Annotated in this window: 47 protein-coding genes (2 of these 47 running past the window's edge); 30 read left to right on the top strand and 17 right to left on the bottom strand. The window is 56.5% G+C overall.

Annotation, left to right across the window (positions count from 1 at the left end; genetic code table 11):
• The 4 genes from KF947_RS08995 to KF947_RS08980 form a co-directional block, all read left to right on the top strand.
• Positions 1–405: the 3' portion of an ABC transporter ATP-binding protein gene (locus KF947_RS08995; protein WP_133732021.1), read on the top strand. 735 nt of this gene lie to the left of the window's left edge; 405 of the gene's 1,140 nt are visible here — the last part of the coding sequence; its start codon lies off the left edge, out of view; it ends in the stop codon at positions 403–405.
• A gap of 79 nt (positions 406–484) precedes the next feature.
• A complete protein-coding gene (locus KF947_RS08990; RefSeq protein ID WP_133732022.1) occupies positions 485–1,594 on the top strand; it encodes an extracellular solute-binding protein in 1,110 nt (369 codons plus the stop codon).
• Between the two features lie 90 nt (positions 1,595–1,684).
• The gene (locus KF947_RS08985) at positions 1,685–2,938 is read left to right on the top strand and encodes an ABC transporter permease (RefSeq protein ID WP_227406018.1); all 1,254 of its coding nucleotides are present in this window, start codon (positions 1,685–1,687) and stop codon (positions 2,936–2,938) included.
• Between the two features lie 3 nt (positions 2,939–2,941).
• Positions 2,942–3,793, top strand: coding sequence for an ABC transporter permease (locus tag KF947_RS08980; protein ID WP_133732023.1), 852 nt, complete (start codon positions 2,942–2,944; stop codon positions 3,791–3,793).
• Between the two features lie 40 nt (positions 3,794–3,833).
• On the opposite strand, the gene KF947_RS08975 is transcribed toward KF947_RS08980, so the two are convergent.
• The 3 genes from KF947_RS08975 to KF947_RS08965 all read right to left on the bottom strand — a co-directional run bounded on the left by KF947_RS08975 (position 3,834) and on the right by KF947_RS08965 (position 8,101).
• Complete coding sequence (locus KF947_RS08975; RefSeq protein WP_227406017.1) at positions 3,834–5,885, bottom strand: NADH:flavin oxidoreductase; 2,052 nt, start codon at positions 5,883–5,885, stop codon at positions 3,834–3,836.
• A gap of 157 nt (positions 5,886–6,042) precedes the next feature.
• Positions 6,043–6,681 (bottom strand): TetR/AcrR family transcriptional regulator, encoded by a 639-nt coding sequence (locus KF947_RS08970; protein ID WP_027958318.1) that lies wholly within the window; start codon positions 6,679–6,681, stop codon positions 6,043–6,045.
• A 133-nt stretch (positions 6,682–6,814) separates the two neighbouring features.
• Complete coding sequence (locus KF947_RS08965) at positions 6,815–8,101, bottom strand: aromatic ring-hydroxylating oxygenase subunit alpha (protein WP_133732025.1); 1,287 nt, start codon at positions 8,099–8,101, stop codon at positions 6,815–6,817.
• Between the two features lie 362 nt (positions 8,102–8,463).
• Between KF947_RS08965 and KF947_RS08960 the strand changes: the two genes are divergently transcribed.
• From KF947_RS08960 to KF947_RS08920, 9 genes are all read left to right on the top strand, one after another.
• Positions 8,464–9,570: a hybrid-cluster NAD(P)-dependent oxidoreductase gene (locus KF947_RS08960; protein WP_223288551.1), complete on the top strand. Its 1,107-nt coding sequence runs from the start codon at positions 8,464–8,466 to the stop codon at positions 9,568–9,570.
• A 286-nt stretch (positions 9,571–9,856) separates the two neighbouring features.
• Entirely contained in the window at positions 9,857–11,170 is a 1,314-nt protein-coding gene (glyA, locus tag KF947_RS08955) for a serine hydroxymethyltransferase (protein ID WP_227406016.1), read from the top strand.
• Between the two features lie 47 nt (positions 11,171–11,217).
• The gene (locus KF947_RS08950; RefSeq protein ID WP_009286043.1) at positions 11,218–12,468 is read left to right on the top strand and encodes a sarcosine oxidase subunit beta family protein; all 1,251 of its coding nucleotides are present in this window, start codon (positions 11,218–11,220) and stop codon (positions 12,466–12,468) included.
• 24 nt (positions 12,469–12,492) lie between these two features.
• Entirely contained in the window at positions 12,493–12,834 is a 342-nt protein-coding gene (locus KF947_RS08945; RefSeq protein WP_022521483.1) for a sarcosine oxidase subunit delta, read from the top strand.
• A complete protein-coding gene (locus KF947_RS08940) occupies positions 12,831–15,881 on the top strand; it encodes a sarcosine oxidase subunit alpha family protein (RefSeq protein WP_223288549.1) in 3,051 nt (1,016 codons plus the stop codon). Before KF947_RS08945 ends, KF947_RS08940 begins: the two co-directional genes overlap by 4 nt.
• Positions 15,874–16,506 carry a sarcosine oxidase subunit gamma gene (locus KF947_RS08935; RefSeq protein WP_223288548.1) on the top strand — a complete coding sequence of 211 codons (633 nt, stop codon included), beginning with the start codon at positions 15,874–15,876 and terminating at the stop codon, positions 16,504–16,506. Before KF947_RS08940 ends, KF947_RS08935 begins: the two co-directional genes overlap by 8 nt.
• Positions 16,507–16,581: 75 nt before the next feature.
• A complete protein-coding gene (gene purU / locus KF947_RS08930; protein WP_227406015.1) occupies positions 16,582–17,448 on the top strand; it encodes a formyltetrahydrofolate deformylase in 867 nt (288 codons plus the stop codon).
• A gap of 322 nt (positions 17,449–17,770) precedes the next feature.
• On the top strand, positions 17,771–19,153 hold the full coding sequence (locus KF947_RS08925) for an L-serine ammonia-lyase (RefSeq protein WP_227406014.1): 1,383 nt from the start codon (positions 17,771–17,773) through the stop codon (positions 19,151–19,153).
• A gap of 227 nt (positions 19,154–19,380) precedes the next feature.
• Positions 19,381–20,025 carry a hypothetical protein gene (locus KF947_RS08920; protein ID WP_223288545.1) on the top strand — a complete coding sequence of 215 codons (645 nt, stop codon included), beginning with the start codon at positions 19,381–19,383 and terminating at the stop codon, positions 20,023–20,025.
• Between the two features lie 28 nt (positions 20,026–20,053).
• On the opposite strand, the gene KF947_RS08915 is transcribed toward KF947_RS08920, so the two are convergent.
• Positions 20,054–21,085, bottom strand: a complete 1,032-nt coding sequence (locus KF947_RS08915) for a zinc ABC transporter substrate-binding protein (protein WP_227406013.1) — start codon at positions 21,083–21,085, stop codon at positions 20,054–20,056.
• A 118-nt stretch (positions 21,086–21,203) separates the two neighbouring features.
• On the opposite strand from KF947_RS08915, the gene KF947_RS08910 reads away from it, so the two are divergent.
• The 3 genes from KF947_RS08910 to folE2 all read left to right on the top strand — a co-directional run bounded on the left by KF947_RS08910 (position 21,204) and on the right by folE2 (position 23,734).
• Positions 21,204–21,947 carry a metal ABC transporter ATP-binding protein gene (locus KF947_RS08910; RefSeq protein ID WP_223288543.1) on the top strand — a complete coding sequence of 248 codons (744 nt, stop codon included), beginning with the start codon at positions 21,204–21,206 and terminating at the stop codon, positions 21,945–21,947.
• On the top strand, positions 21,937–22,770 hold the full coding sequence (locus tag KF947_RS08905; protein ID WP_223288542.1) for a metal ABC transporter permease: 834 nt from the start codon (positions 21,937–21,939) through the stop codon (positions 22,768–22,770). Before KF947_RS08910 ends, KF947_RS08905 begins: the two co-directional genes overlap by 11 nt.
• 61 nt (positions 22,771–22,831) lie before the next feature.
• On the top strand, positions 22,832–23,734 hold the full coding sequence (gene folE2 / locus KF947_RS08900) for a GTP cyclohydrolase FolE2 (RefSeq protein ID WP_223288541.1): 903 nt from the start codon (positions 22,832–22,834) through the stop codon (positions 23,732–23,734).
• Between the two features lie 95 nt (positions 23,735–23,829).
• On the opposite strand, the gene KF947_RS08895 is transcribed toward folE2, so the two are convergent.
• Together KF947_RS08895 and KF947_RS08890 are read right to left on the bottom strand one after the other, a co-directional pair.
• Positions 23,830–24,570, bottom strand: coding sequence for an HIRAN domain-containing protein (locus KF947_RS08895; protein WP_223288540.1), 741 nt, complete (start codon positions 24,568–24,570; stop codon positions 23,830–23,832).
• Between the two features lies 1 nt (position 24,571).
• Entirely contained in the window at positions 24,572–25,564 is a 993-nt protein-coding gene (locus KF947_RS08890; protein ID WP_223288539.1) for a HipA domain-containing protein, read from the bottom strand.
• Positions 25,565–25,895: 331 nt separating this feature from the next.
• On the opposite strand from KF947_RS08890, the gene KF947_RS08885 reads away from it, so the two are divergent.
• Positions 25,896–27,170, top strand: a complete 1,275-nt coding sequence (locus KF947_RS08885; RefSeq protein WP_227406012.1) for an O-acetylhomoserine aminocarboxypropyltransferase/cysteine synthase family protein — start codon at positions 25,896–25,898, stop codon at positions 27,168–27,170.
• Between the two features lie 57 nt (positions 27,171–27,227).
• On the opposite strand, the gene speB is transcribed toward KF947_RS08885, so the two are convergent.
• On the bottom strand, positions 27,228–28,130 hold the full coding sequence (gene speB, locus KF947_RS08880; RefSeq protein WP_223288585.1) for an agmatinase: 903 nt from the start codon (positions 28,128–28,130) through the stop codon (positions 27,228–27,230).
• Between the two features lie 164 nt (positions 28,131–28,294).
• Here speB and KF947_RS08875 point away from each other — a divergent pair, with 164 nt between their 5' ends.
• From KF947_RS08875 to katG, 6 genes are all read left to right on the top strand, one after another.
• Positions 28,295–29,218 carry a LysR family transcriptional regulator gene (locus KF947_RS08875; protein ID WP_227406011.1) on the top strand — a complete coding sequence of 308 codons (924 nt, stop codon included), beginning with the start codon at positions 28,295–28,297 and terminating at the stop codon, positions 29,216–29,218.
• A gap of 190 nt (positions 29,219–29,408) precedes the next feature.
• Positions 29,409–30,980 (top strand): Re/Si-specific NAD(P)(+) transhydrogenase subunit alpha, encoded by a 1,572-nt coding sequence (locus tag KF947_RS08870; protein ID WP_133731534.1) that lies wholly within the window; start codon positions 29,409–29,411, stop codon positions 30,978–30,980.
• 16 nt (positions 30,981–30,996) lie between these two features.
• The gene (locus KF947_RS08865; protein ID WP_133731533.1) at positions 30,997–32,439 is read left to right on the top strand and encodes an NAD(P)(+) transhydrogenase (Re/Si-specific) subunit beta; all 1,443 of its coding nucleotides are present in this window, start codon (positions 30,997–30,999) and stop codon (positions 32,437–32,439) included.
• 163 nt (positions 32,440–32,602) lie between these two features.
• On the top strand, positions 32,603–34,369 hold the full coding sequence (locus KF947_RS08860; RefSeq protein ID WP_227406010.1) for an ABC transporter transmembrane domain-containing protein: 1,767 nt from the start codon (positions 32,603–32,605) through the stop codon (positions 34,367–34,369).
• Between the two features lie 28 nt (positions 34,370–34,397).
• Positions 34,398–35,405 (top strand): aldo/keto reductase, encoded by a 1,008-nt coding sequence (locus tag KF947_RS08855; RefSeq protein WP_223288535.1) that lies wholly within the window; start codon positions 34,398–34,400, stop codon positions 35,403–35,405.
• Positions 35,406–35,652: 247 nt separating this feature from the next.
• Positions 35,653–37,806 carry a catalase/peroxidase HPI gene (katG, locus tag KF947_RS08850; protein ID WP_227406009.1) on the top strand — a complete coding sequence of 718 codons (2,154 nt, stop codon included), beginning with the start codon at positions 35,653–35,655 and terminating at the stop codon, positions 37,804–37,806.
• A 132-nt stretch (positions 37,807–37,938) separates the two neighbouring features.
• Here the strand turns inward: katG and htc1 are convergent, their stop codons facing one another.
• From htc1 to KF947_RS08835, 3 genes are all read right to left on the bottom strand, one after another.
• Entirely contained in the window at positions 37,939–39,924 is a 1,986-nt protein-coding gene (gene htc1, locus KF947_RS08845) for a methyl-accepting chemotaxis protein Htc1 (protein WP_227406008.1), read from the bottom strand.
• Between the two features lie 319 nt (positions 39,925–40,243).
• On the bottom strand, positions 40,244–41,212 hold the full coding sequence (locus KF947_RS08840; RefSeq protein WP_227406007.1) for an XdhC family protein: 969 nt from the start codon (positions 41,210–41,212) through the stop codon (positions 40,244–40,246).
• Complete coding sequence (locus tag KF947_RS08835) at positions 41,212–43,482, bottom strand: xanthine dehydrogenase family protein molybdopterin-binding subunit (RefSeq protein WP_227406006.1); 2,271 nt, start codon at positions 43,480–43,482, stop codon at positions 41,212–41,214. Before KF947_RS08835 ends, KF947_RS08840 begins: the two co-directional genes overlap by 1 nt.
• 209 nt (positions 43,483–43,691) lie before the next feature.
• Here KF947_RS08835 and KF947_RS08830 point away from each other — a divergent pair, with 209 nt between their 5' ends.
• On the top strand, positions 43,692–44,174 hold the full coding sequence (locus KF947_RS08830) for a MarR family winged helix-turn-helix transcriptional regulator (protein ID WP_223288529.1): 483 nt from the start codon (positions 43,692–43,694) through the stop codon (positions 44,172–44,174).
• Between the two features lie 41 nt (positions 44,175–44,215).
• Here KF947_RS08830 and KF947_RS08825 read toward each other — a convergent pair whose 3' ends face one another.
• Genes KF947_RS08825 through KF947_RS08810 form a run of 4 tightly spaced genes read right to left on the bottom strand, consistent with a single transcriptional unit; the run spans position 44,216 to position 47,666 of the window.
• Complete coding sequence (locus KF947_RS08825) at positions 44,216–44,896, bottom strand: N-carbamoylsarcosine amidohydrolase (RefSeq protein WP_227406005.1); 681 nt, start codon at positions 44,894–44,896, stop codon at positions 44,216–44,218.
• Between the two features lie 11 nt (positions 44,897–44,907).
• Positions 44,908–45,675 carry an Asp/Glu racemase gene (locus tag KF947_RS08820; RefSeq protein WP_133731522.1) on the bottom strand — a complete coding sequence of 256 codons (768 nt, stop codon included), beginning with the start codon at positions 45,673–45,675 and terminating at the stop codon, positions 44,908–44,910.
• A 15-nt stretch (positions 45,676–45,690) separates the two neighbouring features.
• Positions 45,691–46,509: an alpha/beta fold hydrolase gene (locus KF947_RS08815; protein ID WP_133731521.1), complete on the bottom strand. Its 819-nt coding sequence runs from the start codon at positions 46,507–46,509 to the stop codon at positions 45,691–45,693.
• Complete coding sequence (locus KF947_RS08810; RefSeq protein ID WP_227406004.1) at positions 46,506–47,666, bottom strand: FAD-dependent monooxygenase; 1,161 nt, start codon at positions 47,664–47,666, stop codon at positions 46,506–46,508. The genes KF947_RS08815 and KF947_RS08810 overlap by 4 nt, the downstream gene beginning before the upstream one ends.
• Before the next feature lie 463 nt (positions 47,667–48,129).
• Between KF947_RS08810 and KF947_RS08805 the strand changes: the two genes are divergently transcribed.
• The 5 genes from KF947_RS08805 to KF947_RS08785 all read left to right on the top strand — a co-directional run bounded on the left by KF947_RS08805 (position 48,130) and on the right by KF947_RS08785 (position 54,494).
• Positions 48,130–48,618 carry a (2Fe-2S)-binding protein gene (locus KF947_RS08805; protein ID WP_227406003.1) on the top strand — a complete coding sequence of 163 codons (489 nt, stop codon included), beginning with the start codon at positions 48,130–48,132 and terminating at the stop codon, positions 48,616–48,618.
• Positions 48,611–51,622, top strand: coding sequence for a c-type cytochrome (locus KF947_RS08800; protein WP_227406002.1), 3,012 nt, complete (start codon positions 48,611–48,613; stop codon positions 51,620–51,622). The genes KF947_RS08805 and KF947_RS08800 overlap by 8 nt, the downstream gene beginning before the upstream one ends.
• Before the next feature lie 21 nt (positions 51,623–51,643).
• A complete protein-coding gene (locus KF947_RS08795) occupies positions 51,644–51,832 on the top strand; it encodes a hypothetical protein (protein WP_022521540.1) in 189 nt (62 codons plus the stop codon).
• Positions 51,825–53,333 carry a sodium:solute symporter family protein gene (locus KF947_RS08790; RefSeq protein ID WP_133731518.1) on the top strand — a complete coding sequence of 503 codons (1,509 nt, stop codon included), beginning with the start codon at positions 51,825–51,827 and terminating at the stop codon, positions 53,331–53,333. Before KF947_RS08795 ends, KF947_RS08790 begins: the two co-directional genes overlap by 8 nt.
• 129 nt (positions 53,334–53,462) lie before the next feature.
• Positions 53,463–54,494, top strand: coding sequence for a leucyl aminopeptidase (locus KF947_RS08785; RefSeq protein WP_133731517.1), 1,032 nt, complete (start codon positions 53,463–53,465; stop codon positions 54,492–54,494).
• Positions 54,495–54,662: 168 nt separating this feature from the next.
• Here KF947_RS08785 and KF947_RS08780 read toward each other — a convergent pair whose 3' ends face one another.
• From KF947_RS08780 to KF947_RS08770, 3 genes are read right to left on the bottom strand one after another with little or no spacing between them, the layout of a single operon-like run.
• Complete coding sequence (locus KF947_RS08780; protein WP_133731516.1) at positions 54,663–55,616, bottom strand: biotin-dependent carboxyltransferase family protein; 954 nt, start codon at positions 55,614–55,616, stop codon at positions 54,663–54,665.
• A complete protein-coding gene (gene pxpB, locus KF947_RS08775; RefSeq protein WP_413614123.1) occupies positions 55,613–56,329 on the bottom strand; it encodes a 5-oxoprolinase subunit PxpB in 717 nt (238 codons plus the stop codon). The genes KF947_RS08780 and pxpB overlap by 4 nt, the downstream gene beginning before the upstream one ends.
• Positions 56,326–57,078 carry a 5-oxoprolinase subunit PxpA gene (locus tag KF947_RS08770; RefSeq protein ID WP_133731515.1) on the bottom strand — a complete coding sequence of 251 codons (753 nt, stop codon included), beginning with the start codon at positions 57,076–57,078 and terminating at the stop codon, positions 56,326–56,328. Before KF947_RS08770 ends, pxpB begins: the two co-directional genes overlap by 4 nt.
• A gap of 371 nt (positions 57,079–57,449) precedes the next feature.
• Here KF947_RS08770 and KF947_RS08765 point away from each other — a divergent pair, with 371 nt between their 5' ends.
• Positions 57,450–57,671, top strand: the 5' portion of a protein-coding gene (locus KF947_RS08765; protein WP_223288524.1) for a LysR family transcriptional regulator. It continues 762 nt past the right edge of the window; only the first 222 of its 984 coding nucleotides appear in the window; it begins with the start codon at positions 57,450–57,452; its stop codon lies off the right edge, out of view.

Here is a 57,671-nt window from a genome sequence, read left to right as displayed (position 1 = left end):
GAAAATGCCTTCGTGGCGTATTTCATCGGTGAGAACAATCGGCTGGTTGGCGAGGTCATCGAGCGCATCGGCGATAATTGCAAGGTGCGACTCGACAGCGGCGACACCGTGATTGCTAAACCGGTGGCGGTGAGCGGCGTGGGCTCGCGGACGACGCTATCGCTGCGTCCCGAGCGGGTCAGCATTATGCGCAACGACGCCGAAGAGCAATTCGATAACCAGTTCACCGCCACGGTGCAAGAGGTCATCTACCTTGGCGACCACCTGCGCACGCGCCTTTCGGTGTGCGGCAATGATGAATTTATTCTCAAGACGCCCAATGCCCAAGGGTTTGGCGTTATGCGTCCTGGCCAGCACATTCAGGTTGGCTGGTCGAGTTCCGATTGCCGCGCGCTGGATGCATGAGCAGGACGGCAGTCAAGTACGCCGTTTATCGGCACCTCATGGTGTCGGCGGCGATGGCAACAATAAACGGAGAATTATTATGAAAATCAACATCAGCAATCGCATTGTCAAGACAGGTGTCGCTGCCCTGGGGGTCTCGGCACTGGCCGTGGCGGTCAGCGCCCATGCCCAGCAGACGCTCAACATTGTGTCCTGGGGCGGTGCTTACAGCATGAGCCAGCACGAGGCCTACGATAAGCCGTGGATGGAGAAGACCGGCGACGAGATCGTCAATATCGACCGCAGCGGTAATGCCCTGGCCGGACTGCGCGCGCAATCCCAGGCCGGCAACGTGACCTGGGATCTGGTCGACATGCTCCCCGCCGATGCCATGATCGCCTGTGCCGAAGGTCTTATCGAGCCGCTCGACCATGATGAACTGCTGGCCGACGCGCCGGATGGCACGCCGCCCAGCGAGGACTTCGTCGACGGTGCCTTGGGTGACTGCTTCGTGGCCTCTATCGTCTATTCCAATATCGTCGCCTTCAACAGCGAGATGTTCCCCGAGGACGATCAGCCCAGCACCATCGAGGATGTCTTCGACCTGGAAAACTATCCCGGCAAGCGGGCCCTGCTGCGCAAGCCGATCAACAACATGGAATGGGCCTTGATCGCCGATGGCGTCGATCGTGATGAGGTCTACGCCATGCTTGAGACCGAAGAAGGCGTGCAGCGTGCCTTCGCCAAGCTGGATACCATCAAGGATGAAGTCATCTGGTGGGAAGAGGGTGCCCAACCGCCTCAGCTGCTAGCCGATCAGGAAGTCGCCTTTGCCTCTGCCTACAATGGCCGTATCTTCAATGCCATGGTCACCGAAGACCAGCCCTTTGAGATCATTTGGGATGCGCAGGTGTTCGAGCTGGATGGCTGGGTTGTGCCCACCGGCAAGCTCGACAAGGTGAAGGATTACCTGCATTTCGCCACCGATACCCAGCGCCTTGCTGATCAGGCTCAGTACATCTCCTATGGCCCGGCGCGCAAGTCTTCCTCTGAGCTGGTGTCCACCCATGCCGAAACCGGTATCGAGATGACGCCGCACATGCCGACCTACGGGCCGAACTTCGAAACGGCACTGCAGAAAGACGACCTGTTCTGGGCCGACTACAACGATGAGCTGACCCAGCGCTTCAACGCCTGGCTGTCCCAGTAAGGCGCTGCCGCCGCCCGGTGACCATCGGGCGGCGGCCTGCCGATAGCCGACCGTTGCTGGTCGCTTCTTTCGCCTGACGGAGATACCTACGTGTCCGAACCGCCTGCCGCTCCTCTGACAACGGCCGATGGTGTGCCGCTCAAGGTCAGTCTGCGTCGTACCGTGCGACGCTCGAAAATCAAGGCGCTGTTGCTGGTGGCGCCGCTACTGGTATTCCTGTTTATCGCCTTTCTGATGCCCTTGTTCGAAATGCTTTGGCGCAGTGTCGATAACCCGGAAGTGTCTACCCATTTGTCCCGCACCGTTTCCGCGCTGGAAGGCTGGAACGGTGAGTCGTTACCCGATGAAGCCGTCTTTGCCGCCTTGGCCGAGGATCTCCGCGAAGGCCAGCAGGAACGCAATCTGGGGCTTCTGTCCAGCCGACTGAACTACGAAAAGTCGGGCATGCGTTCGACCATCAGCCGCACGGCGCGCCGCGTCGGCACACTGGAGCCGCCCTATCGTGAGTCGCTCATTGAGGTCAACGATACCTGGGGAGAGCTCGATACCTGGAAGCTGATCCAGCGCGAGGCGTCTCCTTACACGGTGTCGTATTATCTGGCGGCGATGGATCGCCAGTTGAGCCCGGACGGCGAGATCGTCAAGGTGCCGGAATATATGCAGATTCACGCCACGCTGTTTTGGCGAACGCTGTGGATGAGCGCCGTCATCACGGGGCTGACGCTGGTGCTCGGCTTTCCGGTGGCCTTCCTGCTGGCGAATCTGCCGATGCGTCACTCCAACCTGCTGATGATTCTGGTGCTGCTGCCGTTCTGGACCTCGCTGCTGGTGCGCACCACCACCTGGATCGCCATCCTGCAGTCCCAGGGCGTGCTCAATGACGTCATGGTGGCCCTCGGTGTGATCGCCGATGAGGCTCGCTGGCAGATGATCCACAACAAGATGGGCACGATCATTGCCATGACGCATATTCTGCTGCCTTTTATGATTCTGCCGCTCTACTCGGTGATGAAGACCATCCCCCCCAGCTACATGCGGGCCGCACGCTCGTTGGGCGGCAAGCCGTTTCTGAGCTTCCGCCGGGTCTATTTCCCGCTGACGATTCCGGGTATTGCCGCCGGTGGCATTCTGGTGTTCATCCTGTCAATCGGTTACTACATTACGCCGGCGCTGGTGGGCGGGCAATCGGGGCGCTTCATCACTAATTACATCGCCTACCATATGCAGACATCGCTCAACTGGGGGCTGGCGGCCGCGATTGCCTCCATCCTGCTGTTCGTGGTGATTATCTGTTATCTGGTGTTCAATCGTCTGATCGGCGTCGACAAGGTCAAGCTGGGGTAAATCATGGCCATTCCTTCCTACGCCACCCGTGGCGAGCGCATCTGGCACTATGTCTTTCTGGTTATCTGCGGCCTGGTCTTCCTGTTCCTGATCGGGCCGCTACTGGTGATCATACCGCTGTCCTTCAATGCGGAGCCCTACTTCACCTTCAGCAAGGAAATGCTGACCTTCGACCCGGCCGGTTATTCGTTGCGCTGGTATCAGGATTTCTTTACCTCGAGCGAGTGGCTCAATGCCATCAAGAACAGCTTCATCATCGGCATCGCGTCGACGTTTCTGGCCACGGTGCTGGGGACGGTGGCGGCGCTGGGATTGTCGAGTCGGCATATGCCTGCGCGTGGCGCGATCATGGCGCTGTTGATTTCGCCGATGATCGTGCCGTTGATCATTTCCGCAGCGGCGATGTTCTTCTTCTTTTCCAAGGTCAATCTCGCCCAGACCTACGTGGGCGTGATCCTGGCGCATACGGCGCTCGGCATTCCCTTCGTGGTCATCACCGTGACGGCCACGCTATCGAGCTTCGACACCACGCTGATCCGAGCCGCGCACAGCCTCGGCGCCAATCCCACGCGAACCTTCTTCAAGGTGGTGCTGCCACTGGTCACACCGGGAGTGGTGTCGGGGGCGTTGTTTGCCTTCATTACGTCCTTCGACGAGGTGGTGGTGGTGCTGTTCATTGCGGGGCCCGAACAGCGCACCATGCCGATCCAGATGTGGTCGGGCATTCGCGAGCAGATCAGCCCGACGATCCTTGCCGTGGCCACCCTGCTGGTACTGCTGTCGATGCTGCTGCTCACCACCCTTGAGCTGTTACGCCGTCGCGGCGAGCGACTTCGGGGAGTCACTCCCGGGTAAGCCCAGACAGCGTTGATACCGTGTTGGTTTGATGAGAAAACTAAATGTCTTTAACCAACCTGAGCGCGTCGTAGATGGCCGCGTGGGTGTTCCGAGACTCGACGGCATCGCCGATCCGGAAGAGCTGGAAGCGGCCATCCGGGTTGCTAGTCACGCTCTGGGGGGCGCCCACGATCAGGTCATCGTAATTCACCTCGCCGCGGTTGCTGGAGTGCGGTTTTAGCTCGAAATAGATATCGGCCATCGGTGTGATGCCGTAGTTGACGACCACTTGGTCGATACGCCGCTCATGATCCATATCCTGCCGGTCATGAACCACATAATCGCTGGTGATTCCGGCGAGCAGTTGGCTACCGTCGCGCTGCACGGACTTCAGCCGGTAAGTCGGCGTGAAGGTGACGTTGGAGCGCTGCAGGGAGCGCATGTAGGGCACTAGGTTCATGGCCATAATCTCTGCGGAGAAGGTGCGATCCGGCGTCATAATCTCGAGCTCGGCCCCCGCGGCGGCAATGATCTCTGCCGCCTGCAGGGCTGCATGGTCGCCTGCATCGTCGAACAGCAATACCCGTTTGCCCGGTGGTACGTGCCCGGAAAGAATATCCCAGGTATTGACGACTAAGTCGCTGCCGACCGTGGGTTGATCTTCCATGGGGTAGCCACCGGTGGCCACGATCACCACATCCGGTTTTTCGGCGAGCACGTCCTCGGCCTCGGCCCAGACGTTGTAGCGGATCTCGACGCCGAGTGCCTCACAGCGCGCCAGGCGCCAATCGATGATGCCCAGCATCTCGCGACGTCGCTCACTCTGCGCCGTAAGACGTACCTGCCCTCCAGCATCGCTGGCGGCTTCGAATACCACCACCGAATGGCCACGCTCACCGGCAACACGAGCGGCTTCCAACCCCGCTGGCCCTGCGCCGATAATGATGACTCGCCGTTGCTGTGCCGCCTTGGGAATGGTGTGGGGCATGGTGGTTTCGCGCCCGGTGGCGGCGTTATGGATGCAGTAGGCGGCACCGCCTTGATAGATGCGATCAAGGCAGTAGTTGGCGCCAACGCAGGGACGGATCTCTTCCTCCCGTCCTTCGGCGATCTTGCGCACAATGTGCGGGTCGGCCATGTGGGCACGGGTCATGCCGATCATGTCGACCTTGCCTGAGGCGATGGCATAACGGGCAGTGGCGACATCCTGGATTTTGGCGCCATGGAAGGTGGGGAAGTCGATCTCGCGGCGTATTTCTCCGGCAAAATCCAGGTGTGGGGCGCTGGGCATCCCTTGGATGGGAATCACGTCGGTGAGCCCTGCGTCGGTGTCGATGTGGCCGCGAACCACGTTGAGGAAATCGACCAGGCCGCTACCCTTCAAGCGCCGTGATATCTCCATCCCATCGCCGGAGGTCAGCCCGCCCGGCAGCATCTCGTCGCCGGTGTAGCGCACGCCGACGATGAACGCCTCGCCGACCCGCTGGCGAATGGCGCGCAGCACTTCGAAGGTGAAGCGCAGCCGGTTGTCGAGATCGCCACCGTAGGGTGCCTCTAGGGTGTTGGTCAGCGGCGACCAGAACTGATCCATCAGGTGGCCATAGGCCTGTAACTCGATGCCATCGAGACCGGCGGCGTGCATTCGCTCGGCGGTATCGGCGTAGTCGCGGATCAGGCGCTCGATATCCCAATCCTCGACCTGCTTGGGAAAAGCGCGGTGGGACGCCTCACGACGATGCGAAGGCGACACCGCTGGCAGCCAGTCGCCCTTGTCCCAACGGGTGCGCCGGCCCAGGTGGGTGAGCTGGATCATCACTGCGGTGCCGTGCTCGTGACAGGCGTCGGTCAGCTCACGCATCCAGGGCACTACTTCATCCTTATAGGCGAGGATGTTGTTGAACACAGGAGGGCTGTCCTTGGCCACCGCCGCGGATCCGGCAGTCATGGTCAGGCCAAGGCCTGCCTTGGCGCGCTCGACGTGGTAGGCACGGTAGAGTGCCTTGGGCATCCCATTCTCAGGATAAGCAGGCTCATGGGCTGTCATCATCAGCCTGTTTTTCAGGGTGAGATGTTTGAGCTGGAAGGGCTGCAGCAGCGGATCGTTAACCATGGGTAACGCTCTATTTTATTGTGTATTTAATAAATCTAGGCGCTACTGTTCATTGTTGTCAATTAAATGTTCAGTGATGTACATTACGAGGCGAGCATGTTTAACCGCTGGTACGGCTGGGAGGTAGGTGGTGTTAGCCGATCAGGCTTGCTGTGGGCTAGTAAGTGCCGGTAGGAGAATAATATCCATGGCGGGCATGGAAGCGTTGCAATTCTCTGGAACCAGGCGGCTGGCCGGTGAAGATTTCGACATAGGCGGGGATGCGCTGCATGCGCACTTCGAGCGGTTCCTGGGTCTTCATCGAGATATAGCCGATCTGGGTTAGGTAGATGGTGCGACCACGAACGTTGGCCGCCAGCGGATCATAGCCGTAACGCTGGAACATTCGCGCCAGTGCTTCGATACGGGTGGCATCAGCCGCATCGATTTCACTCACGACTGACGCTGACTGGAGCGCCCAGCTGCGCATGGCGAACTCTAGGGGGGAGTCGAACAGTTTAGGATCCAGCCAGCAGTCGAAGACATTGAGCATCGCCTCGACGATATTCTCGGCATAGGCTTCGGTCTGATGCACTAGCCCTTGGGTATTCTTTTCACGCCAGCGTGCAATCAGTGCCTCCAGTAGGGCCTCGCGATCCTTGAAGAACCAGTAGAAACTGGTTCGAGAGAGCTTTAGTCGCTTGGCCAGGGAAAGAATGCGCACGCTATCGACGCCCGATTCCAGTAGCAGCTCAAACGCCGCATCAAGCCAGACGTCTTGAGAACCCTTGGCAGCGGGAATATCGGTGGATGGCATTGAGGCAGGTCTCTAAGAATAGTCTAGGTATAGTGTGGCAAAGTGTACACAGGTGTCTCTTATGTGTACACTTTGCAGCTACTATGGTTAAGTCCTAGTGACGGTAAGCGTCGCTGCCTTGATCTTTCAAGTTTTAACCTTGCGCTAACTGTAGCGAAGGGGTGTCTTGTCCTAAATTCTCAAGCATCCGGGCGGCGTACCAATCGATAAAGTCGATAACACCGAACTCATAGGTTTCAGAGTAAGGGCCGGGCTGGTAAGCCTTGGAGTTAATGCCACGCTGGTTCTCTTCGGCGAGTTGGCGATCCTGGTCGTTGGTCGCATCCCACACCCGGCGTAGTTGGTCGGGATCGTAGTCAACGCCCTCTACGGCATCTTTATGAACCAGCCACTTGGTGGTCACCACGGTTTGCTGCGGGCCAAGCGGTAGAACGCGAAATACCACCGCGTGATCGCCCATGAAGTGATTCCATGAATTGGGCAGATGCAGGATGCGCAGAGAGCCCATGTCGGGGCTTGTTAATCGACCCATTAGCTTCTTGCAGCCGGGTTTACCGTCCATTGTCATGGAGACAATGCCATCCAGCAGCGGCGTGCGGGTCAGGCGGTTGCGTTTGCCAAAGCGCTTCAACTGATAGGGAACTTTTTCCTCATCCCAATCTGCTTGTTTGCATGCCACCAGTTCCTTGTAGGCGGGCGTTGCACGCGGATCCTCAGTGTCATCAAACTCTTGCAATGAATTCAGCAGCTCAGGGTGCGCGCCGTTGCAGTGATAGCACTCGCGGTTGTTTTCGATCACGAGCTTCCAGTTGGCTTGCTCGACGATACTGGATTCGACGGCGACCTTAACGTTGTCCATCTGGTACGGCTCAAGGTAATGCTCAAGCGTTTGCAGAAAATCATCAATCGCGGGCGGTTCATCGCTCAGGTTGATAAAGATGAAGCCGCCGGCGGTGCGCACGTTGACCGGCTTGAGGCCAAACTGGTTGAGGTCGAAGTCAGTGCCCATGTCGCTGCCGGCAAACAGCAAGCGACCATCAAGTTCGTAGGTCCACTGGTGATACGGACAGACGAGTTTTGCAACTTTACCCTTATCCTTTACACAAAGACGCGAACCGCGGTGGCGGCAAACATTGTGAAATGCATGAATAACGCCTTCATTGCCGCGCACAATGACGATGGGATTGTTGCCAATATCCAATGTCATGAAGTTACCCTTGGTAGGGATCTCGCATGTCATGCCGGCAAACAGCCACTCCTTTTCGAAGACCTCTTGCATATCAAGAGCGAACAGACGGGCATCGTTATAAAACGGCTGCGGAAGCGAAAAGGTGCGCCCCCGTGTTTGCAACATCTGGGCCGTTGACTCACGAGCTGCTGCAAGTGGGTCGTCCATCATAGTGAAAGTACTTTTTTCCATACCAGTATCCTCGTAAACCACCGCTTCCCCCTCAAGGGCTGCGATACGGCCGTTAGTCAAGATTTCTTATCTTGTTGTTCTGTTGCGTAACCTGGCGTTTTATTCAAATGTGGTCTGACGTCAGGGAGAGATTGTGTTGCAGGCTAGCCCCTGCCAGTTATCTACCCGCGACATTAGGTGGCGTAGTGGCGACTCAAAAAGAGGTTTCTAAACGATAAAGAGTGGCACGAGGTAAGTGCGAGTCGCTGTCAGGTAAGTCGGCTAAGAGGCGCGTCCTCAAAATGCAGCTCAAAGGTGCTGGCCGTACAGCAAATACGGCTCGGTGATGAATAGTGATGAAGGCTGGTCAGGCAGAGGCGATAATGACAACTAATTTCTTCAATCCGGTCACGACCCAAACCTGGACCAACGGCCGCCATCAGGTACGTTGCGTTAAGGTAATCCAGGAAACCCAGGATGTACGCACGTTCTGTTTTATGGCTGAGCAACCTGTGCTGTTCTTCTTCAAGCCCGGTCAGTTCGTGACCCTCGAGCTTGAGATCGATAATCAGCCGATCATGCGCTCCTATACGATTTCCAGCTCGCCCTCCATTCCTTACAGCTTTTCCATCACCGTTAAACAAGTACCGGGCGGTAAAGTCTCTAATTGGCTGCACGCAAATTTAAAAGTAGGTGATGAGCTGGTAGTGCACGGGCCGGTAGGCAATTTCAACTCTATCGATTTCCCTGCCGAAAAAGTGCTTTTTCTCTCTGGCGGTGTGGGCATTACCCCCTTGATGTCCATGACACGCTGGCTTTTTGATACCAACGCCGCTGTTGACGTTGAGTTCATCCATAGCGCTCGAGCCCCCCGTGATGTGATTTATCACCGCGAGCTGGTGCATATGTTTTCGCGCATTCCTGAGTTCAAGCTGCATATCATCTGCGAGAGCAAGGAAGATATTGGCGAGGCCTGGGCCGGCTACCGTGGCTATCTGACCCAGCCGCTGTTCGAGCTCATTGTGCCGGACTTTATGGAGAGGGAAATCTTCTGCTGCGGCCCGACCCCCTACATGAACGCCATCAAAAATATTCTTCGTGCCAACAACTTCAATATGGATCACTACCATGAAGAGTCGTTTGGCGCTACGCCGGTTGAGGTACGTGAAGATGTACTTGAGCTGGCCGAACAGGCAGAGGTCGACGCCGAAAATGTCGATGTCAGCGATCTGCACAGCATCGAATTCGCCTCTTCAGGGAAAAGTGTGCGTATCCAGCCGGGTGAGACGGTTCATGCGGCGGCGGCCAAGCTGGGGCTGCATATTCCCAAGGCTTGTGGTATGGGAATTTGCGGTACTTGCCGGGTAGAGCTTAAGTCGGGTGAAGTGGAAATGGAACATAACGGCGGTATTACGGAGGAGGATGTTGAAGAAGGCTACATTCTGTCCTGCTGCAGTCGGCCGAAAGGAGATCTGGTCGTCGATTTCTAGCCCATACAAGCATCTAACTGCTGAGTTATAAGCGCCCTAAACGGTTACTCGTCCGTCTAGGGCGCTTTGCTTTTTTGGCAGCGTCAGGCGTGGTATCGGCTAAATGTTGCCGATGTCGCAAATACATCGCGTGGTGACGTCGGCAAGCATCTTGGGCCCGGACTCCAACGATAGTATCGCGGTAAGAACGCGTTGATAGGGACTTTGGTTGAAAGCGACCTGGGTTTATCAGCATTAAAGAGTATGTCCAGCACTTAATAAAAAAGTGACTAATGAGGAGGCGGTAATGCTTCAAAATAATTTTTCCCCTAATGCACGTTTGGCTAGTTACGACACCTTGCTTGCGGAAGCAATTGCTGAAGAAACGACTCGCCAAGAAGCGCATATTGAATTAATCGCCTCCGAAAATTATACCAGCAAACTTGTCATGGAAGCGCAAGGTACACAGCTAACCAACAAGTATGCAGAAGGCTATCCAGGTCGCCGTTACTACGGTGGTTGTGAGTTCGTGGACAAGGTTGAAGCCTTGGCCATTGAGCGAGCCTGCCACCTTTTTAGTGCCAATTATGCCAATGTGCAGCCGCACTCCGGGGCCCAGGCCAATGCCGCTGTGTTTATGGCGCTGGTATCGCCGGGCGATACCGTATTGGGTATGAGTCTTGCCCACGGTGGGCACTTAACCCATGGTGCTGCCCCCAATTTCTCGGGTAAGCACTACAACGCCGTACAGTATGGCCTCAAGCCAGAAACCGGCGAGATCGACTACGAAGAAGTCGAGCGCTTAGCTCGCGAGCACCAGCCGAAGATGATCATCGCGGGCTTCTCCGCTTACTCTCGCGTGGTGGATTGGCGCCGTTTTCGCGCTATTGCCGATGAGGTAGGCGCCTGGTTGATGGTCGATATGGCCCACGTGGCTGGTTTGGTGGCCGCTGGCCTCTATCCGAGCCCGCTCCCTTTTGCGCATGTGGTCACCACCACCACCCATAAAACGCTGCGCGGCCCACGGGGTGGTTTGATTCTCTCCGCCCATGGTGACGTGGCTCTTTACAAGAAGCTCAATGGGGCGGTATTTCCGGGGCAGCAGGGCGGCCCGCTGATGCATGTGATTGCCGCCAAAGCGGTAGCGTTCAAGGAAGCCATGAACCAGGAGTTTGTGCGCTACCAGCAGCAGGTGATCGATAACGCCCAGGCCATGGCCAAAGTGTTTATGGAGCGCGGCTACGACGTGGTGTCCGGCGGCACCGACGACCACCTCTTTTTGGTTTCGCTTATACGCCAAGGCATTACCGGTAAAGATGCGGATGCAGCCCTTGGCCGCGCACATATCACGGTGAATAAAAACACGGTGCCCAACGACCCGCAAAGCCCCTTTGTGACCTCTGGCCTGCGTATTGGCACCCCCGCGGTCACCACGCGTGGCTTCGATGCCGAGGAGTGTAGCGAGCTGGCTGGATGGATCTGCGACATCTTAGACGAATTGGCGGCAGGCAAAGACACGACCTCCATTGAAGCTGAGGTGCAGGCCAAAGTGACCGACGTGTGTGCCCAGCACCCTGTCTACGCTGAGTCCGCCGCTGAAGCCGTCGAATCCATTGCTTGAATTGGCTTGCCGGCAGGGCCCGGCGCGGCTGAACTGAGGAGACACCTATGCAACGCTATTCCGGCTTCGGCCTGGTCAAGCACGCGCTGAGCCACCACGAGAACTGGGAGCGCCAGTGGCGTAATCCAACGCCCAAGAAGCAGTACGATGTGATCATCGTTGGCGGTGGTGGTCATGGCTTGGCCACGGCTTACTACCTGGCCAAAGAGTTCGGCGTCAAAAATGTCGCAGTGATCGAAAAAGGCTGGCTGGGCGGTGGTAACACCGCCCGTAATACCACCATCGTACGTTCCAACTACCTATGGGACGAATCGGCCGCTCTCTATGAGCACGCCATGAAACTGTGGGAAGGGCTTTCCCAAGACCTTAACTACAACGTCATGTTCTCCCAGCGGGGGGTGCTCAACCTGGGGCATACCCTGCAGGACATGCGCGATATCCAGCGTCGGGTGAATGCCAATCGGCTGAATGGCATTGACGGCGAAGTATTAGACGCCAAAGGGGTGCAGGAGCTGGTGCCGATTATGGACTGCTCCAAAAACGCGCGTTACCCGGTCATGGGTGCCTCCTGGCAGCCGCGTGCTGGCGTGGCCCGCCACGATGCGGTGGCCTGGGGCTATGCCCGCGGTGCCGATGCCCACGGCGTGGACATTCTGCAGCAGACTGAAGTGACTGGCTTCAAGATTCGTGATGGCCAGATCTACGGTGTACACACCAACCGTGGCGATATTGAAGCCAAAACCGTCGGTTGTGTGACTGCCGGTAACTCCTCTGTGCTGGCCAAGATGGGCGGCTTTAACTTGCCGTTAGAGTCCCATCCGCTGCAAGCCTTGGTGTCTGAACCGATCAAACCGATTCTCGATACGGTGGTGATGTCGAACCAGGTGCATGGCTACATCAGCCAGTCCGACAAGGGCGACCTGGTGATCGGCGCGGGCATCGACGGCTACAACGGCTATGGTCAACGCGGCAGCTATCCTACCGTGGAGCACACGCTTCAGGCGATCGTCGAGATGTTCCCGATCTTCTCGCGGGTGCGCATGAATCGTCAGTGGGGCGGTATTGTTGATACCTGCCCGGATGCCTGTCCGATTATCTCCAAAACGCCAGTGAAAGGCCTGTACTTCAACTGCGGTTGGGGCACCGGCGGCTTCAAGGCGACGCCGGGATCGGGGCATGTGTTTGCCGCCAGCCTAGCCAAGGGGGAGATGCACCCCATTGCCGAGCCGTTCTCCATGTTCCGCTTCCATAGCGGTGCGCTGATCGACGAACACGGCGCTGCCGGCGTGGCCCACTAGGGTTCATACGAGAGGAATATCCGCATGTTCTATATCTACTGCCCCTACTGCGGCGAACACCGTGAGGAAGAGGAGTTCCACCCCAAGGGCCAGGCGCATATCGAGCGCCCCAAGGAGCCCGAGGCGTGTAGTGACGAAGAGTGGGGTGACTACCTGTTCTTCCGTGACAACCCCCGTGGTGTTCACCATGAAATGTGGGTGCACGCGGTGGGTTGCCGCAAGTTTTTCAACGTGACGCGCCACACCGTGAGCTACGAAATTCTCGAGACTTACAAAATGGGCGAGCAGCCGTCGATTACCGCCGACAGCCAGAGCCAGGCTCGCGAGGGCGCTGCGGTAAGCCAACAAGAAGGAGTGCGGGCATGAGTCAGTCCAAGCAACAAGTGTACCGCCTTAACACGGGCGGCCGTATCGATCGCTCCCGCACGTTGAGCTTTACCTTTAACGGCCAGCGTTACCAAGGGCACCCTGGGGATACTCTGGCCTCAGCGCTGCTAGCTAACGGTGTGGATATCGTTAACCGCAGCTTTAAATACTCCCGGCCCCGCGGCATTGTCGCTGCGGGTGCTGAGGAGCCCAACGCCATCGTACAGCTAGGCAGCAGTGAAGCGGCCCAGGTGCCCAATGTACGCGCCACCCAGCAGGCGCTATATGACGGCCTGGCCGCCAGCAGCACCAATGGCTGGCCGAACGTACAGCGCGACCTGATGGGCCTGTTCGGCAAGCTGGGCGGTCAGTTCATGCCGCCGGGCTTCTACTACAAGACCTTCATGGCACCGGCCTCGATGTGGCTGACCTACGAGAAGTACATCCGCAAGGCGGCGGGGCTGGGTCGCAGCCCCATGGAAGCCGATCCGGATAACTATGATCACTTCAATCAGCACTGCGATGTGCTGGTCGTTGGCGCAGGCGCCGCAGGACTTGCGGCGGCGCTGGCCGCCGCGCGCAGCGGCGCTCGGGTGATCGTTGCCGATGAGCAGGAAGAGATGGGCGGCTCGCTGCTGGCCAGTCGTGAAACCCTGGAAGGCAAGCCAGCGGATCAGTGGGTTGCCCGGGTGATGGACGAGTTGGCGGGCTGCGAGAACGTCACGCTGCTGCCACGTACTACGGCCAACGGTTATCACGATCACAATTTCGTTACCCTGCATGAGCGGCGCACCGAACACCTGGGCGATACTGCACCGGTGGAAAATGGCCACCGTCAGGTACGCGCACGCCTGCACCGGGTACGCGCTGGTCAGGTGATCCTGTCCACGGGCGCCCACGAGCGTCCGCTGGTATACGCGGGCAATGACGTGCCGGGGAACCTGCTGGCTGGCGCTGTGTCGACCTACATTCGCCGCTATGGCGTGGCACCGGGCCGCAAGATGGTGCTCTCCACCAGCAACGACTACGGCTACCGCGCTGCCCTGGACTGGAAAGAGTCCGGCTGCGAGGTTGTCGCTATCGTGGACGCCCGTGAGGCGCCGGCGGGCGACTGGGTCGATGCCGCTCGCGCTCAGGGCATCAAAATTATTACCGGCAGCGCCGTTATCGAGGCGAAGGGCAGCAATCGGGTCACCGCGGCACGAGTCGCCAAGATCGATATTGAGGCTTTTAAAGTGAGCGGCCCGGTTCAGGAGTTGGCCTGCGATACCATCGCCAGCTCCGGCGGCTACAGCCCGGTGATTCACCTGGCTTCTCACACCGGGGCGCGGCCTAACTGGCGCGACGATATTATTGGCTTCGTGCCGGGGCTGGTGAAGGGCGTTCAGGCCTGTGGCGGTGCCAACGGCTGCTATGCCCTGGGTGACGTGCTGGCAGAAGGTGTCGAGGCGGGCATCAAGGCAGCGGCCGCCATGGGCCATGCCGTTCAGACGGTCACTCTGCCGAGCGCTGAGCGTCTGCAGCAAGGGCCTGCGGTGGCCCTCTTCCAGGTGCCTCACGAGAAGCCAACGCTGCGCGGCCCCAAGCAGTTCGTCGACCTGCAGAACGACGTCACCGCGGCGGGTATCGAGCTGGCAACCCGGGAAGGCTTCGAGTCCATCGAGCACATCAAGCGCTATACCGCGATGGGCTTCGGTACGGATCAGGGCAAGCTGGGCAACATTAACGGCATGGCGATTGCCGCCCGTTGCTTGAATCGCTCCATTCCCGAGGTGGGCACTACGGTGTTCCGTCCTAACTACACCCCGGTCACCTTTGGCGCCATCGTTGGTCGCCACTGCCGTGACCTGTTCGACCCCGAGCGCTACACCGCGCTGCACCAGTGGCACGTAGAGCGCGGCGCCGAGTTCGAGGACGTCGGTCAGTGGAAGCGCCCCTGGTACTACCCAGAGAAGGTGAATGGCAAGACCGAGACGATGCATGAAGCGGTTGCCCGCGAGTGTCTGGCAGTGCGCGAGAAGGTCGGTATCCTCGATGCCTCAACGCTTGGCAAGATCGATATCCAGGGGCCGGATGCGCGTGAATTCCTGGCGCGGGTCTACACCAACAAGTGGGAGAAACTGGCGGTTGGTAAATGCCGTTACGGCCTGATGTGTAAAGACGATGGCATGGTCACCGACGACGGTGTGACCAGCTGCCTGGCTGAAAACCACTTTTTGATGACCACCACTACCGGTGGCGCTGCCGCGATCCTGGAATGGCTGGAGCTGTGGCATCAAACCGAGTGGCCGGAACTGGATGTCTACTTCTCTTCGGTGACTGACCACTGGGCCACCATGACCATCACTGGCCCGGAAGCGCGCAAGCTGCTCGCCGAGATCAGTGATATCGATCTTGACCGCGATAGCTTCAAGTTCATGGATTGGCGCTCCGGGAAAGTGGCGGGCGTGCCGGCACGGGTCTTTCGCATCTCCTTTACCGGCGAGCTGACCTTCGAGATCAACGTGCAAGCCAATTATGCCATGCACGTGTGGCAAACCCTGTTCAAACATGGCGAGAAGTACGGCTTGACGCCTTATGGCACCGAAACCATGCACGTTCTGCGTGCTGAAAAGGGCTTCATCATCGTGGGACAGGAAACCGACGGCTCCGTGACGCCGGAAGACTTGGGTATGCAGTGGTGCGTAGGCTACGACAAGCCCTACTCATGGATTGGTAAGCGGGCCCTGACGCGCAGTGACACCAAACGCGAAAACCGCAAGCAGTTGGTGGGGCTCCGGCCCAAGGATCCGAAGGTGATCCTCGAAGAGGGGGCCCAGATTGTGCTTGATCCCAAGCATGCGATTCCCATGCCGATGGTGGGGCATGTTACCTCCAGCTACTACAGCCCGATTCTGGATTCAGGCTTTGCGCTAGCGGTGGTTAAGGGTGGCCATCAGAAGTTGGGTGAAACGGTTTACCTGCCCATGGCAGACGGCCAGACCCATGAAGCTGAAATCGTCAGCACTGTTTTCTACGATCCCAAGGGAGAGCGCCAGCATGTCTAACGCGGCTACTTTCGACACACGTACTGATACCGCGATCCCGGTAGAGTCCCCGTTAGCTTATAGCTATCGTCACAGTGGCGCTCCTCGGGGCAGCGGTTACCGTCTTAAGCTACGCGAGCGGGCAATGCAGGGGCATCTGATCCTGCGTGGTGGCGCCATCGTGCTTGATGAGGCAGTGCGCGAGGTACTGGGGATCAGCCTGCCTGGCAAACCCCAGGCGCTGGTGCTTGATGCCAGCGGCGAGCGCTCCATTCAGTGGCTTTCCCCGGACGAGTGGCTGGTGATTGTACCCGGTGGGGAAGAGTTCCCACTGGAGACGCAGCTGCGTGAGCGTCTGGGAGACGCCCACTTCGCGATTAGTGACGTTAGTGGTGGACAAACAGTGCTAGAGCTTTCCGGCGAGGCGGCCCGAGAGCTGTTGATGAAAACGGTGATCTACGACGTTCATCCCAGCAATTTCCCGGTGGGGAAGGGTGTCACTACCGTCTTCGGCAAGGCAACTACCATCATTCGCCGTCCCAGTGAAGATCGCTGGGAGCTGGTGATCCGGCGCAGCTTTGCCGACTACTGCTATCGCTGGTTGCTGGATGCAGCGGCAGAGTATGGCGTCAACGTACAACAATAAGCGGGCAGGCCGGAACGCTGTTCCGGCCGCTATGATCTTCCGCAACGGTCTGCCGCTAACTGAGAAGCATGCACTATGAGCCGAATGAGTGATACCTGGATACTGGCCGCCCAATGCCCCAGCCGCTTGGGAACGGTGGACGTCGTCACGCGCTTTCTAAAAGAGCAGCAGTGCTATATCACTGAACTCAACTCTTTCGATGATCGGCTCGGCGGACGCTTTTTCATTCGCGCCGAGTTTCGCCCAGAGCAAGATGAGTTTCATGAAGAGCGCTTTCACACCGATTTTTCAGCGCGGGCAAGCGAATTCGATATGCAGTTCGAATTGACGGCCCCTGGCAAACGCACCGGCACCGTGATTATGGTCTCCAAGGCCGATCACTGCTTGAATGATCTTCTCTACCGTTATCGGACGGGCCAGCTTCCGCTGGATATTAAGGCGGTGATTTCCAATCATCCTGATCTGGAGCCGTTGGCAGCATGGCACGATTTGCCCTACCACTACCTGCCGATCACGCCCGAGACGAAATTGCAGCAGGAAGCGCAGATACGCGAAATCATCGCGGATACCGACGCTGAGCTGGTGGTGCTGGCAAGGTATATGCAAGTGCTTTCGCCCTCTATGTGTGAGCTCTTAGCCGGCCGGGCCATCAATATTCACCACTCGCTGCTGCCCGGTTTTAAAGGCGCCAAGCCTTATCATCAGGCGTATGAGAAAGGGGTTAAGCTAGTCGGCGCAACGGCCCACTACATTAATAATGACCTTGATGAAGGGCCCATTATTGCCCAAGGGGTCGAGCCAGTGGATCACACCCACTACCCAGAGGATCTGGTTGCCAAGGGGCGTGATATCGAGTGCCTGACGCTGGCGAGAGCGATTAGCTACCACTTGGAACGCCGTGTGTTCTTTTATTCAGGGCGTACGGTGGTGTTTGGTAACTAATTTTGGTTATTCGTCATCTAATGTAGATTTGAGATTGATCGGCTTTTTTGTATCTCGCGGTTCAGATCGCAGCCACTAAGCCAGCTACCTGTTGTGGGAGGCCGCTTCAGCGGGCGATAAGCTCAAATATTCGCGAGCTGAAGCTCCCTCCCACAGGTCTGCTATTAGGCTGGCAGAAATGATTCCATACGAATAACGAAAAGCCATAAATATATCGTCAATAAAAGATAGTTTAGTTTTATTTATCACCACATCAAATAACTTATAAAAACGTTCAGGCTTCGCCTGATTTTCCCCTGTTTATACGTCAAGAGGTGCTCCAATGCCTATCAGTGTTTTCGACCTTTTTAAGATTGGAGTAGGCCCCTCCAGTTCCCATACCGTCGGGCCCATGCAGGCGGCTTTTAAGTATGTCACAACCCTGCGCGAAAACAGCCTGCTCGATGAGGTAGGGCATCTTGAAGTCCATCTTTATGGCTCGTTATCCGCCACGGGTATCGGACATGCCACCGATAACGCCATTATTATGGGATTGATGGGGGAACGTCCTAGCACAATAGATCCCTCGATTATTGAGCCAGCCATCGAAGCGCTTAAAGAGAGCCAGTCATTACAGCTGGGTCGACAAAAAGCAGTGAAGTTTGTTTGGGAGAGTGACCTTTATTTTCATGAGGAGAGTTTGCCTCATCACCCCAATGCCATGAAGCTGGCGGCTTTTACGCATCAGGGCGACTTGGTGTACGAAAATACCTATTACTCAGTGGGCGGCGGCTTTGTGGTTGAACAGGCCCAGGTGGATATGCCGCTGGACGATTTGGGTGGCGTAACCATTCCTTATAACTTCGATACAGCAGACGAGCTCTTGGCGCTATGTAAAAAAGAGCAGCTAAGTGTCAGTCGGCTGATGTTGGAAAATGAGAAAGTATGGCGGACGGAGGAGGAGGTCAGAAACGAACTGTGGCGTATCTGGCAAGTGATGTGTGAATGCATCGACAATGGATTAACCCACGAAGGGATACTGCCGGGCGGGTTAAAAGTTAAGCGAAGGGCTAAGCTGCTTCACCAGCGTCTTCAAGCGGCAGAGCAGAATGATTGCCTGATAGCCTCGACGTTCTCAGCGATGGAGTGGGTGAATATCTTTGCCCTCGCCGTCAACGAAGAAAACGCCGCAGGTGGGCGCATGGTCACTGCGCCCACCAATGGTGCCGCAGGCATCATACCCGCCGTCTTACACTACTATATGAAGTTTCAGCCCAACGCCTGTGAGAAAAACGTGGTGGATTTTTTGCTGGCGGCAGGCGCCATTGGCATTCTGTGTAAGAAAAATGCCTCAATCTCCGGCGCCGAAGTGGGCTGCCAGGGGGAGGTTGGCTCAGCTTGTGCCATGGCAGCCGCTGGCTTGGCTGATGTGATGGGGGGCACTCCCGAACAAGTCGAGCATGCGGCCGAAATCGGCTTGGAGCACAATTTAGGGTTAACCTGTGACCCCGTTGGAGGGTTGGTTCAAGTCCCTTGTATTGAGCGCAACGCTATCGCAACGGTAAAGGCGATCAATGCCGCTCAGATGGCACTGCGCGGCGATGGCACTCACTTTATATCGCTAGATAAAGTGATTCGTACCATGCGCGATACGGGGAGAGATATGTTGGATAAGTATAAAGAGACATCCAAAGGTGGATTGGCGGTTAATGCCATTGAGTGTTAACCAGCGCCTGCTGGAGTAGCGACAAACGCCGGATACCTGCTGAGGCAGGAATCCGGCGTTTTTGTAGAGGGGCGACCACTCGTCAGTTGATCTGATCTGCTTTTTCTGAGGCTTTCTGAGCCTGTACTTATCAGCCGTATACAGGCATAGTCCTTGAGTTAGTTTGAAGGCTAACAAAATTGTTTTCGCCTAGCTGATTCGGTTCTGTTTAGGAGGTGCCTGTTAGCATGTTGATATATATTGTGTTTTTTATGATTTTTATGGGTGTGACCGTTGCTTTATATCAGGTCTACGAAATTCATTACAATATAAACGTCGGCAACGATAAGAAGTTATCGAAGGCCGATAAAAGCCGCTTAAAAACGCTTTCTGACCAAGCTAAAACCGCCCAACAAAACCATGCGTGGGCAGATTTCGATCAAGTGGCGGCCAATGCCTTGGGCGCTGAATTCGATCGGGATATCGCCTTGGCAGCGTTTTCTGATGAGGAAGCAGGCAGCTATGCAATCCCTTTACTGCGGCGTAAAAACAGATTGAGTTTTAACGGCGTTAGAGAAAGTGCTGAGCGAAACCGCATAACAGTACGCCACTTGCCGTTTTGGAAAACAACGCTGCCGAATGTGAATATACGAGCAGCGTTGATTACCCTGGTGATTGTTAATTGTTTCCTGGTTCAGCTATTAGCGGCCATGACTGTCTACACGATTAGCTATCCGATATCGACGCCTTTTCTGGCCTGGCTAAACGAACCCCTGATCGTCATGCTGGTTATTTATGCCTTTATCTTCATGACCTTCCTTATCTCAACGTTGGATCGGTATATGCATGACCTTTATCAACTTGGAGAGTTATTCAAGAAAAAAGCTATTTAATAAAAAAGCTGTTTAAGGAAGCCGCTGTTTAGGCATCGGTGCAGCGCGCAATCTCATTAGCCAGCTGATCCAGTAGCGCTTCGTAAAGGCCAGCATCCAGCGTCAGGCCCACGCCCAAGGGATCCATGACGCCGATATAAGCGGACGTATCGCCAAAGACATTATTGACCATCTGCGGATTGAACTGGGGCTCACTGAAAACGCACTGGATATTTTCGTCATTCACCAGCGTTTGTAGTTCCTCAATACGTGCCGGGCTGGGTGACGATGCATCGCCGATGGAAATGGCGCCTGCCGCGTGCACGTTAAAGGCTTCCTCGAAATACTGGTAAGCATCATGGAAGACAATAAAGCGGGTGTCGGCGCTGTTGGCTAAACGGTCTTGAAGAGTCTCCTGAAGGCTGGTTAAGTCCTTCTTGCCCTGGGCGGCCTTGTTGCGGTAGTAAGCGGCGTTATCAGGGTCGATCTCACTTAACTGTTCGGCGATGGCATCCAGCCAACGGCGGGCATTAGCAGGATCCAGCCAAGCATGGGGATTCATGCCAGTATGGCTGTGATCATGACCGTGGTGGTCATGATCGTGCCCACTTTCGTCATGGCTGTCTTCATGGTGGTGGTGTTCGTGATCGCCGTGATCATGCTCATGATGATCGTGATCATGGTGCCCGTGACCGTGTTCATCCCCATCGTTGAGCGCAAAGGTCGCGCCTTCGCGGTATTCCAATGTGGTGATGCCAGGCACATCCATTAGCTCAAGGTGGCGTGCATCACCCGCCAGGTTGTCAATGGGGCCTGATAGCCAGGGCGTCAGCCCGTCGCTTACCCATACCACCAGATCCGCATCATCGAGGGATTGTGCTTCGGAAGGCCGTAGCGAATAACCATGCGGCGAGGCACCGGGCTGAATAAACAGCTCAGGATCGCCGCGCTCCCCCATCACCTTGGCGACCAGCGAATACACGGGTGGAATATCCACCGCCACACGCGGCGCGTCTGCGGCGGCAACCAGCGGAAAAGCCGCTAATAGCGGCCAAGACAAACGAGCTAAACGGTTATTCATTAAGGTTCTCCTCATCATCAAATATGACCTTTCTCGGTTCGACCATCGGCATTGACACTCGCCTATATTTTAATCATATGATATAACATAACAAATACACAAAAGACGACCTCCGATTATGCGGCTTGCTCAGCCTCCTGATAGCGATGCGATTCTGAACGTTCGCCACTTGAACGTTCGATTCGGCGGACAGCATATCCTTGAGAATATCAGTCTCGATTTATATCGAGAGCAGGTGGTGACCCTGATTGGCCCCAATGGCTCGGGGAAATCCACGCTGGTGAAAACGCTGATCGGTGCGGTAAGGCCCACATCGGGTCAGGTGACCATCGCCCCGCAGCAGCGTATCGGTTATGTGCCCCAACGGCTGCACCTGGATCCCACCCTGCCCATGACGGTTAAGCGTTTTATCAACTTGCCGCGTCGCAACCCGAATCGCAATGTGCAAAAGGCGCTGGAAGATGCTGGTGCCGGGGCTTTGATCAATGCGGCGATGAGCGAACTTTCGGGGGGACAGTTTCAACGCGTGCTGCTGGCCCGGGCGCTGCTGACAAGGCCCGACATTCTGATTCTTGATGAAGCGACACAAGGGCTCGACCACCGAGGCACCGCAGAATTCTACCAGCATATCGAAACCGTGCGCCGCACCTATGGCTGCGCCGTGTTGATGGTCAGTCACGATCTCCACGTCGTTATGCGTACCGCTGACCACGTGCTGTGCCTGAATCGCGTTATCTGTTGCGAGGGCAAGCCCGAGCAAGTGGCCTCATCGCCGGACTATCAGGCGCTGTTTGGCGATCAGACCGCCCAGACCTTAGCCCTCTACCGCCACCATCATCAGGAGGCCGCTAATGTTGGATGATTTTATGTGGCGGGCGATGATCGCCGGTGTATTGGTAGCCATGGCCGCCGCGCCCCTGGGGTGTTTCGTGGTGTGGCGGCGCATGGCCTACTTCGGCGATGCGACCGCCCACGCCGCCATTCTGGGCGTGGCGTTAGCGCTGTTATTGGACGTCTCCATCTTCTTGGGCGTACTGACGGTCGCCCTGGTGATGGCAAGCTGTGTGTCGATGCTCAGTGGGCGTGGCTATGCCATGGATACCCTGCTCGGGGTAATGGCGCACTCGGCCCTGGCCATCGGCCTGGTCGCTGTGTCGTTTCTTGCCGGGGTGCGCATCGACCTGAGTGCCTATCTGTTTGGCGATATTCTGGCCGTTGGGAAAACGGATATCTGGATTATCGGCGGCGGAGTGGCGCTGGTGCTGACGCTGCTTTTCTGGCGCTGGTCATCGTTATTGACCGCCACGTTAAGCGACGAGCTTGCCTATGCCAGCGGCATCCAACCCCGGCGCGAACAGCTGGTGCTCACCCTGGCGCTCGCAGTGGTCGTCGCCGTGGCGCTGAAAGTAGTGGGCGTGCTGCTGATAGCCGCCTTGTTGATCATCCCGGCGGCCACCGCCCGGCCTTTTTGCCGTACGCCAGAATCTATGGCGCTTCTGGCCGCGGGGATTGCAATGCTGGCGGTGACGTCAGGGCTGAGAGCCGCCTATATGATGGATACGCCGACTGGCCCGACGATTGTCACGCTAGCCGCCGTGCTGTTCACCCTGGCCACGGTTGCAACCCAAGGCTGGCGCTTGTTGCGTCAGCGCCTCCAGCCCGCGTCCTGTCATTCCGATAAATAGCGCGGTGGTAGCAATGGCTGCGTTTGCTCGCCGCTTCACGTCTATCCCAAGAGGTAACGAAATGACTGTTTTAACCCTGCCTGATGTAGCCAGCCAAACCGCCCGCTCTCCGGCCGCTTTGACCTGGGTGGGCATGGAGGGCATCGCACTCCCCATCCGACTAGGCAGCCGCAGTGTGACGGCCAAGCTCAGTGCAGGGGTTAGCCTGGATGACGCTGATGCACGGGGAATCCATATGTCCCGGCTGTATTTGGCGCTGGCACCGCTTGAAGAAGCACCGCTGACACTTCCAGCGGTTAAGGACATATTGAATGCATTTTTAACCAGCCAAGAGGGCTTATCTCAGAATGCTTATCTCAGCATCGAAGGCGAGCTTGCGCTTAAGCGGCAAGCCTTGATCAGCCCTTTAGCCGGGTGGAAAAGTTACCCCTTCACCTTGCGCTGCCAATTAACGCCCGCTGGCTTTCAGGCTGAACTCGACCTTACAGTGGGCTATTCGTCCACCTGCCCCTGCTCGGCGGCGCTGGCAAGGCAGCTGATTCAGCAGGCCTTTGAGGAGGATTTTTCAGAAATCCCGTTAACCAAATCTGCGGTATCTGCGTGGCTAGGCAGCGAAGAAGGGATACTCGCAACGCCCCATAGTCAGCGCAGCAGTGTCGAATGCAGTTTGCGTTTATCTGAAAGCGAAAACGGAGAATGGCCCCTCGCGAATTCGATAGAAAACTCGATTGACCGTATCGAACGAGCACTCGGTACCGCGCTGCAAACCGCGGTAAAACGTATCGATGAACAGGCCTTTGCCCTCGCCAATGGGCAAAACCTGATGTTCTGTGAAGACGCGGCAAGGCGGCTGGATAAAGTACTACGACAAGCGCCGAGGGTGTCAGGGTTTCAGCTCAAGGTCGTGCATGCTGAAAGCCTGCATGCCCATGACGCGGTGGCGCGCAGTGAGTGGAATTGGTGATTGCGGGTAGGCCGCTCTGGCCTACCCGCTCTATGCAAAGCGCAAGCAGCGGGAAGAGTCGTTCGAAAACGTTAGGTTCGAAACCTCAATAGGGCCTAAGCCTGCATTTTCAACACTTGAAAGGGTAGGTTGCCCTTTGAAATACGTGTCAAAACATAGACAAGCGGGCGTTCTGATGTGCCGTTTATGCGGAACACTTCCCCTTCGAGGGTAGCGCCTTCTTCTAACATGCGGTGAAGCATGTCGAGGTGCCCCCTCGGCACATAGCCCAGTTTGTGACCGGTGCTTTCGATACGGATGGCGCTAGCATCGACAGGGTTCTCAGGCTCGGGCAGAAGTTGGATGCTGCTGCCTACTGGTAAATCGGTTGCTTCAAGCTGTGATTCATGACGGAACCCCGCTATTTCGATTAATACCTCGAAGGTTTCAGGTGGATTGTCGAAAGGGTGAACAAGTTCAAAACCGTCATTGGGTAGCTTGGCGCCACTGTAACCCAGTAAAGCGAAGTCGCTAATGTTGGCATCCTCTGGGATAGCGCGCAGTTCCAGATAACGCCCAAAATCACGGCGACTGCGTGGCGGCAAGCGGCGAGTGAAAGCTTCCAGTACTTGATGATTGTGCTCTGCTTGCCTCATAGAAAATGCCGGGTAGCCTCGAAAGCCCAAAAGCTTTGCTTCTGCCATCTCTGAGCTATCCAGGGCATACACCAGAACCACGTTATTGTCCCGCTTGACCAATTCTCCCACTAGATAGCGAGAGCGCATTTTGCTCTCTCGTGCCTGCCAATAAAGCAGCAGCCGGTGTGGTTCCACCAAGTGTTCGATTAAGCGGGTCATATCAGTTCTCCAGAGCCTGTAAAAGGCGCTCTCTCCTTGTCAGAGTCAAAAACGCAATGAAGTCAGCACGCTGTTGGGTAATGGGATGTGGGATGTCAAAGTAAGTTAAGTCATTCAGGATGTCTCTAAGGTCATCATCGCACCAACGTTGTAAGCGTTCTATCAGTATTGGTCGAATAGCAGGGAATTGCTGACAATACTGAGTTACGCCCTGAATAAGCGGTAGGCGCTTTTTGTCGCCTTTGGCCCAGCGCATGTGGTGCTGCCCTCTTTTAAGGTAGGCATTGAATTCGTTATGGTCGCGCATCATGCGCTGCATTTTCTGGGGCTGCAACTCGTGACCGAGGCTAGTGCCATTATCAAAGTAGGGCGTGTAACGGGCAGTTGGGCCGTTTTCTCCCCAAATCACTCCCCAATTCTCTTGATGGCGATCAGTGTTGCCAATTAACGCATCAAAACATAGGCAAAGCCCCCAGTATTGTCGCCAATCATGGGTAAGCCATCCGCCTCTCTCTAGCACACGGCTTAGTTCGATAATTGATGTTAAATTATGCTGCCTTCCTTTATCTACATCAAAAGCGGGTATCAGCCGTTGCAAGTAATCTACGCCAGCAACATAGCGATCTTCTCTACTATCATCATAGCCAATGAACCATTCGTTGACTGTACCTGGTTCGTTTCGAGACGAGTCAATGGCAATAAAAACGGGAGGGAGCGTAAGCCCCATTAATCGGCCAATATGAAAGGCGATCACCTCAGACCAGTATTGGTCAGGGTAGCGAGGCTTATCTGAGTTTTTCGCGCTTTTGATAGCTTCTTTAAATAAATAACGGTGCCCAGGCATACAAAAATCATAAGGAGCTGGGTCAGGACAGACGCGGAGTGATTTATCGCGAGCGCCTACTGGAAAGACTTCATAATCTTGGTGAACATCCCAACTCGTGATATCAATCACTTGGTCTGGTCGCTGATGAATGCCTTCACGATTAATCATGGTGATATCTACCTACCTAGAAATAACAAAGTCCTCCCGTCGCTTCCCGTATTGCAGATCAACCCAGCTAGCCACGATACTTTTAATCCTAAACTAAACACATAATGTACAGCCATGAAATCCTCTTAGGCTCGGCATGGCTATGGTGCATCGTTAAAAGCGCGCATGCCAAAAGTCTCCACCTCCATGACGCAGTGGCGCGCAGCATGGGTGAGAGCCTTCACTTTTAAACATGACGTTGGCTCGGAAGGCTAAACGATTGTTGGCCTTCCCGTCAGCGCTTGTTTAGGATCACTAGCGGATCTCAACAAAAAAATAGCGAGCTGTTCTCATGAAGCCTGAAACCATTGCTCTTCACCATGGCTATTCGCCTGATTCACAAAACGCCGTGGCGGTGCCGATTCATCAAACCACGTCGTTTTCATTCGATAACGCGCAGCACGCGGCGGATCTGTTTGATCTTAAAGTCGAAGGAAACATTTACTCGCGCATTATGAACCCGACCTGCGCCGTGTTGGAGCAGCGGGTAGCCGCGTTGGAAGGCGGTATCGCCGGGCTAGCGGTGGCATCGGGAATGGCTGCGATCACCTACGCGATCCAGACCATTGCCGAAGCGGGCGATAACATTGTCTCGATCAGCGAGCTGTATGGCGGTACCTACAATCTGTTTGCCCACACCTTGCCGCGTCAAGGCATTCAGGTGCGTTTTGCCGATAAAGACGATATTGATGGCATCGAAGCGCTGATCGATGAGCGTACCAAAGCGGTTTTCTGCGAAAGCATTGGTAACCCCTCGGGGGGCGTGGTCGACCTAACAAAGCTGGCCGAAGCGGCACATCGTCATGGAGTGCCGGTGATTGTCGATAACACCACGGCGACGCCTTTCCTATGTCGGCCGATTGAGCACGGGGCGGACATCGTTGTCCACTCGGCGACCAAATATATCGGCGGCCACGGCACCACGGTGGGCGGTGTGATCGTTGATTCGGGCACCTTTCCCTGGGCCGAGAATGCCAGCCGTTTTCCGCTGCTCAATGAGCCTGATGTCTCCTATCACGGTGTGAGCTATACCCGTGATGTGGGCGATGCGGCCTTTATTGCCCGCGCCCGGGTGGTGCCACTACGCAACATGGGCGCGGCGCTTTCTGCTCAGGCGGCCTGGAACCTGCTCCAGGGGCTGGAAACGCTGTCACTAAGGATCGAGCGTATCTGTGCCAATGCCTTAGCGGTTGCCAAGCATCTGGAAAGCCATCCATTAGTCACCTGGGTGCATTATGCTGGCTTGGAAAATCATCCGGATCATGCGCTGGCCCAGCGTTATATGAATGGCCATGCTTCGGGAATTCTTAGTTTTGGCATCGAAGGCGGGCAGACCGCCGGAGAGCGCTTCTATGATGCGCTGGCGCTGATTCTCCGCCTGGTGAATATCGGCGATGCCAAAAGCTGCTCTTCCATTCCCGCCTCAACCACACACCGCCAGCTCAACGAGCAGGAGCTAAAAGCCGCTGGTGTCACACCGGATATGGTGCGCCTGTCGATCGGCATTGAGCATATCGACGATCTGTTGGCGGATATTGATCAAGCGCTGGCGGCCTCTCAAGGGTAGTTTGTTCCGCCCCCGCCATCTCAGTACCATAAGTCTAGAGATGGCGGAGGCGAACCGTTAAACGCCCTTAGAAGCCGCCAGGGTATACAAAAACTCAAGCCCCAGCGTCGCGGCGGCAAGCGAAGTAATGTCGCCGTGGTCATAGGCGGGGTTCACTTCCACCACGTCCATGCCGACCAGTTCCATGCCTACCATGCCACGAATCACTTTCAGCATCAGGTCGGTGGACATACCACCGCAGACCGGCGTGCCGGTGCCCGGGGCGAAGGCAGGGTCGAGACCGTCAATATCCAAGGTGACGTAGGCCGGGTGATAACCCACGCGGGCACGAATGCGCTCAAGCACGGCCGCTGCACCGTGGTCATTGACCCAGTCCGCATCCAATACCTCGTAAGGGTGGTTGTGGCGGTCGTAACTGGTGCGAATACCGATTTGCAGCGAGTGCTCGGGTACTACCAAGCCTTCCTTTAAAGCGTGGTGAAAAATGGTGCCGTGGTCAAAGCGGGTGCCTTGCTCGTAGGTGTCTGTGTGGGCGTCGAAATGGATCAGCGCCAGCGGGCCGTGCTCTCGGGCGTGGGCGCGCAGCAGCGGCAGACTGATGTAGTGGTCGCCGCCCAGGGTGAGCATCTTTTTGCCCGCCTTTAACCAGCGGTTGGCGTGGGTTTCCAGGTTATCGACCAGGCTTTCGGGCTCGCCATATGCGTAATCAACGTTGCCTGCATCGCATACTTTGAGGCGATCTTCCAAGGCGAAGTCCCATGGCCAGCGCTTGCCTTCCCAGATCAGGTTGGCGGTACTTTGACGAATAGCATTTGGCCCCATACGGGTGCCCGAACGGCCAGAACAAGCAAGGTCAAAGGGAACGCCACTCACCACAACGTCGGCGTCGGTTGCCTTAGGATCCGTTGCTTTTGCTACGCCCATAAAGGTAGAAATCACATCGCCATAAAGGCTGGGCATGGTTTGAGTTTGTGGGTGGGTCACCGGTGTGCTTCTCCTTGCGTGCTGGATTATCGTTAATAGTCGCGGGCGGGCGAATAAGCAGCAGACAATAAGCAATTACTAGTGATAAATTAAATGAATGTTTAGAATTTAGTCATTTGTGATGTGAATAATGAGAGACTATGCGCTTACTACGCCATTTCGACCTAAACTTGCTGCTGGTGTTTGAGGTGCTGATGCACGAGCGTCACGTCACTCGTGCGGCAGAAACGCTGCATTTAAGCCAACCCGCCTTGAGCCATGCCTTAAAACGCCTGCGTGAGTCGCTGGATGATCCGCTGCTTGTGCGCACCGAAAACGGTATGCAGCCGACCCCCCGGGCACTCGCGCTGCTGCCCGTGGTGCAACAGGCGCTGGCGATGCTGCGGCAAGGGCTTGCGCCCCCCGCGATGTTTTCGCCTGCTAACAGCACGCGACGCTTTACGCTCGCCACTACGGATTACTTTGAAGAGGTCATGTACCCGCTCTTTTTAAGTCAGCTGTTGGCCTATGCGCCGGGCATTAGCTTCTCCATTGAGCTAATTACCCCGGACGTGTTAAGTGAGGGGCTGGAACAGCGCCAAATTGATATGGTGGTAGGGCTGGATAACCAAAGCGCGTTGCCCAGTGGCGTGATTCAGACGCCTTGGATGGATGAGGAACTGGTCTGCTTGGTCGCTACCCATAATGGCCGCGTGGGTGATGCGCTTGATATCGCTCAGTTTGCTCAAGAGCCCCATGTGGAGCTGGCTGACATCAGTGGTCTAAGGCCCAGTAATATTGATAGCTGCCTGGTTCAGCACGGATTAACCCGCCGGGTGATCTCTAAAAACCTCAACTACATCGCCGCAGCGCGGGTAGTGGCGCTCACGGAAGCGATCATGACGCTCCCACGTCAAATGGCTGAACGGTTCGTTGCTATGCTGCCAGTGCGTTTGGTAGAGCCGCCTAAGGAGCTTCCCGCACTAAAAATGACATTGATTCAGCATGGACTCTATGCCAATGATCCTGCTAATGCATGGCTCCATAAGGTGCTTGTTGAGTTTGCTAACGACTTTAGACGTTAGGGTAACCATCATGCACACTAGCCCATGTTGTAATTAAACAACCCTGTTGCATCAAAGGTTGAATAGTATCTGGCAGCCACCCCGTTAGATCCTAGACTGCTACTAAGGCGTTATCACTAACGCCGCAAAAGGTACGGTGCCCGTTGAACAACTGTGGCACTGCAATAAGGTTAAGCAAGGGAGAACACGAGTGAAAATAGGTGCACCGAAGGAGAGTGCCCGGGGGGAGGCGCGTGTTGCGCTAACCCCCGAGAGCGCCAAGCAAATCCAGAAGCTAGGCCACGAGTGCTTAGTAGAATCCGGCGCGGGCCTAGCGGCGGGCTTTAATGACGACACTTATCGCGATGCGGGCGTTACCGTAGTGGAAGGAGCCGACGCGCTCTGGAAAGACGCCGATGTGGTCATTAAAGTCCGCGAGCCCTCGGATGAAGAGGCCGAGCGGCTGAGGCAAGGCCAAACCTTGATTGCCTTCTTCTGGCCCGCGCAAAACGAAGCGCTGCTTGAGAAGTGCAAGTCTCAGGGCGCCACCGTTATTGCCATGGATATGGTGCCGCGGATCTCGCGCGCCCAGAAGATGGACGCGCTCTCCTCCATGGCTAATATCGCGGGCTACCGCGCGGTGATTGAGGCGGGCAACAACTTTGGCCGCTTCTTTACCGGCCAGGTAACCGCTGCCGGTAAAGTGCCCCCGGCCAAGGTATTGGTGATTGGCGCTGGCGTGGCAGGGTTGGCCGCGATCGGTACCGCTACCAGCCTGGGTGCCGTTGTGCGAGCCTTTGACGTGCGCCCTGAGGTCTCTGAACAAATCGAGTCCATGGGCGCTGAATTCCTGTTCCTCGATTTTGAGGATAGCCAGGATGGTTCTGAGAGCGGTGGCTACGCCTCGCCTTCAAGCCCGGAGTTCCGCGAGAAACAGCTTGAGTGCTTCCGCGAGCAGGCAGCCGATGTGGATATCGTCATTACCACGGCGCTGATTCCCGGCAAGCCCGCGCCCAAGCTTTGGCTGGAAGACATGGTCGAGGCCATGAAGCCGGGCTCGGTGGTTATCGACTTAGCCGCCGAGAAGGGCGGCAACTGCGATCTGACCAAGCCTGACGAGCGAGTGGTATCGGATAATGGCGTAGTGGTCATCGGCTACACCGACTTCCCTTCGCGCATGGCCACCCAGGCGTCGCTGCTTTACGCCACCAATATTCGCCATATGCTGACCGATCTCACCCCCGAGAAAGAGGGCGTGATCAATCACAATATGGAAGACGACGTGATTCGTGGCGCCACGGTGACTCACGAAGGCGAAATAACCTTCCCTCCACCGCCGCCCAAAGTAAAAGCGATTGCTGCCGCTAAGCCGAAGAAGAAAGAGAAAGAGCCCACGCCGGAAGAGAAAAAGGCCACTGAGCTTGCCGCCTTCAAAGCGCAAACCAAGCGGCAGGTGAGTCTACTGGCTGTTGGCGGCGTACTGATGCTGCTGCTGGGCCAAGTGGCGCCGGCGTCCTTTATGCAGCACTTTATTGTCTTTGTTCTTGCCTGCTTTATCGGCTTCCAGGTGATTTGGAAAGTGAGCCATTCGCTGCATACGCCACTAATGGCGGTAACCAATGCGATCTCGGGCATCATTATTTTGGGGGCGATTCTGCAGATTGGCTCCGGCAGCGCAGTGGTTAGCGTGCTGGCGGCGATCTCAGTGCTTATCGCGTCAATCAATATCGTGGGTGGCTTCCTGGTGACACGCCGGATGCTGGCCATGTTCCAAAAATCCTAAGCGGCGGAGAGACGATATGTTAGAGCAAGGATTCGTATCTGCCGCGGCAATCGCGGCGAGCGTACTGTTTATTCTGTCGCTAGGCGGCTTGAGTAACCAGGAGAAAGCCAAGCGGGCCGTATGGTACGGCATCGTGGGCATGGCGGTGGCGGTGTTCTTCACTGCCCTCGGCCCAGGTATTGGCGGCTACTGGTGGCTGATCCCGATGATGCTGATCGGCGCAGGCATCGGCGCCTATGTAGCGGGCAAGGTCGAGATGACCGAAATGCCTCAGCTAGTGGCAGCGCTACACAGTTTTGTAGGCTTAGCAGCGGTATTTGTGGCCTGGAGCGCCGATTTGGAGCGTCGCCGTGTTATGGCCGCGCGCGCCGCCGAAGCGTCTTTGGATCAGTTCTCCGCCTTTGCTGCGCTGGTAGCCACAAAAGCCCCTGATGAGCTGATGTTCCTGCAGGTTGAGGTGGTGCTGGGTATCTTCATCGGTGCGGTGACCTTTACCGGCTCGGTGATTGCCTTTGGCAAGCTCGCAGGCAAGGTGGATGGCAAGCCACGTCAGCTGCCCGGCGGGCATATGCTGAATGCTGGGGCGGCGGTACTGTCGCTGCTGTTGGCGATTCTCTATCTGAACGGTGCTGGCTTCTGGACGCTGTTGGTGCTTGCGGCGCTGGCGTTCTTTATCGGTTACCACCTGATTATGGGCATTGGCGGGGCCGATATGCCCGTGGTGGTCTCCATGCTCAACAGCTACTCTGGCTGGGCGGCGGCGGCTATCGGCTTCACGCTTTCCAACGACCTGCTGATTGTGACCGGTGCATTGGTGGGCTCATCCGGTGCGATTCTCTCTTACATCATGTGTAAGGCGATGAATCGCAACTTCGTCAATGTGATTCTAGGCGGCTTTGGCGGAAGCACTGGGCCCGCGGCAGAGATTGAAGGCGAGCAAGTGGCCATAGACGCCGGTGGTGTAGCGAGCGCCTTGAACGACGCCGACAGCGTTATTATTGTGCCGGGTTACGGCATGGCGGTGGCCCAGGCGCAAACCGCAGTGAGCGACTTGGTGCGTAAACTGCGTGCAGCGGGCAAGACCGTGCGCTTCGGTATCCACCCGGTGGCGGGCCGCTTGCCAGGGCATATGAACGTGCTGCTGGCGGAAGCCAAAGTGCCTTACGACATCGTGCTGGAAATGGATGAAATCAACGACGATTTCGCCACCACCGATGTGGTCATCGTGATTGGCTCCAACGACATCGTGAACCCTGCGGCCGAGGAAGACCCCAATAGTCCTATCGCTGGCATGCCGGTATTGAAGGTATGGGAAGCCAAGCAGGTGTTTGTCAGCAAACGCGGCCAGGGCACCGGTTACTCCGGTATCGAGAACCCGCTGTTCTTCAAAGACAACACGCGGATGTTCTACGGTGATGCCCGGGATAGCCTGAATACGCTGTTGCCGCTGATCGATTAGGCCTTTGTGTTTTAGCTACCCATGCAACTTAGCTGGACGCTAGGCTACTAAAAGCCATTAGGTACTGAGCCCGCGAGCAATCGCGGGCTTTTTAGTTTCTGTGCAGGGCGCGGCTACTCCTGCTATGGTCGGATACCCCCTTATGTGTTGAGCAATGGCTACTATGGATCAACGCCCCAACCCCCGAGTACTGCTGCGTTTGCTGGGTCTACTGCGCCCCTACCGCACGCGGTTGGCGCTGGCTGGCCTAGCGCTACTCATGGCCTCGGGAAGCGTGCTGCTGCTGGGGAATGGATTGCGTCTGGTCATCGACAGAGGCTTTCTCGCCGCTGATCAGCAGGCGTTGGCCCAAACACTGGGTTTAATGCTTGCCGTCGTCACGGTGCTGGCGCTTGCCTCTGCACTGCGTTACTACCAAGTGACCTGGATTGGCGAGCGCTTGGCCGCCAACCTGCGCCAGCGGGTGTTTGATCATTTGCTCACCTTGGAGCCAAGCTTTTTTGAAAGCGCCAGCGACGGCCGTGCCGCGGGGGAGATCGCATCACGCCTGACGGCGGACACCAGCGTACTACAGAGCCTGTTTGGCTCCTCGGTATCGCTGGCGCTGCGCAATCTGGTCATGCTGGTGGGCGCCGTGGTGCTCATGCTGGTCACTCAACCGTGGCTCTCGGCAATGGTGCTGATTGGCATCCCCGCCACTCTGCTGCCCATCGTGTGGTACGGCCGTCGGGTGCGGCGGCTTTCGCGTACCAGTCAGGATCGCGTGGCCGAACTGGGTCGCTATGCTGAGGAGGCGCTGAGCGGTATTAAAACGCTTCAGGCATTTACCCACGAGGCGGTGGATAAAAGCCACTATGGCCAGCGGGTTGAACAGGCGTTTGGCAGCGCCGTAGAGCGCACTCAGCAGCGCGCCTGGTTAACCGGTGTCGCTATGTTAGTGGTGTTTACGGCGGTTGGCTTAATGCTCTGGCAGGGCGGTCAGGCGGTGCTAGACGGCACCATGAGCGCGGGTGAGCTATCGGCGTTTATCTTTTACGCCGTGCTGGCAGCAGGGGCAATTGCCACCCTGGCCGAGGTCGCCGGGGATGTGCAGCGCGCGGCAGGAGCTGCAGAGCGCTTATTGGAGCTGCTCGATACGCAGCCCGCTATCCAGTCGCCGGTAAATCCGCAGCGCTTGCCAAGCCCTTCGCGTGGTGAGATTACCCTGGAGAACGTCACGTTTACCTACCCTGGTCGGGAAACCCCAGCGCTGAACGGGTTTGACCTGCACATTAAACCGGGAGAACGAGTAGCGGTGGTGGGGCCTTCCGGGGCAGGTAAAAGCACGCTGCTGGCGCTGCTGCTACGCTTTTATGACCCCAGCCAGGGGCGCATTACCTTGGATGATAGGGATGTCCGTACGCTAGATCTTGCCGCCTTGCGCCGTGCCATGGGGTTGGTGGCGCAGGAGCCGGTGCTGTTTAGTGGCTCGGTGGCCGAGAATCTGCGCTACGGAGACCCCGAGGCGGATATCGATAGATTGCGCCTTGCCGCCCAGGATGCCAGCGCCCTCGACTTTATTGATGCGCTGCCCCAAGGCTTTGATACGCCCCTGGGGCCAGGTGGGGTGCAGCTCTCCGGTGGCCAGCGTCAGCGGCTCGCTATTGCCCGGGCGCTACTTAAAAACCCCGCGGTGCTGCTGTTGGATGAAGCCACCAGCGCCTTGGATGCGGAGAGCGAGCGGCTGGTGCAGCAGGCGCTGGATCGGCTGATGGTGGGCCGCACCAGCATCGTGATCGCCCACCGGTTGGCGACTGTCATCGCCGCTGACCGCTTGTTGGTGCTGGAGGGTGGGGAACTGGTAGCGGCGGGCACCCACGCTGAATTAATCACCACCAGCGCGCTCTATCGTCATTTAGCCGCGTTGCAGTTTGGCGGTGAAACGTTATAAAACGGTTCTTTTAACGATGGGAATACCGATGTCGAGTTTCTTTCAGCGCCTGAATGCCGTTAATGCCCCTTCGATTGGCCTGGGCTGCATGAACCTCTCCCACGGTTACGGTAGCATCGTGCCGGAAAGCGCAGCCTTACGGGCGCTGGATGAGGCCTTTGATATGGGCTATCGCCACTTCGATACCGCCACGCTGTATGGCGCCACCGCCAATGAAAGTGTGGTTGGGCGAGCTTTGGAGGGTAAGCGGCATCAGCTCTTTCTAGCTAGTAAATGCGGTATGGCGATGGATCCTGAATCAGGCAAGCGGGTCATTGATGGCCGCCCGGAAACCCTGCGCAAGCAGTGCGAAGCCAGCCTTGCACGCCTACGTACCGACCATTTGGATCTCTACTACCTGCACCGCTTGGATCGCCAAGTCCCCATTGAAGAGAGCGTGGGTGCGTTGGGGCGCCTGGTGGAAGAAGGCAAAATCGGTGGTGTGGGGTTATCTGAAATTTCTGCGCTAACATTGCGCCGTGCGGCAGCTGAATATCCTATCGCAGCGGTGCAGTCGGAATACTCGCTGTGGACGCGCAACCCTGAAATCGCCCTGATTGATGCGTGCCGCGAGGTGGGAGCAGCCCTGGTCGCGTTTAGCCCTCTGGGACGAGGCTTCCTAACCGGCGCCATTCAAGACCCCGCGCGTCTTGAAGAGGGCGATATGCGCCGTAACATGCCGCGCTTCAGCGCCGAAAACTACCCGCATAATATAAAACTATTTGAACGCCTTGCGACGCTGGCGCAGGCCTTAAGCGTCACGCCGGGGCAGCTGGCGCTGGCGTGGCTAAAAGCCAAAGGCGGCGATGTCATTCCCATTCCCGGCACCCGCTCACCTGATCATATGCGGGAAAATTTAGCCGCGGAAACGCTACATCTCGATGTCACCACCCTGTCTCAGTTGAATGCCATGATGACGCCAGACCAAGTTGCGGGGGCGCGATACAGTGAGGCGCAGCAAGCGGACATCGATACGGAAGAGTTTGAGTCACAGTAATGCAGGTAAATTGGCGATGTATAAAAACTATTAGATCAGTCACTAAAAGCAAATTGTGCCTATGATAGATGTGGGCTAAAAATGTACCAAGTGAGTGACGCGTCCTTTTATCACACGTTGCTGTTTGAGCACGCTGATAAGGGCGCTCACCGTCAGTTGACTTGGTAGCGGCTCTTTCACCATAACCAAGACGAACGCAACCAAGACAAAAGCAGTTAAGACAAAATGACGTTAGAGGGAGAGAGCTATGAGTGGTAAATGTCCTGTAATGCATGGTGGTAATACCTCCACGGGCACGTCTAATAAAGACTGGTGGCCGGAAGGGATTAACCTGGATATCTTGCACCAGCAAGACCGCAAATCAAACCCGATGGACGTAGATTTTGACTATCGGGAAGAGGTCAGAAAGCTCGATTTTGACGCGCTCAAGCAAGACGTCCACGCGCTGATGACCGACAGCCAGTCCTGGTGGCCAGCTGATTGGGGTCACTACGGCGGCTTGATGATCCGCATGGCATGGCACTCTGCGGGCACCTACCGTCTTGCCGACGGCCGCGGCGGCGGTGGTACCGGCAGCCAGCGTTTTGCACCACTCAACTCCTGGCCGGATAACGTCAGCCTTGATAAGGCGCGTCGTCTACTGTGGCCGATCAAGAAGAAGTACGGCAACAAAATTAGCTGGGCGGACTTGATGATTCTGGCCGGCACCGTTGCCTATGAATCTATGGGGCTTCCTGCCTACGGATTCTCATTTGGCCGTGAGGATATCTGGGAACCCGAAAAAGACATCTACTGGGGCGATGAGAAAGAGTGGCTGGCACCTTCCGACGAGCGCTACGCGGACGTTGAAAAGCCGGAAACCATGGAAAACCCGCTGGCTGCCGTGCAGATGGGCCTTATCTACGTTAACCCTGAAGGTGTTAATGGTGTGCCCGACCCGTTGAAAACTGGCCAGCAGGTACGTGAAACCTTCGCCCGTATGGCGATGAACGACGAAGAGACCGCTGCACTCACAGCCGGTGGCCACACGGTAGGTAAGTGTCACGGTAACGGCGATGCGGCAGCGCTGGCGGCTGAGCCCGAAGCGTCAGATGTTGAAAACCAGGGCTTTGGCTGGGGCAACCCAACCATGGCTGGCAAGGCGAGCAATGCCGTAACGTCTGGCATTGAAGGCGCCTGGACAACCAATCCGACCCAGTTCGACATGGGCTATTTTGACCTGCTGTTCGGCTACGAGTGGGAGCTGCGCAAGAGCCCGGCCGGTGCTCACCAGTGGGAGCCGGTGAACATTAAGGAAGAGGATAAGCCGGTTGACGCCAGTGACCCCTCTATCCGCCACAATCCGATCATGACCGATGCGGATATGGCCATGAAAATGGATCCGACCTATCGAGCCATTTGCGAAAAATTCATGGCGGATCCTGAGTACTTCAAGCAAACGTTCGCCAAAGCGTGGTTCAAACTGACCCACCGTGATTTAGGCCCGAAAGCGCGCTACATCGGCCCGGAAGTGCCCGCTGAAGACTTGATCTGGCAGGATCCCATTCCGGCTGGCAGCACTGACTACAGCGAAGAAGTCGTTAAGCAGAAAATCGCCGAGGCCGGCCTGAGCATCAGTGACATGGTCAGCACCGCCTGGGACAGTGCCCGCACTTACCGCGGCTCTGACATGCGTGGCGGCGCCAACGGTGCCCGCATTCGTTTAGCGCCTCAGAAAGACTGGGAAGGCAACGAGCCTGCGCGCCTCGCCAGCGTATTAGCAGTGTACGAGAAGATTTCTGCTGACACCGGCGCCAGCCTTGCGGATGTAATTGTTCTAGCGGGCAGTTTTGCGATCGAAAAAGCCGCTAAAGCCGCAGGCTACGACGTTCGCGTACCTTTCCTGAAAGGGCGTGGCGATGCTTCTGCCGAGATGACCGACGGCGAATCGTTCGAGCCGCTAGAGCCGCTGGCTGACGGTTTCCGCAACTGGCAGAAGAAAGAGTACGTGGTCAAGCCGGAAGAGCTGCTGTTGGATCGCGCTCAACTGATGGGGCTGACCGGGCCGGAAATGGTCGTGCTACTGGGCGGTATGCGTGTACTCGGCACCAACTACGGTGGCACCAAGCACGGCGTATTCACCGACCGTGAAGGCCAGTTGACTAACGACTTTTTCGTCAACTTGACCGATATGGGCAACAGCTGGAAGCCGGTGGGCAAAAATGCCTACGAGATCCGCGACCGTCAAACCGACGCCGTGAAGTGGACGGCTACCCGCGTTGACCTGGTGTTCGGCTCTAACTCGCTGCTGCGCTCCTACGCGGAAGTCTACGCCCAGGATGATAACGACGAGAAGTTTGTCAAAGACTTCGTCGCCGCCTGGACGAAAGTGATGAACGCGGATCGCTTTGACGTCGCCTAAGCGCTCACACTAAGTACTGGGCACTGTAGTTCTTGTGTAAGTAAGCCTGCATCTTAGGATGCAGGCTTTTTATTGGGCGCTCACTAAGAGGCACCCAAGCGGGTGCCTCTTAGCCTTATTCATGATGAGAAATTAGAACTCTTCCCACTCCGCTACTGCATGCTTTTGCTGAGTGGCCTGGGGAGGGCGGCTAGGCGCTTGAGGTAGTGCAGTGCCTGTCCGCGCTTTATGTGCTGCCGTATAGGGTAGCGCAGAGTTCTCAGCGCCACCTTCACTAAGCACAAACTCGTTCATCAGTTGATCCAGCCGTTGCGCATTGTCGCGCATATTGGTGGCAAGCGTGGCGCTCTGGCTGACCATGGCAGCATTCTGCTGGGTCATCATATCCATCTCTGCCACTGCTGTGTTGACCTGTTGGATGCCTGTGGTTTGTTCCCGTGCGCCGGCGGCAATCTCGGCGATGACATCCGAGACCTGGGTAACGCTGTGGCGAATCTCACTCATACGTTCAGCCGCCGCCTTAACGATATCGCTGCCTTCTCTTGAGTGGCTCACGGACATATCAATCAGCGCACGAATATCATGCGCCGCAGAGGCTGATCGACTGGCTAGCGTGCGCACTTCGCTGGCAACCACAGCGAACCCACGGCCCTGCTCGCCGGCGCGGGCAGCTTCCACTGACGCATTGAGTGCCAATATATTGGTTTGAAATGCAATTGAGTCAATCAAACCAATAATGTTGCTTATTTTATTGGCCGAATCACTGATTGCGGCCATCTTAGCTTCCATCTGGCTCATGGACTCGGTGCCACGCTCTGAGGCACTGGCGGCTTCTAGCGCGAGGCTATTCGCCTGTTCGGAGGCCTGGGAAGTATGCGCTACCGTGGAATGAATTTGTTCCATTGAGGCGGAGGTTTCCTGGAGGTTAGCCGCCGCTTGTTCGGTACGCGATGAAAGCTCATGGGTACCATCCGCCATATCGCTGGCATCGGATAATACCGTACGAGCGTTTTGGCGTACCTCCTGAAGGGTGGACTGCATGCGCTCCACAAAGGCATTAAAGCCGTGGGCGAGGTCGCCAATTTCATCCTGGGTTTTGGCTTCCAATCGGCGTGTCAAATCGCCTTTTCCTTTGGCAATATCGGCCATGGCGCTAGCGGTATGCTTGATCGGTGCGAGGGAGCGTCGCGCCGCATAGGCAACCACAACCAACAATAAGATCAGCAGTAGCCCACCGGCCAGCAGCAGCGACTGCAGTAGGCTGTTCGTCACGGTCGTAAAGGCGGTGATGGGCACGGTGACTCCGACCACCCAGGAAGTGCCTTCCACTGGGCTCCACATGAGCATGGTCTGCTCGCCACTGGGCATGGTTATTTCACCGGAGCCCGCCGTGCCGCTGAGTATCTGCTGACTTAGCGCATCCAGCCCTTGATAGCCCTGCTGGTCGGCATCGGTGTAATTGAGCGACATGCGGTACTCTTCAACCGGATGCGCAATGACCTGCCCTTGGCTGTCGATTAACCAGCCGTAGCTGCCTTCGCCCACATTAATATCGGAGGTGATATCAGAGACCGCGGCCATGGAAACGGTCATGCCCAGCAATCCCGCTCGATTGCCGCGTTCATCGAATACCGTATCAGCAACAATAGCCGTTGGTAGGCCGCTCACCATGGAGATAACCGGATCGCTGAGCAGACTATCCTGGGTGCCGTCCGTCACTAAGGCTTTGAAATAAGGACGTTCGCCTATCTGCAAGTTGACGCCAGCGTGCGTTAACGTAGCACCCGTGGCATCAGTGAAGAACAGTGACTCGATGGTGCCCCCCGGCGGGTAGCGCTTTTCGAGCCAATCGCGGTGAGAGGCAAGCGGCACGTCTTCCACCAAACGCTCATCCTGAGCAAGTACGGAGATCCAATTACGGTACCCGGTAATCCATCGGCTGATCTCATCGGCCCGTGCTTCTACTTGCCGTTTACCGGCATTATCGATTAACGCTGGAATAGCCTGGTTAAGCTGTTGATTGACCACAAAGCCTAAAATAACGGCTACCACTAAGAGAGGAATAGCGACAGCGACCAGCAGTTTCTGCGTCAGTGAGAGACGAGAAATTTTTTTCATTTGTTGCCTCGATATGTTGGCCAGAAGCTGATCACAAGAATATTGGTGAGTGTCATGTTCTGGCTGTTTTATGGTTCCCTGGAATTTTTTACAGCCGCTAGTCATTAACAGCCGATGACTCTTAATGTTTGCTAGTTTTATTATTTTTAATTGAACTAAGCCTTCGGTTTTAATGGCAACGCGGCTAATGGGAAAGTGCACTTTAATAGCTAGTAAAGTGGAACTAAGTAGTGTGTTCCCATTGTTCAATGTGGCGACTCTTTTAGCGCTGCCAAAGCGGCTTGATTGGTCTGCCGCCATCACGAAGGCCATGATATCGCTACAAGGCATGGCGTTCTTTTCCGCGAGAGAGGCGAACAATATCGGCCATCACGGCTAGCGCAATTTCAGCCGGAGTTTTACTACCCAGATTAAGCCCAATGGGCATGGCAATTCTTGCTACCTGGCTTTCTGTCAGGCCGCCGGAACGTAATAGCCGCTCTGCCCGCTGTTGCGAGGTTTGCTGGGAGCCCATAACGCCAATGTAAAAGGCTTCCGTTCGGACGGCTTCGATCATTGCTAAATCATCGATACGCGGGTCGTGGGTCAAGGCGACAACCGCCGTATTGGCATGGCAACCGCCTGAGGCGATAAACACGGAGGGCAGTACCGCCTGCACTTCCACTCCGGCGACATCGAAATTTTTCCGAGCTTCGTCTCTGGGGTCGCAGACAATCACCTCAAAGCCCAGCGTTTGGGCAAACAGGGCGCATGGCGCAGAGATCGCGGAGATCCCCGCGATAATCAGCCGTAGCGCAGGGCCTATGCGAATATTGACGCTAGCTGTATCGAAGGTAACGGCGGGCTCGGTGTTATTCGAGAGGTTAAAGCGCTTGCCGCTGCCATCCAACTTGATACAGCGGGTTAGCGGTTGGCGACCCAGTAACGTGGCATGCATCACTTCTAGGTGAGTGAGGTTTTCGGTGTTGGGCGCTAGCCGTTCAACCAGTATTTCTAGGCTACCACCGCAGGGTAAACGAATATTCGCTGAACCAGCATCCCCGCCATAGCGCACCCGTTGAACCGGTTCGTTAAACTCACCCTTTTGAAGCCGTGCGATAAAGTCCTCTTCGACACAGCCACCTGACAGTGACCCCAGATAGTCGCCTGTCGAACATGCTACCAGCATGGCACCCGGCTCCCGGGGTGCTGAGCCAAAGGTTTTTAGCACCGTACACAGCCAAACGGTCAGCCCCTGGTTGACCCACTTCAGCGCCCGTTCGATAACCTGTAGATCAAGATGGTGCATTAACTCGCCGCCTCCAGGGGAAGTCGAAGGGCGGCTTTCAGTGCATCGCGAATGGTGTCAGGGGTAAAAGGGGGATGGGTAAAGCGTACCCCCGTGGCATCAAAAAGCGCGTTGGCAATCGCGGGAGCGCCGGGCAGTGAGGCGGACTCCCCAACACCGAGTGGGGGCAGTTCAGGGCGATCAAGCAGCATGACGTCGATGGGAGGAAGCTCCGAGAAACGCAGGATGGGGTAGCCACCCCACTCTCTGCTGGTCGGTAAACCATCCTCAAAGGTTACCCGCTCCTTTAACGTGCGGCTGAGCATCTGGATCACATTGCCATGCACCTGATGGCGAACGCCGGCGGGGTTCACCATCAAGCCTGCATCCTGGCCTACATATAAGTTCTCGATGACAACCCGCCCACTCTTCACATTGACTTTTAGCTCAATCACCCAGGCGGCGAGCGCGGCACCAAAGCCTGGAAATTTACTATGTACGTACTGGGCGTAAGCGAAGCCTCGGCCGTAGTGCCACTCTCCATCGCTTCTCGGGTTGGTGTTGGCGGTACAGGGTTTCCAGTTCGCATGTTCGGCTAACGCTTCGGCAAGCTCGCAGGCGCGGTTATCGGCTAAGTAGCGCAACCGATAGGCGACAGGATCTTCACCCGCCAAGTAGGCGAGTTCATCAATATAGCTTTCGTGGGCGAAAGTGCTGGGCAGCGCCGAGACACCCCGCAGCCAGGAGGCGCGCACCAAGGTCGGGACGTCGTCGCACACTATTTGGCGATGAGGGTAGCGGTAGGGCGGTACCGACGTTCGATCTCCCATCTCAAAGGGGATATCAATGGGGGAGGCGGCGCCGGTCAGCAGCAGTGCCAGAGTGGGCGCACTGTTAGAGGGGTAACGGGTATTAAAGCGATAGCCTGCCGGGCTGCCATCTGCGTTCAAGCCGCCCTGGATGGCCATATACTGAGCAGCCCCTTTAGGCTCCCAGGTGTGCTCCTGCTCACGGGTTAGTTGCACACGAACAGGTCGACCCACCGCCTGAGACAGCAGCACTGCATCCGCGCCAACGTCGTCGGCGCAGTTGCGGCCATAGCAGCCTGAGGTTTCCATGCGGGTAATGGTGATAACGCCTTCATCCAAACCGGTAAGGCGGGCGAGGTCGGCGCGCAGGCTGTGTGGATTTTGGGTGCCCGACCATACGTGAAGGCCATCTTCGTTGGCATCGGCGACAGAGCACGAAGGGCCGATGGAGCCATGCAGTTGGAAAGGCCACACATAGTGACGATTGAGCGGATGTTGCGCGGCGGCCAGAGCGCTGTCGAGATCACCCTCTTCGAGGAGTATGCGCTGTTTGCTGGGCAGGTCGAGCAGTGCTTGCTCTATGTTGTCCAACTGAGGCAAGCCTTCGATTGGGCGCCACTGGATCTTTAGCTGTTTGGCTGCGGCAGCGGCCTGCTCTTCACGCTCGGCCACCACGCCAACAAAGTCACCGACCACCACGACACTTACCACACCTGGCAAATGAGCCACAGAGCTTTCATCTACCGCGATTAAACTGTTGCCAATAAAGTCGCCGCTATCATGGCCTACATAAGGCGGACGAATCACTCGCCCATGCAGCATGTTGGGCAGGCGTAGGTCGTGGATAAAAGTCAATTGCCCGGTGGCCTTGGCGGGTATATCCACGCGGGAGGTCGATTGGCCGACCAGGGTATAATGGCTGACCGGCTTAAGCGGCACCCCATCGGCAAGCTTTAATGCATGACGGGTGCCCCGCAGCAACTCCCCAAAGCTAACGGATGAGCGGTTATTATCACTTGGCGTAATAGCGCCGTTCTGGCAGCTAAGTAGTGAGCGCTCAGTGTCAAAGTGCTTTGCTGCCAGTGTTAATAGGTACTCCCGCGCCTGAGCGGCAGCTCGGCGTAAAGGCTCGGCAGTGATCTGAATCGACGCACTGGCAATGGTGGGGCCTTGGTTGGGGGCTTCAACGGAGTTGCCCAGCACCATGGTGACGCTGTCGAACGCGACGCTAAGCTCTTCTGCAACAATTTGAGCGAGCGCCGTGCGTATGCCAGTGCCCAGGTCTACGTGGCCGTTGAAAGCCACGATCTGGCTATCGCTCAACACGGCAATGAATATCTCGGGCTCATGGGGGGTGAAGTTTGAGTGTGTACCTGGCTGTCCGGGCGCGGGCTTGGGGGGTGTAACCGGGTCACGATAGATCACCAGAACATCAGACCCATACAGCAGTGACTCTCTTGTATAGTCTGATTTATCAGCCATGCCTGCCTCCCACGCTAGCGTTTTAGGTAATCAGTGCAGATTAATTTGAGATGATCAAAGAGCGATAACTAAGGTAAAATTATAGCGTGTGCGCCATAAAAGCATGATGAATTGATCCAGCGCAAGCAGTATTTAATGCGTTGATGCATCATTTTGTTAACCAGTGCCATACTCGATACACATCGTCGCTAATAGATTAAGGATATGGAATGACAACGGATAGTGCGCTCAAACACTCGTCTACCGGCGAACACCCCACACCTTCAGAGCAGGGGTATGATTTTTCTGAGCAAGTAGGCCATCTACTGCGTAAAGCCTACCAGCGGCATACGGCTATTTTTCAGCGCTACAGCAGCGATAAACAGCTCACTGCTATTCAGTTTGTCACGCTGTGCACGGTGATGGAGCGAGGCCCCAGCTCGCTAACCGATATCGTCAACGCCACGGCGATTGATCCAGCCACCATCCGTGGCGTCATTAAACGCCTTAAAGCACGTGAGTGGATCTCGCTTACCACCGACCCCAATGATCAACGCAAAGTCATGGTGGTGATCACCGAGCCCGGTGCGGCATTAGTCGAGGGCATGGTGCCCAGCGCCAAGCAAATTAGCGATCAGACCATGAAAAATCTCAACCCGGCAGAGCGGATCGCTTTGATGCATCTGCTGGAAAAAATGAACGCGGATGGGTGAGCCAAAAGAGAGGCTCGCGCTCCCGCGCTTTTGGGGTACGCCTAACGCTTCATTAAGTAACCCAGCGTTTCATCCAGCCCAACCACATCCCCATACTTGCTATCGATATCAAACAGGTTAGCTTCATGGGGCGCGGGGTGGCGATCGCCCACACAGTCACGTACCACCATCACCCGAAAGCCGTGCTGTACGCCGTCAACGGCGGTGGCGCGAATGCAGCCGCTGGTGGAGCAACCGGTAATGATCAGCGTATCGATCCCTATGGCGACCAGCGTGGAAGCCAGCGAAGTACCAAAGAAGGCGCTGGCATACTGCTTGGTCATTACCAGCTCATCTTCACGGGGTGCCACCTCGGGGCAGAACTCCGCGTAAGGGTTGCCCGCCACCATCGCCCGCATGACCGGCGCCTTCTTGACCCAAATGCCGCCATCGATTTGATCCGGGGCGTGATACAGGATGTTGGTGTGGATAACAGGCGTGCCAGTGCGCCGTGCGGTATTGAGTAGCGGCGGCATATTGGCCACCGCATCCACCACGCCCTGGGCAAATAGCGGCGAACCGGGCGTGGTGTAGCCCTGCATAAAATCAACCACCAGCAGCGCGGGGCTTTTGCCAAAACCAATGCGTCCATCCCAGACGCCTTTGTAGTTGTTATCTAAGCTGTCATCTAAAGAGCTGTCTCCAGCACCGCTGCTGCTGGCTGCCTGGTTGGGGGTCGTCATAGCGCTATCTCCTAGTAAGCTCCTGATAAGAGAGCACCTGCACCTGGGACAATAGGCTCTAAATCGAGCGCCTTGAGCATGGCATAGGTAGTCGCGATAGCTGCGGTAACCACCGGCTTGCCGGTCAGGGCTTCGACCTTGGCGACGGCCGGTAGTGACGGCATTTGCACACAGGCTGACAAGACGATAGCGTCCACGTTACTTAAATCGAGACTGGCGACGATCTCGGGGAGATTGGCGGGGTCGTGACGAGCAACGTCCAGATTGTTGGGGATCTCAAGCGCCCGGTAGTCGAGCACGTCAATGCCTTCCTGACGGATGTAGTCGACCACCATTTCGGTCAGCGGCTTCATGTAAGGCGCCACGACCACCACACGTTTGGCTTTCATCACACCTAGAGCATCAACCAGCGCACCGGCGCTGGTGACCACCGGCGTATCGCAGCCGTTCTCTTCGGTGCGGCTGCGCAGACGCTTTTGCGACTCTCGGTGGTAGCCGGGCCCCATCGCCATAATGGCAACCAGACAGGCATACCCCATCACATCCACTGCTGCATCGGAGAGCTCCAAGGCACAGCGGTCAGACTCCGCATCCATAGCGGCCAGCTCGTCCTTGCTGACGGTTTTCATACGCATACGGCTGGAGTGGAAGGTAAAGCGTTCCGGGCGAATCAACTGCCGTGCAGCGAGCATGGCAGGTATCTCGGTCTCCATGGTGATATTGGAGCTGGGAACGATCTGGCCGATACGGTATGTTTTAGTGGTAGCGCTGGAGGTCATGATTATTGGCCTTTGTTAGAGTTGTGTACCCAGGAAGTCTTCAAACGCGGCAAAAAAGCCCTCGAAGTCATCCCAGGGAATCATGTGACCCGCTTGTTCTGCGGTAGAAATACGAACCGTCGGTAGCAGGGTGCGTATTTCGGCGCGATCCTCATCCTGGATAACCCCGCCCTTGCCTGCACACATCAGCAGCGTGGGTACTGTGATATCGGGGAGATCCTGGTGGATATCGACGCTATGGAACTCTTCAAACGCCTGAACGATGGCGGGCTCAAAGCAAGTGTGTAACCACTCGGCGCGTAATCGCAGCTGCTCGTCGCTCCAGGTGGGGCAGTAGTGGCGCATGGTCTCGATATCGGCACCCCGGGTGCAATCGCGAATCGAATCCACGTACCAGGGCAGCTTGCTGGGGTACTCACGGCGTCCTGGCCCTGAAACCGGTGGGTCGATCAGTACCAGTTTGTCGATGCCTTTGGCGCCGCGACTCATGGCGCGTAGCGCAAAGCGCGCACCCATGGAGTGGCCCGCCAGAATGACATCGCTCAGACCCAGCGCATCGATAAAGGCGATCACATCGTCGGCGCAGGTGTCGGTGTCGTAGGCGAGGTCAGGCCCGGTGGACGACAAGCCGCGTCCACGGACATCCAGCACATAAGTGTCGAAATGCTGACCGAGCCGCTCGGCCACAAAACGCCAGGTGATGGCCGGGCTGGTAATGCCCGGTATCAGTACCAGCGGCTGGCGCGAAGTCTCGGCGCTGTCGGCAAAGCGCAGGTAGTGCTGACGAATACCATTGGCGTGCACGTTGGCGCCATAGAGATAGGTGCTGCTCATGCTGGGCTCCCTTGACTGGTTGGTTGCTTCAGCGGTACTTCAAAGGGGTCATAGGCGAATACCCAGGCCGGGTCTTCATCTTCCCGTAACCAGGTATTGTCGTGGGAAACCTGCTGAACCCGCGAGGCGCGTTCAAAACGGTTGGTGCGGTAAAGTTCGAATGCCTGCTGGTAGTTCTCGGCGCCCACTTCCTCCAGGCAGCGCACTAGCATGGCAGCATCTTCAATTGCCATAGCGGCGCCCTGGGCCATATGAGGCTTCATCGGGTGGCAGGCATCACCCAGCAGCACTAGCCGGTTTTCATGCCACAGGGGCAGCGGGTTGCGCTCCAACAGCGGCCACTTGGTGACGCTTTCGGTGCAGTCGATCAGCGCTTGCACAGTGGGGTGGTAACCCTCGAAGGCCTTGCGCATTTCTTCGCGAGAGCTATCAACAAAAGAGGTGCCATGGTTCCAGTCGGGCTCGGGTACGCCGGTGACGTAGTAGTACTCCTTCTCGTCGCCGGTCACGAAGTACACCATCATGTGACGATCTTCCGACCACCACTTCACGCAGGCTTCAAAATCCAGGTCATAAGCCTTGAGTTTTTCTGCTGATATAATTGCCCGGTGGGCAATCCAGCCGCTATAGATCGGGGCTTCAGGGCCGAGCAGCTTCTCGCGCAGGCGTGAATTAACGCCATCAGCGCCGATTACCAAATCGGCTTCTTCGATTGAGCCATCGGCGAAGGTCATAACGACCTTGTCGCCGCTGTCATCCACATCGACCAGACGCTTATCAAAATGAAGATTGTCCTGGTCGAGCGTGCTGACCATCAATTCGTGCAGATCACCACGATGAACGGTGATGTAGGCCGCCCCATAGTTTTCGCGAGCAAACTCGCCCAGCGGGATGCGCGACTGATACTCGCCGGTCATACCGTTGCGGCTAAACCAATAGTCGGGGTGTGAGCCCATAGCATTGAGCTTCTCCTCAATGCCGATCCGGCGCATCACTTTCATCACGTTGGGGCCAAGGTGAATGCCTGCCCCTAGACGCGCAAACGCTGGTGCCTGTTCGTACACCTTGGTGGGGTAACCCGCTTGCTGCAGCAGCGCACCTGCAGCGGCGCCGCCAAGGCCTGCGCCAATAACGGCGATGGTGGGTTTGTTGTTCATATACTGGTTTCCTCGCTGTTTTATTCGCCTATCACTCGTTTCTGAATGCGTTCGTGAATGCTATAAAACAACGTATACACCATTTATTTTTTGGTCAAGAATTAGTTTCGAAATTATTTTTTAACAAGAATAGGGCGTTGTTTTTAAGTAAGTGTATGAATTTAATGTATTTATAGTTGTTTTTTTGGTTTTGTGCAAAAACTTGAAAAACGCATCCATTGAGTGCTATACGTTTATTAGGCTTGTTTTTATAGCGTATGCACCTTTAATGCTCGATGGGTATTAGCTCTGCACTTAGCTGGTGCAAGTCGATTGGCCGCATGTGAAAGGGAGATGAAAATAGGCTGGTTTAAGGTGCTACGAAGCGTGTTTGGCAGGCAGTATTTATTAGTAAAATCTAAGTCATATCCAAGCCCTATCCAGAGCAAGAGTGCGGGCTTAACAATAACGATGATGATCCCCTATGACGCTAAAGCTAACTATCAATGGACAAGAACATGAGCTGGCCGTGCCGCCGCAGATACCATTGCTCAATGTGTTGCGTAACGACCTGGCGCTCAATGGGCCTAAGTATGGCTGTGGTTTGGGCGAGTGTGGGGCATGCAGCGTATTGATTGATGGCATGGCAGCACGCACCTGCGTACTGCCCGTGTCTGCTGCCGTTGGTCATGAGGTAACCACCCTTGATGGTCTTTCCCAGAATGGTGAGCTTGACCCTGTACAACAAGCCTTTATCGATGCTCAGGCAGCCCAGTGTGGCTACTGTTTGAACGGTATGATCATCACTGTTCGTGCGCTGCTAAATCATAATACTCAACCCTCTGCGCAGCAGATTCGCACCGCTTTAGAGCATAACCTCTGCCGATGTGGCACCCATGTTGAAATTCTGCAGGCAGCGGAGCGTGCCGTGATCCTTAACGCGGCCGCGTTGCAGGAGGCACCTCATGACTGAAGGGACGATGCTCCATGGCCAGCAAAAAAAGGCCGGCATCCCCGCGCTGCTGGCGCAGGCACGTTTTGGTGTCGCCGTGCGTCCACCTTACTACCGGTGGAGTGGTGAGCGTTTTGAGAGTGATCGCTTAGTGGGCTTCGATAGCAGCAGCATTGCCTCACTACCTGGATCTATTGAAGTCGTGGTGGAAGGGAATTTTGTGGGGGTGGTTGCCGATAGTTTGGCCTTGGCGACCGATGCCGCTAAACAGCTGAAGGTTGAGTGGCAGGCCGTTCAGCAGACGCCCGAAAAAGCGCCTGAAAGCGATCAAGCGCCCTCTGATTCGCCTCTTGTTAAGTCTGGCCAGTCATACATGCATTCGAACCATGGGTATGGCTGGCCGAGTCGCATGCGCTGGGGCAATCACCCTAGCTGGGTAATTGCCGATTGTCGCGACCAGCAATTGAGTGTGTGGGGGCAAACTGTCACCCCAGCGGCGCTGAAACAGGATCTAAGCCGGTTAACCGCGCTGGATATTAGCCAGATTGAGCTTTACAGAGTTGATGGTAAGCACGCATCAAGTCAGGCCTCAGGGCTGGGTCGCCATTGCGGTGACGATGCCGCCGTAGATGCGGCGTTGATGTCGCGGACGGTGGGCGGCCCGGTAGCTGTCTGGCTGGATGCCCGCTACGCCAAGGATGTTCAGGCATTGGGCCAAGCGCAGCGAATTAGCCTAAACGCGGATATTGCCAGTAGTGGTGAGATAGCCCGTTATCACTATCAGCAGGCCAATCTCACCGGTGAGGTGGCTGCCGTAGGATTGTTGTTAAGTGGTAGGGCCGCGATAACAACGCCTAGCGCTGAGGCCACCGCCGGCGAGCAAGACACAACGCCGTTCTCGCCCTATGTATTTCGCGATCAATACCTTGCCGCACGCTCCCAGCCAGACTCGCTCTCTACCAATTCCACCTTGATGGGTATACAGCAGACGTTCGCTCGGGAATCTTTTTTAGATGAGGTTGCCCGCGAGAGTGACCAAGACCCTGTCGCGCTGCGACTTCGCCATCTTGACGATGCGCGTGGTATTGAGCTGGTTGAGTCCGTTGCTAAACGGGCCGAGTGGCAAAGGGCGTCCAATCCATCAGCGGACTCTTTACCCCAGGATCTATTGCGCGGGCGGGGTTTTGCCTACTCCCAACTACCTGACCGCGAACAACGCGTAGAATCGGGAGTGCGCTCTGCCTGGATTGCCGATGTTGAGGTCAATCGTATTACCGGCGATGTTCAGCTTACCCGTTTGGTGGTGGGGCAGGACGCTGGCCCTGATGTGGATACTAATCGCCTTCAGCAAACGCTACAGGCCCGGGTCTTGGGTGAAGCGCGCCCCCTTTTGGGGCAAGCGCCCAGTTTCGATGAGTGGGGTGATGGCAGTCGTGCGCTGACGGAACGTGAATATTCCGCCGTATTGCCACCCACCGCTTCTGCGCCAAGCACTGCTGATAAAGGCATCAATAAAACCGTCGGTGAAGACGTATTAACCGGTGCGGAGCTATCGCCGGGTGTTGCGGTAATAGCCAATGCGCTTTTTGATGCCACCGGCCTGCGTTTTCGCCAACCACCGTTTACCGCCAATCGCGTACGCCAAGCTCTCGAAGCTTCGTCCATCGAGAAGGCAGGGCGCCCATCTAAATTGAAACCGCCGCGGTCAATGAACCGGCGCTGGTTAGCCGCTGCAGCGTTTACCACCATTGCGGGCACTGCGGCCGTGGCGTGGCCGTGGAAAGGGGCCATTGCGCCTGTCTCACGGCCAGCCGCCAACCTCTACTCCGCCGAGACCATTGAGCGCGGGCGACTCGTTGCGGCTGCAGGCGACTGCGCGGCGTGTCATACCACAGAAGGTGGCGTGACCAATGCCGGTGGGCGCGGGTTTGAAACCCCTTTCGGGACGCTCTACAGCACTAACATTACGCCGGATGAGGCGACGGGGATTGGTCAGTGGTCTTACGCAGCCTTCGAGCGCGCTATGCGCCACGGCATTAGCCGTGATGGCAGCCACCTTTATCCCGCTTTCCCCTATACGGCGTTTGCCCAGACCAGTGATGCCGATTTACAGGCGCTTTACGCCTATTTAATGGCTCAGCCGCCTGTAGAGACTGAAAAAAACGCCAATGCGCTCACTTTCCCCTTCAGCGTGCGTAGCTTAATGGCAGGCTGGAATACGCTTTATCACGATGCAACGCCTTTCCAGCCTGACCCCATGCAAAGCGAGCTGTATAACCGGGGAGCCTACCTTGCCGAAGGATTAGGTCACTGCAGCGCTTGCCATAGTCCCCGCAATGCCATGGGCGCTGAGAAAAACGGCGAGTCGTACCTTGCCGGTGCCTTTGTAGATGGTTGGGAAGCGCCACCGCTTAATACGCTGTCGCGTGCGCCCATCCCGTGGAGTGAAACATCGCTTTACGACTATCTGCGCCACGGCGAATCTGCGCTACACGGCGTTGCCTCTGGCCCTATGGCCCCGGTGGTAGCGGGGCTGGCTGAGCTGCCTGAATACGATGTGCGGGCCATTGCTCACTATGTGGCCACCCAGATGCAGGCGCCAACAGGTAATAGCGATGCGGCTATGGCGGAGGCTACGCAGCGCGTGACCAGTGCAGCCGTTAGCTCAACCGGGATGGAGGCAGGGGAGCGGCTCTTCGATGGCGCCTGTGCGGCGTGCCATGTCGATTCTGGCGTTCCTACCTTTTCGAGGGCGAGCACTAATCTGGCGCTGAATACCAATTTGCACAGCGATCATCCCGATAACGTTATTCAGTCAATTTTGGGCGGTGTTCACGCCGAACACGTTCCCGGTATCGGTAGCATGCCAGGCTTTGCCGACAGCTTTAGTAACACCCAGGTCGCTGATTTGACGACCTACCTCCGAGCGCGTTTTGCCCCAGAGAAAGCGCCTTGGCAACAAGTAGAACAACGTACCGCAGAGTTACGCCAGCCTCACCACAACAACACTCACTCTACTCCCTGACGTAATAAAACGAGGTGGATTATGAAACGTAGTAAATGGATATGGCTAGTATGGGCCGTCGTCTTACTGAGCTATTTAGTGCCTTACACCCTCTTGAGCGGGGTCGCGCTCTGGTACGGCAGCTTCCTGTTTTGGATGTTGGCAGGGTTGGCCATCATTGCGCTGAATGTGTTTATCACTAAAGATTTTGAGGAGCACAGCAATGACTGAGTCACTCATCTGGTGGTCCATTGCCATCTACTTATTGATCGCTATTGGCATTGCGATTATGTCTCGCCAAGGCCCTTCCGAAAGTATGTCGGGATACTTCCTGGGTAACCGACAAATGAACGGCTTTGTCTCCGCGCTGAGCTACAGTGCCACGACGTATAGCGCATTCATGATGGTGGGCCTGGCAGGCCTTACCTATGCCGGCGGCGTTGGCGCCCTAGGCTTTGAAATTATCTATTTTGCTGGGGTTTCCCTGGTGGCTATTTTCGGGCCCAAATTCTGGGCGGTGGGCAAGAAGTTTGGCTTTGTAACCCCCAGTGAGATGCTCGGCCACCGCTACAACAGCAAACATGTGGCCATGGCTGTCTCCATTGCCAGCTGTATCTTCCTGATTCCCTACTCGGCCGTTCAGCTCGCGGGTGTCGGTTACCTGTTGCAGGGTATTACTGACGGCGCGATTACCTTTACTACCGGGGTGGTGCTGGCCACGGTCATCGCCATCTTCTTCTCCTATATCGCGGGTATTCGTTCGGTAATGTGGACCGACTCGCTCCAGGCCATCATGATGATTGTCGCCTCAACCTTGGTGGCCTTCCTGGTGATCCAGGGCTTGGGTGGTTTCGGCGCACTATTCGATACGCTGGCAACGGAACATCCGCAGTCGCTGACGGTGCCCGGCCCTGGCCTGTTCAGCTTTGTCACTTTCCTGGGGCTCACCATTCCCTGGTTCTTCTTTAGTATCTCCAACCCACAGGTCAGTCAACGCCTGTTTATGCCCTCTTCGCTGCGCTCCATGCGCCACATGCTGATTGGCTTCCTGGTGTTTGGTTTTATCTACACCATGGTCTCTGTGCTTTGGGGCTTCTCTGCCTTAGCCGCTTTCCCAAGTCTTGAGCGCGCAGATTTAGCCACGCCTACGCTGCTGGCCTCGGAGTTTGTTCCGCCAGTATTAGGGGTGATTGTGATGATCGGAATCATGGCCGCTGCCGTCTCTACTATCGATTCGATCATGCTGACGCTGGCGTCCATGGTCTCCCGGGACGTCTATGCGAACGTTAAACCGAACGTCAGTGAAAAGCGCCAACTGCTGGTGGGCAAGTTCGTGGTGCCGGTGATCGCACTGTTGGCGCTGGCCTTTGCCGAGCTGCAGCTTGACCTTATTGCGGTGCTGTCGGTGGCTGCTTCCTCTGGTCTGGTCGCCATGGTGCCCGCCCTTATCGGTGCCTTCTATTGGAAGCGCGGTACTGGCGTCGGTGCACTGGTAAGCGTGGTGGGTACCAGCGCCTTTGTACTGCTGATGTATGCCACTGGCAATTCACTGCTGGGCCTGCCCGCTGGCGTATGGGGCATTGTGGTCGCTAGTGTGCTGTTTGTTGGCGTTAGCCTTATGACCAAACCTCATCAAGCCTCTTCGGACGCCTTCTTTACCGCCATAGCGGAAGAGCTGGGTAAAAAGCGCCGTACTACCACCGATCAAGCGACGAAAGAGGCGGCTGCCTAATTGACGTTCAGCTTTGAACCGATAACACCATAGAGCGCTTGGTGTGCCCAAAGGCGAGCACGAGCGCTCTCAGCTAACACTTCCCAGTGCGGTATAGCTGTGCTTTGGCCTGGGAAGTTAGGAGACTTTATGGATCACGCAAGCTTTGCCGAGATTTGCCTCCATCAGCTAAAAATGTCCGGCGTACATGAAGGCGAAAAACTCGTTGTACTGACCCAGGGCAGCGAACGCCTTGATTATGCGGATGCCTTTATGGCGGCGGGGCAGCGTTTAGGCGCCAATATGTACCACATGCGGTTGCCCGCGCCGTTACCTACCGGTGGCTGGGCCGTGGGAACAACGGGGCTTGCCAGTATGCCCGATGCGGTGGAAGCGCTTAAAAACTGCGACATGTTGATCGATTGTATTTTCCTGCTGTTCTCTCCCGAACAAATGGCGATTCAAGCCGCAGGTACGCGCATACTGACGGCGGTTGAACCGCCAGAACTGCTGGCCAGAATGTTGCCCACCAAGGAGCTAAGGGAAAAGGTCGAACTGGCCGCCGCGCTGCTGGAAAAAGCCAAAGTGATGCGCATCACCTCGCCCCACGGCACTGATGTCACCTACCAACTGAATACTTATGAGACCGTTGCTGAGTATGCCTGTACCGACGAACCGGGGCGTTGGGATCACTGGCCCTCTGGCTTTGTGTTCACCGGCGGTGATGATGATGGCGTTGATGGCACCATTGTGGTGGCGCCGGGCGATATTCTGCTACCCCAGAACATGTATGTTCGAGAGCCTATTACCTACACCATTGAAAAGGGCTGGATTACCGACATACGCGGTGGGCTGGATGCGGAGCTAGTGAAATCTTATATGGATAGCTTTAACGATCCGCGCGGCATGGGCATGAGCCACGTGGGCTGGGGCATGAACCCTAATGCCAAGTGGCACCGCATGGTGCCCGGCGAGTTCCCGGGTGGTATGGGCATGGAACCGCGCAGCTTCTATGGCAACGTGATGTTCTCCACCGGCCCTAACAGCGAACTGGGCGGATCCAACGATACCGCCTGCCATCTGGATATTCCCATGCGCAACTGCTCGCTCTTCCTGGACGATGAGCCCATTGTTATTGATGGAGATATCGTCGTTAAAGAGCTGCAGATGGCTAGGGGTTAATACGCTAATAAGTAGTGATACTGATAAAAAGCCAGCGTTAACTATTCACTGAGGTCGGAATCAACCCGTAGCGGGGGTCTTTCGCCATGGATGGCGAAAGTAGCGCCCATGGATGGGTTCACAGCGCCCCCGCGTAGGGTTGTGCAGACCGTTGGGTTGCTTTTGCGGCTACTTCTTCCAAACCATTAACTGCTGACGATAATCTTCCTGCGCCTGACTGGCACTAAAAGGGGTTAACCACACTTCAGTGCCGGGTAAACACTGGGCCAGCGCAGCGCAGGCGATGGGAGTGAGGGCGCCTAAACGCGGATAGCCGCCAATGGTCTGGCGGTCGTTCATCAGCACGATAGGCTGGCCGTCTGGCGGAACCTGTACCGCTCCCAGCGGAATGCCTTCGGAAATAATCCCCGTGAGTGAGCCGTGTAGGGCTGGGCCGGTGAGGCGAACGCCCATACGATCGGCGCGATTATCCACTGTCCAGGGTTGGTTGAACGCTTGGAACAGCGCACGGCCGCTGAAAGAGGCGATTTGCGAACCGAGCACGATGGGTAACCGACAGCCAGACGCAGGCATGCATGGGCCCTGGCTTTCAGGAATGCGGCGTACAGCAGGGGCGGTGCCTTTCCAGATTAACCGGTCGCCCACTTTTAGCGGCTTGCCATCTTCATCCAGGCCACCCAGTTGCTCGCGGGCGGTGCAAGCGCGGCTGCCCAGCACCTCAGGCGCATTTAGTCCGCCGGGAAAGGCGAGATAGGCGCGCAAACCCTGGCGTGGTTGGCGAAATTCCAGACGCTGGCCCGGCAGTAGCTTGAAGCTGGTATTGGGTGCTAGCGGTTTGCCATCCAACTGGGCGTCTAGATCGGCGCCGGTCAACGCCAGGCGCACCTCGCGTTCGGTTTCAAAGCTCAAGCCGCCGCCCATGACGATTTCCAAAGCGGCGCTGTTTAAAGCGTTGCCCAGCAACCAGTTAGCCCAGCGAAAAGAGATCCAGTCGGCAGCGCCGCCCTGAGTAACGCCTAAGTGGCCGACGCCAAACCGACCGGCATCTTGGATAAGCGCCAGCGGCCCCGCTTGCTTAACCACTAGCCCCTTCTGTGTTTCATTCATAGCGACTTGGCTCATGGGCGCTCCTCCATGGGCGTAGTATCGCCACCGTCGGCTGCAAACTCTTCCCGGGAGATCGCTCTAAAGCGCACTTTGTCGCCCGGACGAAACAGCGGCTCGCCGCGTTTGGCATGCTCGAATAGCGGCACGTTGGTGCGACCCAGAATATTCCAGCCCCCCGGCGAAAGCAGCGGATAAATCGCAGTTTGGCGATCGGCAATGCCCACGCTACCGGCGGCGACTTTGCGGCGCGGTGTTTTCAAGCGCGGCGTCGCGAGAGATTCGTCTACCAAGCCCATAAAGCCGTAACCGGGGGCAAACCCCAGCGCGAACACGCAGTAGTCGTGGTTGCAGTGCTGCTCGATAAGCTCGTCAATACTTAAACCTGCGCGCTTGGCGACCAGGGGCAACTCGGGGCCCACGCTTTCGTCGTACCACACCGGGATATCGTGCAGCTCACCGGCTTGAGTATCCACAGGGGTAAGACCAGAAAGCGCCTTGTGAATAAGTTGAATCGCCTCGCTATGGGTTAACTGCTGGCAGTCGTAATGCAGCAACAGCGTGGTGTAAGAGGGCACCAGGTCAATTAACATGCTTCCAAAGGCGTTACGCAGCGCCTGGTCGGCGGCGATTACCCAGGCCATATTGGCTTCGTCGATGGCGTCGAACAGGCGCACCATCAGGGCATCCATGGCGGCGGTTTCAATGCTTTTTTCAATATTGGCTTTCACGCCTGCTCCAGCGCCTGAAAGGCCTCGCGAATAGCGCGTACGGCGGCCACTGACTCGGGGTTATCGCCATGAACGCAGAGCGTATCGCAGGCTAGGTGCAGCGGTGTTCCATCAAGCGCGGTGAGCGGCTCGCCTTTGGCCAGCATTATCGCTTGATCGACGATGGTGTTCTGTTCGTGGTGTACAGCGTTAGGCAGGCGTCGTGAGGCCAAGTGACCGTTGCCATCATAAGCACGGTCGGCAAAGGTCTCGAACCAGAGGGTAATGCCCATTTTGGCGGCCAGCTCGCGGTGCGGCTCGGGGTCGGCGGTGGACATAATCATTAACGGCAGGCTGGCATCATAAGCACGCACCGCGCGCATGACGCCTTCGAGCAGCGCCGGGTTGGCGGCCATGTCGTTGTACAGCGCACCGTGAGGCTTGATGTAGCTCAGTTGGGTGCCTTCCGCTTGGCAGATGCCCGCCAAAGCCCCTACTTGGTAGAGCACCATATCTTCCGCTTCTTCCGGCGAGCAGGCCATTGAGCGGCGGCCAAAGCCCATCAAATCCGGGTAACCTGGGTGCGCGCCAATGCGAACGCCATTTTGCACCGCTAGCTTGACGGTGCGGCGCATCACATGGGGGTCTGAGGCATGGAAGCCGCAGGCGATGTTGGCGCAGTCGACGAAAGGCATCGCCTCGGCATCCAGGCCGAGGTGCCAGTTGCCGAAACTTTCGCCCATATCGCAATTAAGCAGGGGGATGGCCATAGCGACTCCTGTGTCGATGCAGTGGTGCGTTTGATGGGTTAGCGCTGATTGTAGACCATCACCAATATATGAACATGGCTTGCCCAGTGCCAATCGTTTTTGACGATACTAACTATCGGACGCTTCTATCATATTGTTATTTATTGGAAAAAGGGTTGACGCTTGGGCACGATACGCTTATCACATTAGAAGCGGGGCGTGATAATAACGTTGGTGAAATAGCGCTGCTGGGAGTGGTCTTAAAGTTGCATAGTGTTCTTCAAGTTGCGTAGCTATCAGACCGTCATGAGCGTTAGCACTCCGCAGCTCTCTTTACGTGTCAGCTCGACAGCGATTTTTTACCCCAGAAAGTCATTTGCAGGCGAGTCACTATGCTCGATTTTAAGGAACTTGAGGCGTTCGTGTGGGCAGTGAGGCTCGGCTCCTTCCGTAAGGCGGCGACCCGCCTGCACCTTACTCAGCCCTCTGTTTCTGAGCGTATTTCACGCTTGGAAACCACGGTAGGAGAGCTGCTGCTGGAGCGAGCCGCCCGGCCTATTCAGCCGACTATGCGAGGCCGGGAGTTCTTTGTGCACGCCGAGCGGATGCTGCAC

It is taken from the genome of Halomonas sp. FeN2 (genome assembly GCF_020595105.1).
Classification (GTDB): domain Bacteria; phylum Pseudomonadota; class Gammaproteobacteria; order Pseudomonadales; family Halomonadaceae; genus Vreelandella; species Vreelandella neptunia.
The sequence above is the reverse complement of the archived record's forward strand: the minus strand, read 5'-3'. Positions and strand labels throughout refer to the sequence as shown.

Bases quoted from the DNA above. Each gene is read 5' to 3' on its own strand.
- KF947_RS08885 (WP_227406012.1), top strand. From the start codon at position 25,896: ATGAAGCCTGAAACCATTGCTCTTCACCATGGCTATTCGCCTGATTCA.
- KF947_RS08965 (WP_133732025.1), bottom strand. From the start codon at position 8,101: ATGGAAAAAAGTACTTTCACTATGATGGACGACCCACTTGCAGCAGCT.
- KF947_RS08910 (WP_223288543.1), top strand. From the start codon at position 21,204: ATGCGGCTTGCTCAGCCTCCTGATAGCGATGCGATTCTGAACGTTCGC.
- KF947_RS08855 (WP_223288535.1), top strand. From the start codon at position 34,398: ATGTCGAGTTTCTTTCAGCGCCTGAATGCCGTTAATGCCCCTTCGATT.
- KF947_RS08865 (WP_133731533.1), top strand. From the start codon at position 30,997: ATGTTAGAGCAAGGATTCGTATCTGCCGCGGCAATCGCGGCGAGCGTA.
- KF947_RS08950 (WP_009286043.1), top strand. From the start codon at position 11,218: ATGCAACGCTATTCCGGCTTCGGCCTGGTCAAGCACGCGCTGAGCCAC.
- KF947_RS08860 (WP_227406010.1), top strand. From the start codon at position 32,603: ATGGATCAACGCCCCAACCCCCGAGTACTGCTGCGTTTGCTGGGTCTA.
- folE2 (WP_223288541.1), top strand. From the start codon at position 22,832: ATGACTGTTTTAACCCTGCCTGATGTAGCCAGCCAAACCGCCCGCTCT.
- KF947_RS08875 (WP_227406011.1), top strand. From the start codon at position 28,295: ATGCGCTTACTACGCCATTTCGACCTAAACTTGCTGCTGGTGTTTGAG.
- KF947_RS08960 (WP_223288551.1), top strand. From the start codon at position 8,464: ATGACAACTAATTTCTTCAATCCGGTCACGACCCAAACCTGGACCAAC.
- KF947_RS08975 (WP_227406017.1), bottom strand. From the start codon at position 5,885: ATGGTTAACGATCCGCTGCTGCAGCCCTTCCAGCTCAAACATCTCACC.
- KF947_RS08820 (WP_133731522.1), bottom strand. From the start codon at position 45,675: ATGACCTCCAGCGCTACCACTAAAACATACCGTATCGGCCAGATCGTT.
- KF947_RS08925 (WP_227406014.1), top strand. From the start codon at position 17,771: ATGCCTATCAGTGTTTTCGACCTTTTTAAGATTGGAGTAGGCCCCTCC.
- KF947_RS08770 (WP_133731515.1), bottom strand. From the start codon at position 57,078: ATGGCCATCCCCCTGCTTAATTGCGATATGGGCGAAAGTTTCGGCAAC.
- KF947_RS08805 (WP_227406003.1), top strand. From the start codon at position 48,130: ATGACGCTAAAGCTAACTATCAATGGACAAGAACATGAGCTGGCCGTG.
- KF947_RS08830 (WP_223288529.1), top strand. From the start codon at position 43,692: ATGACAACGGATAGTGCGCTCAAACACTCGTCTACCGGCGAACACCCC.
- KF947_RS08810 (WP_227406004.1), bottom strand. From the start codon at position 47,666: ATGAACAACAAACCCACCATCGCCGTTATTGGCGCAGGCCTTGGCGGC.
- KF947_RS08970 (WP_027958318.1), bottom strand. From the start codon at position 6,681: ATGCCATCCACCGATATTCCCGCTGCCAAGGGTTCTCAAGACGTCTGG.
- glyA (WP_227406016.1), top strand. From the start codon at position 9,857: ATGCTTCAAAATAATTTTTCCCCTAATGCACGTTTGGCTAGTTACGAC.
- KF947_RS08940 (WP_223288549.1), top strand. From the start codon at position 12,831: ATGAGTCAGTCCAAGCAACAAGTGTACCGCCTTAACACGGGCGGCCGT.
- KF947_RS08785 (WP_133731517.1), top strand. From the start codon at position 53,463: ATGGATCACGCAAGCTTTGCCGAGATTTGCCTCCATCAGCTAAAAATG.
- KF947_RS08795 (WP_022521540.1), top strand. From the start codon at position 51,644: ATGAAACGTAGTAAATGGATATGGCTAGTATGGGCCGTCGTCTTACTG.
- KF947_RS08920 (WP_223288545.1), top strand. From the start codon at position 19,381: ATGTTGATATATATTGTGTTTTTTATGATTTTTATGGGTGTGACCGTT.
- KF947_RS08990 (WP_133732022.1), top strand. From the start codon at position 485: ATGAAAATCAACATCAGCAATCGCATTGTCAAGACAGGTGTCGCTGCC.
- purU (WP_227406015.1), top strand. From the start codon at position 16,582: ATGAGCCGAATGAGTGATACCTGGATACTGGCCGCCCAATGCCCCAGC.
- KF947_RS08835 (WP_227406006.1), bottom strand. From the start codon at position 43,482: ATGGCTGATAAATCAGACTATACAAGAGAGTCACTGCTGTATGGGTCT.
- KF947_RS08905 (WP_223288542.1), top strand. From the start codon at position 21,937: ATGTTGGATGATTTTATGTGGCGGGCGATGATCGCCGGTGTATTGGTA.
- KF947_RS08825 (WP_227406005.1), bottom strand. From the start codon at position 44,896: ATGACGACCCCCAACCAGGCAGCCAGCAGCAGCGGTGCTGGAGACAGC.
- htc1 (WP_227406008.1), bottom strand. From the start codon at position 39,924: ATGAAAAAAATTTCTCGTCTCTCACTGACGCAGAAACTGCTGGTCGCT.
- KF947_RS08840 (WP_227406007.1), bottom strand. From the start codon at position 41,212: ATGCACCATCTTGATCTACAGGTTATCGAACGGGCGCTGAAGTGGGTC.
- KF947_RS08935 (WP_223288548.1), top strand. From the start codon at position 15,874: ATGTCTAACGCGGCTACTTTCGACACACGTACTGATACCGCGATCCCG.
- KF947_RS08915 (WP_227406013.1), bottom strand. From the start codon at position 21,085: ATGAATAACCGTTTAGCTCGTTTGTCTTGGCCGCTATTAGCGGCTTTT.
- KF947_RS08895 (WP_223288540.1), bottom strand. From the start codon at position 24,570: ATGACCCGCTTAATCGAACACTTGGTGGAACCACACCGGCTGCTGCTT.
- KF947_RS08800 (WP_227406002.1), top strand. From the start codon at position 48,611: ATGACTGAAGGGACGATGCTCCATGGCCAGCAAAAAAAGGCCGGCATC.
- KF947_RS08890 (WP_223288539.1), bottom strand. From the start codon at position 25,564: ATGATTAATCGTGAAGGCATTCATCAGCGACCAGACCAAGTGATTGAT.
- KF947_RS08945 (WP_022521483.1), top strand. From the start codon at position 12,493: ATGTTCTATATCTACTGCCCCTACTGCGGCGAACACCGTGAGGAAGAG.
- katG (WP_227406009.1), top strand. From the start codon at position 35,653: ATGAGTGGTAAATGTCCTGTAATGCATGGTGGTAATACCTCCACGGGC.
- KF947_RS08790 (WP_133731518.1), top strand. From the start codon at position 51,825: ATGACTGAGTCACTCATCTGGTGGTCCATTGCCATCTACTTATTGATC.
- KF947_RS08780 (WP_133731516.1), bottom strand. From the start codon at position 55,616: ATGAGCCAAGTCGCTATGAATGAAACACAGAAGGGGCTAGTGGTTAAG.
- speB (WP_223288585.1), bottom strand. From the start codon at position 28,130: ATGCCCAGCCTTTATGGCGATGTGATTTCTACCTTTATGGGCGTAGCA.
- KF947_RS08980 (WP_133732023.1), top strand. From the start codon at position 2,942: ATGGCCATTCCTTCCTACGCCACCCGTGGCGAGCGCATCTGGCACTAT.
- KF947_RS08815 (WP_133731521.1), bottom strand. From the start codon at position 46,509: ATGAGCAGCACCTATCTCTATGGCGCCAACGTGCACGCCAATGGTATT.